Source organism: Neorhizobium sp. P1_A6 (genome assembly GCF_056406795.1).
The window spans coordinates 1-56763 of record NZ_JBFTZM010000020.1 but is presented as its reverse complement, the minus strand read 5'-3'; the positions used below and the strand labels follow the sequence as shown (position 1 = coordinate 56763).

General features: G+C 62.0%; 49 protein-coding genes, 1 tRNA gene, 1 pseudogene and 2 riboswitches (1 of these 53 only partly in view). Of the genes and pseudogenes, 33 read left to right on the top strand and 18 right to left on the bottom strand.

Features of this window, described 5'->3' with window-relative positions:
• The 5 genes from pyc to AC1D3C_RS26790 form a co-directional block, all read left to right on the top strand.
• A protein-coding gene (gene pyc / locus AC1D3C_RS26810; protein ID WP_477485012.1) for a pyruvate carboxylase crosses the window boundary here: on the top strand, positions 1 to 2429 show its 3' portion. Its footprint begins 1033 nt before the window's first position; 2429 of the gene's 3462 nt are visible here — the last part of the coding sequence; its start codon lies beyond the left edge, outside the window; its stop codon occupies positions 2427 to 2429.
• 252 nt (positions 2430 to 2681) lie between these two features.
• Positions 2682 to 3872, top strand: coding sequence for an MFS transporter (locus tag AC1D3C_RS26805; RefSeq protein ID WP_477485011.1), 1191 nt, complete (start codon positions 2682 to 2684; stop codon positions 3870 to 3872).
• Positions 3873 to 3998: 126 nt separating this feature from the next.
• On the top strand, positions 3999 to 5249 hold the full coding sequence (ispG, locus tag AC1D3C_RS26800; protein ID WP_477485010.1) for a flavodoxin-dependent (E)-4-hydroxy-3-methylbut-2-enyl-diphosphate synthase: 1251 nt from the start codon (positions 3999 to 4001) through the stop codon (positions 5247 to 5249).
• A 3-nt stretch (positions 5250 to 5252) separates the two neighbouring features.
• A complete protein-coding gene (gene hisC, locus AC1D3C_RS26795; protein WP_477485009.1) occupies positions 5253 to 6317 on the top strand; it encodes a histidinol-phosphate transaminase in 1065 nt (354 codons plus the stop codon).
• 164 nt (positions 6318 to 6481) lie between these two features.
• Positions 6482 to 7141, top strand: a complete 660-nt coding sequence (locus AC1D3C_RS26790) for a YiaD family glycine zipper/OmpA-like lipoprotein (RefSeq protein WP_477485008.1) — start codon at positions 6482 to 6484, stop codon at positions 7139 to 7141.
• 29 nt (positions 7142 to 7170) lie between these two features.
• Here the strand turns inward: AC1D3C_RS26790 and AC1D3C_RS26785 are convergent, their stop codons facing one another.
• Positions 7171 to 7812: a LysE family translocator gene (locus AC1D3C_RS26785; protein WP_477485007.1), complete on the bottom strand. Its 642-nt coding sequence runs from the start codon at positions 7810 to 7812 to the stop codon at positions 7171 to 7173.
• Between the two features lie 19 nt (positions 7813 to 7831).
• The gene (locus AC1D3C_RS26780; RefSeq protein ID WP_477485006.1) at positions 7832 to 8746 is read right to left on the bottom strand and encodes a polyprenyl synthetase family protein; all 915 of its coding nucleotides are present in this window, start codon (positions 8744 to 8746) and stop codon (positions 7832 to 7834) included.
• 130 nt (positions 8747 to 8876) lie between these two features.
• Between AC1D3C_RS26780 and mtgA the strand changes: the two genes are divergently transcribed.
• The 4 genes from mtgA (at position 8877) to AC1D3C_RS26760 (ending at position 11222) form a co-directional block, all read left to right on the top strand.
• Entirely contained in the window at positions 8877 to 9623 is a 747-nt protein-coding gene (mtgA, locus tag AC1D3C_RS26775) for a monofunctional biosynthetic peptidoglycan transglycosylase (protein ID WP_477485005.1), read from the top strand.
• A gap of 72 nt (positions 9624 to 9695) precedes the next feature.
• Positions 9696 to 10343, top strand: a complete 648-nt coding sequence (locus AC1D3C_RS26770; protein WP_477485004.1) for a glutathione S-transferase family protein — start codon at positions 9696 to 9698, stop codon at positions 10341 to 10343.
• Positions 10344 to 10490: 147 nt separating this feature from the next.
• The gene (rpmF, locus tag AC1D3C_RS26765; protein ID WP_038546808.1) at positions 10491 to 10676 is read left to right on the top strand and encodes a 50S ribosomal protein L32; all 186 of its coding nucleotides are present in this window, start codon (positions 10491 to 10493) and stop codon (positions 10674 to 10676) included.
• 138 nt (positions 10677 to 10814) lie between these two features.
• The gene (locus tag AC1D3C_RS26760; RefSeq protein WP_477485003.1) at positions 10815 to 11222 is read left to right on the top strand and encodes a hypothetical protein; all 408 of its coding nucleotides are present in this window, start codon (positions 10815 to 10817) and stop codon (positions 11220 to 11222) included.
• Between the two features lie 12 nt (positions 11223 to 11234).
• Here the strand turns inward: AC1D3C_RS26760 and phaR are convergent, their stop codons facing one another.
• Positions 11235 to 11810, bottom strand: a complete 576-nt coding sequence (gene phaR / locus AC1D3C_RS26755; RefSeq protein ID WP_038546804.1) for a polyhydroxyalkanoate synthesis repressor PhaR — start codon at positions 11808 to 11810, stop codon at positions 11235 to 11237.
• Positions 11811 to 12070: 260 nt separating this feature from the next.
• Between phaR and AC1D3C_RS26750 the strand changes: the two genes are divergently transcribed.
• Positions 12071 to 13252 carry an acetyl-CoA C-acetyltransferase gene (locus AC1D3C_RS26750; protein WP_477485002.1) on the top strand — a complete coding sequence of 394 codons (1182 nt, stop codon included), beginning with the start codon at positions 12071 to 12073 and terminating at the stop codon, positions 13250 to 13252.
• Between the two features lie 140 nt (positions 13253 to 13392).
• Positions 13393 to 14121: an acetoacetyl-CoA reductase gene (gene phbB, locus AC1D3C_RS26745; RefSeq protein ID WP_477485001.1), complete on the top strand. Its 729-nt coding sequence runs from the start codon at positions 13393 to 13395 to the stop codon at positions 14119 to 14121.
• A 252-nt stretch (positions 14122 to 14373) separates the two neighbouring features.
• On the opposite strand, the gene AC1D3C_RS26740 is transcribed toward phbB, so the two are convergent.
• Both AC1D3C_RS26740 and AC1D3C_RS26735 read right to left on the bottom strand, forming a co-directional pair.
• Positions 14374 to 14631 carry a YMGG-like glycine zipper-containing protein gene (locus AC1D3C_RS26740; protein WP_038546799.1) on the bottom strand — a complete coding sequence of 86 codons (258 nt, stop codon included), beginning with the start codon at positions 14629 to 14631 and terminating at the stop codon, positions 14374 to 14376.
• A gap of 41 nt (positions 14632 to 14672) precedes the next feature.
• The gene (locus AC1D3C_RS26735) at positions 14673 to 14828 is read right to left on the bottom strand and encodes a DUF3309 family protein (protein ID WP_007775119.1); all 156 of its coding nucleotides are present in this window, start codon (positions 14826 to 14828) and stop codon (positions 14673 to 14675) included.
• 724 nt (positions 14829 to 15552) lie between these two features.
• On the opposite strand from AC1D3C_RS26735, the gene AC1D3C_RS26730 reads away from it, so the two are divergent.
• The 5 genes from AC1D3C_RS26730 to AC1D3C_RS26710 all read left to right on the top strand — a co-directional run bounded on the left by AC1D3C_RS26730 (position 15553) and on the right by AC1D3C_RS26710 (position 21868).
• Positions 15553 to 18774, top strand: a complete 3222-nt coding sequence (locus AC1D3C_RS26730; RefSeq protein ID WP_477485021.1) for a helicase-related protein — start codon at positions 15553 to 15555, stop codon at positions 18772 to 18774.
• 5 nt (positions 18775 to 18779) lie between these two features.
• A complete protein-coding gene (locus tag AC1D3C_RS26725; protein ID WP_038546793.1) occupies positions 18780 to 19193 on the top strand; it encodes an RNA-binding S4 domain-containing protein in 414 nt (137 codons plus the stop codon).
• A 204-nt stretch (positions 19194 to 19397) separates the two neighbouring features.
• Positions 19398 to 19736: a ferredoxin FdxA gene (gene fdxA / locus AC1D3C_RS26720; RefSeq protein ID WP_038549803.1), complete on the top strand. Its 339-nt coding sequence runs from the start codon at positions 19398 to 19400 to the stop codon at positions 19734 to 19736.
• 386 nt (positions 19737 to 20122) lie between these two features.
• Entirely contained in the window at positions 20123 to 20695 is a 573-nt protein-coding gene (locus AC1D3C_RS26715; protein ID WP_038546790.1) for a CarD family transcriptional regulator, read from the top strand.
• A 306-nt stretch (positions 20696 to 21001) separates the two neighbouring features.
• On the top strand, positions 21002 to 21868 hold the full coding sequence (locus tag AC1D3C_RS26710; RefSeq protein WP_007771992.1) for an RNA polymerase factor sigma-32: 867 nt from the start codon (positions 21002 to 21004) through the stop codon (positions 21866 to 21868).
• Between the two features lie 15 nt (positions 21869 to 21883).
• On the opposite strand, the gene AC1D3C_RS26705 is transcribed toward AC1D3C_RS26710, so the two are convergent.
• On the bottom strand, positions 21884 to 23398 hold the full coding sequence (locus tag AC1D3C_RS26705; protein ID WP_080719295.1) for a M48 family metalloprotease: 1515 nt from the start codon (positions 23396 to 23398) through the stop codon (positions 21884 to 21886).
• A gap of 324 nt (positions 23399 to 23722) precedes the next feature.
• Here AC1D3C_RS26705 and AC1D3C_RS26700 point away from each other — a divergent pair, with 324 nt between their 5' ends.
• Together AC1D3C_RS26700 and AC1D3C_RS26695 are read left to right on the top strand one after the other, a co-directional pair.
• Positions 23723 to 24235: a winged helix-turn-helix transcriptional regulator gene (locus AC1D3C_RS26700; RefSeq protein ID WP_477485000.1), complete on the top strand. Its 513-nt coding sequence runs from the start codon at positions 23723 to 23725 to the stop codon at positions 24233 to 24235.
• Positions 24232 to 25647 carry an MATE family efflux transporter gene (locus AC1D3C_RS26695; protein ID WP_477484999.1) on the top strand — a complete coding sequence of 472 codons (1416 nt, stop codon included), beginning with the start codon at positions 24232 to 24234 and terminating at the stop codon, positions 25645 to 25647. The genes AC1D3C_RS26700 and AC1D3C_RS26695 overlap by 4 nt, the downstream gene beginning before the upstream one ends.
• Here AC1D3C_RS26695 and AC1D3C_RS26690 read toward each other — a convergent pair whose 3' ends face one another.
• The 6 genes from AC1D3C_RS26690 to AC1D3C_RS26665 all read right to left on the bottom strand — a co-directional run bounded on the left by AC1D3C_RS26690 (position 25648) and on the right by AC1D3C_RS26665 (position 32317).
• Complete coding sequence (locus AC1D3C_RS26690) at positions 25648 to 26355, bottom strand: thiamine ABC transporter ATP-binding protein (RefSeq protein ID WP_477484998.1); 708 nt, start codon at positions 26353 to 26355, stop codon at positions 25648 to 25650.
• Positions 26348 to 27967 carry a thiamine/thiamine pyrophosphate ABC transporter permease ThiP gene (gene thiP, locus AC1D3C_RS26685; RefSeq protein ID WP_477484997.1) on the bottom strand — a complete coding sequence of 540 codons (1620 nt, stop codon included), beginning with the start codon at positions 27965 to 27967 and terminating at the stop codon, positions 26348 to 26350. The genes AC1D3C_RS26690 and thiP overlap by 8 nt, the downstream gene beginning before the upstream one ends.
• 4 nt (positions 27968 to 27971) lie before the next feature.
• Entirely contained in the window at positions 27972 to 28982 is a 1011-nt protein-coding gene (gene thiB / locus AC1D3C_RS26680) for a thiamine ABC transporter substrate binding subunit (RefSeq protein WP_477484996.1), read from the bottom strand.
• A 40-nt stretch (positions 28983 to 29022) separates the two neighbouring features.
• Positions 29023 to 29130, bottom strand: a riboswitch (TPP riboswitch).
• 97 nt (positions 29131 to 29227) lie between these two features.
• Positions 29228 to 29677, bottom strand: a complete 450-nt coding sequence (locus AC1D3C_RS26675) for a response regulator (protein WP_038546776.1) — start codon at positions 29675 to 29677, stop codon at positions 29228 to 29230.
• Positions 29678 to 29836: 159 nt separating this feature from the next.
• Positions 29837 to 31657, bottom strand: a complete 1821-nt coding sequence (locus tag AC1D3C_RS26670; RefSeq protein WP_477484995.1) for an ABC-F family ATP-binding cassette domain-containing protein — start codon at positions 31655 to 31657, stop codon at positions 29837 to 29839.
• 3 nt (positions 31658 to 31660) lie between these two features.
• A complete protein-coding gene (locus tag AC1D3C_RS26665; RefSeq protein ID WP_244447536.1) occupies positions 31661 to 32317 on the bottom strand; it encodes a thiamine diphosphokinase in 657 nt (218 codons plus the stop codon).
• A 94-nt stretch (positions 32318 to 32411) separates the two neighbouring features.
• Here AC1D3C_RS26665 and AC1D3C_RS26660 point away from each other — a divergent pair, with 94 nt between their 5' ends.
• From AC1D3C_RS26660 to AC1D3C_RS26640, 5 genes are all read left to right on the top strand, one after another.
• A complete protein-coding gene (locus tag AC1D3C_RS26660; RefSeq protein WP_477484994.1) occupies positions 32412 to 33251 on the top strand; it encodes an AAA family ATPase in 840 nt (279 codons plus the stop codon).
• A gap of 53 nt (positions 33252 to 33304) precedes the next feature.
• A riboswitch (SAM riboswitch) is annotated at positions 33305 to 33382 on the top strand.
• A 58-nt stretch (positions 33383 to 33440) separates the two neighbouring features.
• On the top strand, positions 33441 to 34361 hold the full coding sequence (gene metA / locus AC1D3C_RS26655; RefSeq protein WP_477484993.1) for a homoserine O-acetyltransferase MetA: 921 nt from the start codon (positions 33441 to 33443) through the stop codon (positions 34359 to 34361).
• A gap of 12 nt (positions 34362 to 34373) precedes the next feature.
• Positions 34374 to 35555 (top strand): vWA domain-containing protein, encoded by a 1182-nt coding sequence (locus tag AC1D3C_RS26650; RefSeq protein ID WP_477484992.1) that lies wholly within the window; start codon positions 34374 to 34376, stop codon positions 35553 to 35555.
• An 83-nt stretch (positions 35556 to 35638) separates the two neighbouring features.
• On the top strand, positions 35639 to 36661 hold the full coding sequence (locus tag AC1D3C_RS26645; protein WP_477484991.1) for an aldose epimerase family protein: 1023 nt from the start codon (positions 35639 to 35641) through the stop codon (positions 36659 to 36661).
• 288 nt (positions 36662 to 36949) lie between these two features.
• Entirely contained in the window at positions 36950 to 39076 is a 2127-nt protein-coding gene (locus AC1D3C_RS26640) for a methyl-accepting chemotaxis protein (protein ID WP_477484990.1), read from the top strand.
• Positions 39077 to 39132: 56 nt separating this feature from the next.
• Here AC1D3C_RS26640 and AC1D3C_RS26635 read toward each other — a convergent pair whose 3' ends face one another.
• From AC1D3C_RS26635 to AC1D3C_RS26615, 5 genes are all read right to left on the bottom strand, one after another.
• Positions 39133 to 40938: a PAS domain S-box protein gene (locus tag AC1D3C_RS26635; RefSeq protein ID WP_477484989.1), complete on the bottom strand. Its 1806-nt coding sequence runs from the start codon at positions 40936 to 40938 to the stop codon at positions 39133 to 39135.
• A gap of 227 nt (positions 40939 to 41165) precedes the next feature.
• Positions 41166 to 41240, bottom strand: a tRNA-Gly gene (locus AC1D3C_RS26630).
• Between the two features lie 193 nt (positions 41241 to 41433).
• Entirely contained in the window at positions 41434 to 42087 is a 654-nt protein-coding gene (locus AC1D3C_RS26625; protein ID WP_247033927.1) for an Isoquinoline 1-oxidoreductase subunit, read from the bottom strand.
• A 13-nt stretch (positions 42088 to 42100) separates the two neighbouring features.
• Entirely contained in the window at positions 42101 to 44254 is a 2154-nt protein-coding gene (locus AC1D3C_RS26620; RefSeq protein WP_477484988.1) for a xanthine dehydrogenase family protein molybdopterin-binding subunit, read from the bottom strand.
• Between the two features lie 3 nt (positions 44255 to 44257).
• Positions 44258 to 44716: a (2Fe-2S)-binding protein gene (locus tag AC1D3C_RS26615; RefSeq protein WP_038590992.1), complete on the bottom strand. Its 459-nt coding sequence runs from the start codon at positions 44714 to 44716 to the stop codon at positions 44258 to 44260.
• A gap of 319 nt (positions 44717 to 45035) precedes the next feature.
• Here AC1D3C_RS26615 and AC1D3C_RS26610 point away from each other — a divergent pair, with 319 nt between their 5' ends.
• From AC1D3C_RS26610 to AC1D3C_RS26595, 4 genes are all read left to right on the top strand, one after another.
• On the top strand, positions 45036 to 45545 hold the full coding sequence (locus tag AC1D3C_RS26610) for a prolyl-tRNA synthetase associated domain-containing protein (protein ID WP_477484987.1): 510 nt from the start codon (positions 45036 to 45038) through the stop codon (positions 45543 to 45545).
• A 58-nt stretch (positions 45546 to 45603) separates the two neighbouring features.
• Entirely contained in the window at positions 45604 to 46578 is a 975-nt protein-coding gene (gene trxA, locus AC1D3C_RS26605; protein ID WP_477484986.1) for a thioredoxin, read from the top strand.
• 150 nt (positions 46579 to 46728) lie between these two features.
• Positions 46729 to 47406 carry an LON peptidase substrate-binding domain-containing protein gene (locus AC1D3C_RS26600; protein ID WP_477484985.1) on the top strand — a complete coding sequence of 226 codons (678 nt, stop codon included), beginning with the start codon at positions 46729 to 46731 and terminating at the stop codon, positions 47404 to 47406.
• Between the two features lie 11 nt (positions 47407 to 47417).
• Entirely contained in the window at positions 47418 to 47606 is a 189-nt protein-coding gene (locus AC1D3C_RS26595) for a Trm112 family protein (protein WP_038546737.1), read from the top strand.
• Between the two features lie 209 nt (positions 47607 to 47815).
• Here AC1D3C_RS26595 and AC1D3C_RS26590 read toward each other — a convergent pair.
• Positions 47816 to 49033, bottom strand: a pseudogene (locus AC1D3C_RS26590) (ubiquinone biosynthesis hydroxylase); the annotation flags it as partial.
• 84 nt (positions 49034 to 49117) lie between these two features.
• Here AC1D3C_RS26590 and tesB point away from each other — a divergent pair.
• The 6 genes from tesB to AC1D3C_RS26560 all read left to right on the top strand — a co-directional run bounded on the left by tesB (position 49118) and on the right by AC1D3C_RS26560 (position 56609).
• Positions 49118 to 50002, top strand: a complete 885-nt coding sequence (tesB, locus tag AC1D3C_RS26585) for an acyl-CoA thioesterase II (protein WP_477484984.1) — start codon at positions 49118 to 49120, stop codon at positions 50000 to 50002.
• A 223-nt stretch (positions 50003 to 50225) separates the two neighbouring features.
• Positions 50226 to 50564, top strand: a complete 339-nt coding sequence (locus AC1D3C_RS26580) for a P-II family nitrogen regulator (protein ID WP_007773854.1) — start codon at positions 50226 to 50228, stop codon at positions 50562 to 50564.
• A gap of 29 nt (positions 50565 to 50593) precedes the next feature.
• Positions 50594 to 52021, top strand: a complete 1428-nt coding sequence (locus AC1D3C_RS26575) for an ammonium transporter (protein WP_477484983.1) — start codon at positions 50594 to 50596, stop codon at positions 52019 to 52021.
• Positions 52022 to 52263: 242 nt separating this feature from the next.
• Positions 52264 to 54963 carry an FtsK/SpoIIIE family DNA translocase gene (locus AC1D3C_RS26570; protein ID WP_477484982.1) on the top strand — a complete coding sequence of 900 codons (2700 nt, stop codon included), beginning with the start codon at positions 52264 to 52266 and terminating at the stop codon, positions 54961 to 54963.
• A gap of 75 nt (positions 54964 to 55038) precedes the next feature.
• Positions 55039 to 55695 carry an outer membrane lipoprotein carrier protein LolA gene (locus AC1D3C_RS26565; protein ID WP_038546723.1) on the top strand — a complete coding sequence of 219 codons (657 nt, stop codon included), beginning with the start codon at positions 55039 to 55041 and terminating at the stop codon, positions 55693 to 55695.
• Positions 55696 to 55805: 110 nt separating this feature from the next.
• A complete protein-coding gene (locus AC1D3C_RS26560; protein ID WP_477484981.1) occupies positions 55806 to 56609 on the top strand; it encodes an exodeoxyribonuclease III in 804 nt (267 codons plus the stop codon).
• The last annotated feature ends 154 nt before the right edge of the window (positions 56610 to 56763 follow it).

The window sequence follows — 56763 nt, the reverse complement described above, 5'->3', positions numbered from 1 at the left end:
TCCACGGCCACGCGCTGCAATGCCGGATCACCACCGAGGATCCGGAACATAATTTCATCCCGGATTACGGCCGCATCACCGCCTACCGTTCGGCGGCCGGTTTCGGCATCCGCCTCGACGGCGGCACGGCCTATTCGGGCGCGGTGATCACCCGCTATTACGATCCGCTGCTGGTCAAGGTGACGGCCGCCGGCTCGACGCCGCAGGAAGCGATCAGCCGGATGGATCGTGCTCTGCGCGAATTCCGCATCCGCGGCGTGGCGACCAATCTCACCTTCCTCGAAGCAATCATCGGCCACCCGAAATTCCGCGACAACACCTATACGACGCGGTTCATCGATACGACGCCGGAACTGTTCGAGCAGGTGAAGCGGCAGGACCGCGCCACCAAGCTCTTGACCTACCTCGCCGACGTCACCGTCAACGGCCATCCGGAAACCAAAGGCCGGCCGGTGCCATCCGAACATAGCGCCAAACCGGTGCTGCCCTATATCAACGGCCCGGTCCCGGACGGGACCAAGCAGCTTCTCGACACGCTCGGGCCGAAAAAGTTCGGCGAATGGATGCGCAACGAAAAGCGCGTGCTGATGACCGACACCACGATGCGCGACGGTCATCAGTCGCTGCTGGCCACCCGCATGCGCACCTATGACATCGCGCGGGTCGCCGGCGTCTATGCGCGGGCGCTGCCGAACCTGTTCTCGCTCGAATGCTGGGGCGGCGCGACCTTCGACGTTTCCATGCGCTTCCTCACCGAAGACCCGTGGGAACGCCTGGCAATGATCCGCGAGGATGCGCCGAACCTGCTGCTGCAGATGCTTTTGCGCGGCGCCAACGGGGTTGGCTACAAGAACTATCCCGACAACGTCGTCAAATTTTTCGTCGCCCAGGCCGCCAGGGGCGGCATCGACCTCTTCCGTGTCTTCGACTGCCTCAACTGGGTTGAGAACATGCGCGTCTCGATGGATGCGATCAACGAAGAGAATAGGCTCTGCGAGGCGGCGATCTGCTATACGGGCGACCTCCTGAACTCCGCGCGCCCCAAATACGACCTCAAATATTACGTCTCGCTGGCCGAAGAGCTGGAGAAGGCGGGCGCCCATATCATCGCGCTGAAGGACATGGCCGGCCTCTTGAAGCCGGCTGCCGCGCGGGTGCTGTTCAAGGCGCTGCGCGAGGCGACCTCGTTGCCGATCCATTTCCACACCCACGACACGTCCGGCATCTCGGCCGCGACCGTGCTTGCTGCGGTGGACGCGGGCGTCGACGCGGTCGATGCGGCAATGGATGCGGTGTCCGGCAATACCTCGCAGCCCTGCCTCGGCTCGATCGTCGAGGCCCTGTCCGGTTCCGAGCGCGACCCGGGCCTTGATCCGGAATGGATCCGCCGCATCTCCTTCTATTGGGAAGCGGTGCGCGGCCAATATGCGGCCTTCGAAAGCGACCTCAAGGGGCCGGCCTCGGAAGTCTATCTGCACGAGATGCCGGGCGGCCAGTTCACCAACCTCAAGGAACAGGCCCGCTCGCTCGGGCTTGAAACCCGCTGGCACAAGGTCGCCCAGACCTATGCGGACGTGAACCAGATGTTCGGCGACATCGTCAAGGTGACGCCGTCCTCCAAGGTGGTCGGCGACATGGCGCTGATGATGGTCTCCCAGGACCTCACCGTCGCCGACGTCGAAAACCCGGCGAAGGATATTGCTTTCCCGGATTCGGTCGTATCGATGCTGAAGGGCGATCTCGGCCAGCCTCCCGGCGGCTGGCCGCAGGCGCTGCAGAAAAAGGCGCTGAAGGGCGAGGCGCCCTACACGGCGGTGCCCGGTTCGCTTCTGCCGCCTGCTGATCTTGCTGCGGAGCGCAAGGTCATCGAGGACAAGCTGGAACGCAAGATCGACGACTTCGAGTTTGCCTCCTACCTGATGTATCCGAAGGTGTTCACCGACTTCGCGCTGGCTTCGGACACTTACGGCCCGGTCTCGGTACTGCCGACGCATGCCTATTTCTACGGGCTGAAGGACGGCGAGGAACTGTTCGCCGACATCGAGCGAGGCAAGACGCTTGTTGTCGTCAACCAGGCGATGAGCGGCACGGATGCGCAGGGCATGGTCACAGTGTTYTTCGAACTCAACGGCCAGCCGCGCCGCATCAAGGTGCCGGACAGGGCGCATGGGGCTTCCGGCAGTGCGGTGCGCCGCAAGGCCGACATCGGCAATGCCGCTCATCTCGGCGCGCCGATGCCCGGTGTCATCTCTCGCGTCTTCGCGACGACCGGCCAAGCCGTGAAAGCCGGCGACGTGCTGCTCTCCATCGAGGCGATGAAGATGGAAACCGCGCTGCATGCGGAAAAAGACGGCACCGTGGCCGAAGTCCTCGTCAAGGCCGGCGACCAGATCGACGCCAAGGATCTGCTGATCGTTTATGGCGGCTGAACTCAGCCGCCTTACCCCAGGGCCCGGACTTTCCGGCCGAGCCCTTCGTCCAAAATGATCGCGAGGCCGACGCAATCGTTCAGGATTGCGCCGATGTCTCGCGCTGGCTCGCGACGACAGGGCACGGCCGCGGACATTTTTTCCGCGTTGCAGGTTTCGCCTCGATACAATTTGTGAGAGGGAGGGTTTCTTCGCGGCGTTGCAAATTCAATCGATTTAAATATGTTCGCGACGATCGAAAGGAACCTATCCATGGACAGTCGCGCACCCTCAAACGCTTCCTCCAGCTCCCGAGCTTTCTTTACCCGCGAAAGGGCGGGCGTGTCGCTGCTCTTCCTGATGAACGGCTTCATGATCGGCGCCTGGGCACCGAAAATCCCGGAATTTGCGAGCCGCCTGGGCTTGAGCGAAAGCTCGCTAGGGCTGATGATCCTGACGTTCGGTCTCGGATCGCTGCTGATGATGCCGCTTGCCGGCAGCCAGATCGCCCGCTTCGGATCGAGCCAGGTCTCCAAATACACCTCGGTGCTTTTGACGCCGACATTGCTCCTTCTTACCTGGGTTGGCAGCATCTGGTCAGGGGCCGTGGCAATCTTCCTGTTCGGCGGCTTGATCGGGGCCATGGACGTGGCGATGAATGCCAATGCCGTATCGGTCGAGAAAAGCATGCGCCGGGCGATCATGTCGTCCTGCCACGCCTTCTGGAGCCTCGGCGGTTTGATCGGCTCGTCGACGGGCGGTTTCCTGATCGAACATATCGGCGTTTCCGCGCATGCCATCCTGGTCACGGTGCTGGCCGCGGTGATGATCATTGCTGCCTGGCCGACCGTTTTGCATGATGCGCCGCATCCGGACGAAGCCAAGCACGGCGGAAGCCGCCTGCCGCTTTCGCCGCTGCCATGGCTGATCGGCATCATGGCGCTGTTCTGCATGATCCCCGAAGGCGCGATCCTCGATTGGGGCGCGCTTTACCTCCGTAACGAGTTGGCGGCTTCGGTCACGCTCTCCGGCTTCGCGTTCGCCGCGTTCTCGCTCACCATGGCTGCGATGCGTTTTGCCGGCGACCTGATCCGCGACCGTTTTGGCGCTGTGAAGACGCTGCGGGTCTGCGCCGTCATCTCGATCTTCGGCCTGCTGCTGATCGGCTTTGCCCAGAATGCGCCGATGGCGATCGCCGGTTTTGCGCTGACGGGCATCGGCATTTCCAATATCGTGCCGATCGCGTTTTCGGCAGCCGGCAACCTGCCGGGAATGGCGGCCGGCGTCGGCCTCTCGGTGGTCACGACCATGGGCTATTCCGGCATCCTGGTCGCTCCATCGGCGATCGGCTTCATCGCCGAACACACGGGGCTGGCGGCGATCTTTGCCGGGCTTTCGGCGCTCATCATCGTGGTGCTGGTCCTCTCGCCCTTGGCCAGACATGCCGACACGGCGCATCATTAGGTCCGTCAGCCTGCCGGGCTGGAACGGGAAAGGCCGGTGCGATAAAGTGAGTGTCGCAGCGGTTGACAAGCCGCAAGCCATACGCCACCTGAAAGACGCTTCATTCCCAAGGCGACGAGACTTCCGATGACCGCACCCATCGATTACGATCCGAAACCGCGCCGCGCCACGGTCGCCGTCGATGTCGGCGGCGTCATCGTCGGCGGAGGTGCGCCTGTCGTCGTGCAGTCGATGACCAATACCGATACCGCCGATATCGACGCAACGGTCGCCCAGGTCGCGGCGCTCCACAAGGCAGGCTCCGAGCTGGTGCGCATCACCGTCGACCGCGACGAGAGTGCCGCCGCGGTGCCAAAAATCCGCGAGCGGCTGCTGCGTCTCGGCATGGACGTGCCGCTGATCGGCGACTTCCATTATATCGGCCATAAGCTGCTCGCCGACCATCCGGCCTGCGCCGAGGCGCTGGCGAAATATCGCATCAATCCCGGCAATGTCGGTTTCAAGGACAAGAAGGACAAGCAGTTCGCCGACATCATCGAGATGGCGATCCGCTACGACAAGCCTGTCCGTATCGGCGTCAACTGGGGTTCGCTCGACCAGGACCTGCTGACCACGCTGATGGACCGCAACGCGGCAGACGGTTCGCCGCTGTCAGCCCGCCAGGTCATGCATGAGGCGATCGTCCAGTCTGCGTTGATTTCCGCCGAGCTTGCCGAGCAGATCGGCCTGCCGCGCAACCGCATCATCCTGTCGGCCAAGGTCAGCCAGGTGCAGGACCTGATCGCCGTCTATTCCATGCTCACAGAGCGCTCCAACCACGCGCTGCATCTCGGCCTCACCGAAGCCGGCATGGGCTCCAAGGGCATCGTCGCCTCGTCGGCGGCCATGGGTTACGTGCTGCAGCACGGGATCGGCGACACGATCCGCGTTTCGCTGACGCCGGAGCCGAACGGCGACCGTACCCGCGAAGTGCAGGTGGCGCAGGAACTGCTGCAGGTCATGGGTTTTCGCCAGTTCGTTCCCGTCGTCGCCGCCTGTCCGGGCTGCGGGCGGACGACCTCGACGGTGTTCCAGGAGCTTGCCCAGAACATCCAGAACGACCTGCGCAAGAACATGCCGGTCTGGCGCGAGAAATATCCGGGCGTCGAAGCGCTCAACGTCGCGGTCATGGGCTGCATCGTCAACGGTCCGGGCGAGAGCAAACATGCCGATATCGGCATTTCGTTGCCGGGGACCGGGGAAACGCCGGCTGCGCCTGTGTTCATCGACGGCAAGAAGGCGCTGACCCTGCGCGGCGTGAACATCGCCGCCGATTTCGAGAAGCTCGTCATCGACTATATCGAGCAGCGTTTTGGCCAGCGCACGGCTGTCGAATAAACCATGAGCCGATACTGGTCGCCGATCGTCAGCCGGCTTTCGCCCTATGTCGCGGGCGAGCAGCCGCGCATCCAGAACCTCGTAAAGCTGAATACCAACGAGAACCCCTACGGGCCCTCTCCGAAGGCCATCGCCGCAGTCCAGGCGGCGGCGGATGATGCCCTGCGGCTTTATCCCGATCCGTCGGCGACGGCATTGCGCGAAGCGATCGCTGCACGTTTCGGCGTGCAGGCGGATCAGGTCTTTATCGGCAACGGTTCGGACGAGGTGCTGGCGCACACGTTCCAGGCGCTCTTGAAGCATGACAAGCCGCTGCTCTATCCGGACATCACTTACAGCTTCTATCCGACCTATAGCCGGCTCTACGATATCGACGTCGTCGAGATCCCGCTCGATGAGGGCTTCCGGGTCCTGCTTGCCGACTACGACCGGCCCTGTGGCGCGATCATCATTCCGAACCCGAATGCACCGACCGGAATCGGCCTGGCTCTCTCGGAGATCGAGGCGCTGGTTGCCGCGCATCTCGACTTGCCGGTCGTGGTGGACGAGGCCTATATCGATTTCGGGGGCGAGACGGCTGCCGGCCTGATTGCCCGCTATCCAAATCTCCTCGTCATCCAGACGCTGTCGAAATCCCGCTCATTGGCGGGGATGCGCGTCGGTTTTGCGCTCGGCCAGCGGCATCTGATCGATGCCCTGGAACGGGTGAAGGACAGCTTCAATTCCTACCCGCTCGACCGCCTGGCGCAGGTTGCCGCGACGGCTGCGATCGAGGATGCCGAATGGTTCGAGACCTGCCGGCAGAAGATCATCGCGACGCGCGACCGCGTCAGCGGCGAATTGCAGGCGATGGGTTTCGATGTACTGCCGTCGCAGGCGAACTTCATCTTCGCCAGGCATCCGGCTCTATCGGGCGCCGCAGTCTATTCGGCCTTGCGGGCGCAGGGCGTGCTGGTGCGCCACTGGAACAAGCCGCGCATAAACGACTATCTGCGCATCTCGATCGGCACGGATGCCGAATGTGACCGGCTGCTGGACGTCTTGAAGACCCTGCCCGCCGCCGGCTGATCGCGGCTCTTCTTTCGCTGCATCGGATCTCTTTGCGGAGTGTCTTGATCGGCCCGGTTCCGGCCGTCCTTGTGGTCAATGACGAAGATATGCCGGCCTCCTCGCTATTGCCGCAATTCATGGTAAATGAGGTTGCACCACTGACGACGGGGACATCGATTTACATGCTCAAGAAAATTGCAATCGTCGCACTTTGCGCGACCTATCTTTCCGCCTGCACCACGACCGACCCCTATACTGGGGAACAGAAGATTTCCAACACCACTGGCGGCGCCGCCATAGGTGCCGGCCTTGGCGCACTTGCCGGCGGCTTGACCGGCGGACGCCATGCGGGCCGCAATGCGCTGATCGGTGCCGGTATCGGCGCGCTCGCCGGTGGCGGCATCGGCGCCTACATGGACAATCAGGAAGCGGAACTGCGCGCCCAGCTGCAGGGCACCGGTGTTTCCGTGACTCGCGTCGGCGACCGCATCATCCTCAACATGCCGTCGAACATCACATTTGCCACGGATCAGGACCAGGTCATCCCGCCGTTCTACCGGACGCTGGATTCCGTCGCGATCGTGCTGAACAAGTTCAACCGCACTCTGATCGACGTCAACGGCCATACGGACTCGACCGGCAGCCTGCAGCATAACCAGGCGCTTTCGGAACGCCGTGCCGCTTCCGTCGCGAACTATCTCGGCAGCCGTGGTGTGGACCAGCGTCGCATGTCGACGATGGGCTTCGGGCCGTCGCAGCCGGTTGCCACCAACGCGACCTCGGACGGCCGCGCCCAGAACCGCCGCGTCGAAGTGGCAATCGCGCCGATCACCCAGGGCTGATCATAAAAGTCTGATGAAAGGCGAGCCGCTCAGATGCGGCTCGTCAGCAGCTTCAGGCCGGCGACGCTATAGAAAACCGCCATCGTGCCTTCGACCCAGCGTCGTGCGGCCTTGTAGCCGCGCAGCGCATGGGATGTCGAAAACACCATCGCATAGGTCGTGAAGATCAGCAGGCTCGAGCTCATGCAGACGCCGATGATCAAAAGGATCGCCGAGGTCGGCGCATTTTCCGGCAGGCCGAGCGAAATGATCGCCAGCCATGCAAAGATAGCCTTCGGATTGGTGACGTGGACCGCGTAGCCGCGCAGCCAGAGCTGGCGGGCGGTGTAGTTGGTTTTCGCATTGCCGAGAGCGACCTTGGAATCCGGCAGGCGCGCGGATTTGTAGGCCTTCCAGGCCAGATAGATCAGGTAGATGCCGCCAAGGACCTTCATGATCTCCAGCGCGATCGCATAGTTGCGCAGCAAGGCCGCGAGACCGAGAGCTGCCGCCGTCGCCCAGGTGAGCGAACCGCTGGCGATGCCGAGCGCGGTGATCAGGCCGGCGCGGCGGCCTTGGGAGATCGAGGTGCCGATGATCGCGAAATTGGCCGGGCCGGGGCTCGCGACGTTGATGACATAGGCGACGTAGGCCGGCCACATGTAGGGCAGATAGCTGAGGGCGTCCGGCATTCTCGTTTCCTATCCCTGTTTAGTTTTCCCGGCTGGCGATGAAGCGCGCCGTCTCCTGCAGAACGGACGCCTTTTCGCCGTAGGGCGCAAGCAGTTCCACGGCTTCGGCCGTCAAAGCATCCAGCCGGTCCTCCGCCCAGCCGATGCCATGCAGGGCGACGAGGGTGCCCTTGCCGCGGCCGGCGTCCTTTCCGGTCGCCTTGCCCATGGTTTCGGCATCCGAAGTCAGGTCGAGCAGATCGTCGGCGAGTTGGAAGGCAAGGCCGATCTTCTGGCCGAACAGCCGCAGCCGCTGGCGATGTTCCGGCTCAGAGCCGGCGACGATCGCGCCCGCCTCGCAGGCAAACCGCAGCAGCGCACCTGTTTTCATCGCCTGCAATGTGGTGATCCCGGCCTCGTCGGGCGGCGATTTTTCCGCGGCGAGATCGAGCGCCTGGCCACCCGCCATGCCGCCGGGACCTGCGGCGCGGGCAAGCGACAGCACGAGTTCCGTTTTCAGCCGGTCGGCCAGCGGGGTTTCCGGCGCGGCGATGATGTCGAAGGCATAGGTCAGCAGGCTGTCGCCGGCAAGGATGGCGGTCGCTTCGTCAAAAGCCTTGTGGACGGTCGGCTGGCCACGGCGCAGGTCGTCGTCGTCCATGGCAGGCAGGTCGTCGTGGATCAACGAATAACAATGCAGGCATTCGAGCGCAACGCCGACCCGAAGTGCCGCATCGGCGGGGCCGCCAAGCAGGGCCGCGCTCTCGCGGACGAGAAAGGGCCTCAGCCGCTTCCCGCCGTTCAGCGATCCATGCCGCATGGCGGCCATCAGATGCGCCGGGCGGGTCGTCTCGTCGGAAAGAGGGGTATCGGACAGGAGAGACGAAAGCAGCGCTCCCGTCTCGGCGGCGCTCTGCCGCAGGCGTGTTTCGAATGCCGTTTTCGCGTCCGTCATGGCCGCTGTTTGGCATGCCGATGGTTGGCTGGCAACGGCGATTCACCCAGACATGCGAAGTTTTCGGCGCCGGACTCGCCTTGGCCACGTTGAGCGGTTATGAAACTCAAAACGAGGGACGAGTGGGATATTGGACTTCACACCCGAACAGCAGGTGCAGGAGGAGGAGCCCGTGAGGGCCGGCTGGAGACGGCGCCCGGTTTCGGGCAATCTGATCCGCCGGATCGTGCTGATCGCGATCGCGCTGGTGCTCACGCCCTATCTACTGATCTTCGTTTACATGCTTCCGTTCACCCGCCCCGTTTCGACGCTAATGCTGTCGGAACTGGCGCTGTTTCGTGGATACGACCGGCGCTGGGTGAGCCTCGACCAGATCTCGCCCAATCTCGTCCGTTCGGTGATGATGTCGGAAGACGGCCAGTTCTGTTTTCATGGTGGCGTCGACTGGAACCAGATGCGCGGCGTGGTCGAGGATGCCCTCGACGGTGAGGCGACGCGGGGCGCCAGCACCATTCCGATGCAGACCGCCAAGAACCTGTTCCTCTGGAACGGCCGCTCGTTCATCCGAAAGGGGCTGGAGCTGCCGCTGGCGCTCGGCGCAGACCTCGTCTGGTCGAAACGTCGGATGATGGAGATTTATCTCAATATCGCCGAATGGGGGCCGGGTATCTATGGCGCGGAGGCAGCGGCGCAATATCATTTCAAGGTGCCGGCCTCGAAACTGAGCGCCCGGCAGGCGGCACTTCTGGCCGTAGCACTTCCCAATCCGATCACGCGGGTCGCCAGCAAACCGAGCCGCGGCGTTCAGCAACTGGCCGTGCTCGTCGAGCGCCGGGCGCGGGGATCCGGCGATTACATCAAATGCATTTATGATTGAGGTCTATCGATTTCATTGGTCGTCTTCCGGCAAGGCCATTATGAGGCTCATAAACCAACCGGAGAGTGACCCGTGGAAAAGCTTATCCTTTATATCGGCAACAAGAATTATTCCTCCTGGTCCTTCCGCCCCTGGATCGCGCTGACGGCAGCCGGTATTCCCTTCGAGGAAGTGCTGATCCCCTTCGATTTCCCGGCCGGCAATCCGAAATTCAAGCCGATCTCACCGACCGGCAAGGTGCCGGTGCTGCATCAAGGCGATATTTGCGTTTGGGAATCGCTTTCGATCATCGAATACGCCGCCGAGCTTTTCCCGGACAAGGGCATCTGGCCGAAGGCTGCCGCCGACCGCGCGGTGGCGCGTTCCGTCTCGACGGAGATGATTTCCGGCTTCGGCGCGCTGCGCAACGCCTGTCCGATGAACATGCGCCGTCCGAAGGCGAGGCTCGCTGTCGCCGACGGCGTGATGGACGATGTCGCTCGCATCGAGACGATCTGGCGCGAGCTCCGGGCAAAATCCGGCGGCCCCTTCCTGTTCGGCGAATTCTCCGGAGCGGATGCGATGTTCGCGCCTGTCGTCAGCCGTTTTGACGTCTACGATCTCACGACGGATCCGGAAACGCTCGCCTATATCGCGGCAATGAAATCGCATCCGGCTTGGCTCAAGTGGCAGGACGCAGCCCTTGCCGAAACCTGGATCGTGCCGGAAGACGAAGTTTGAGCGGGAATTCCGAAAAAATAGGCTTGGGGACTGGTCAAAGCCCTGGGGGGCATGTATAAGCCGCCCAAATTTCCGAGATCGAGACATGTCCAATCGGCCTCAGTTCCGGCCGGGGATTATGTTTTGCACGCAAGTGGAGTAATCAAAATGGCTGTACCGAAGAGAAAAACGAGCCCGTCGAAGCGCGGTATGCGCCGCTCCGCAGACGCACTCAAGGCTCCGACCTATATCGAAGACAAGAACTCCGGCGAACTGCGCCGTCCGCACCATGTCGATCTGAAGACCGGCATGTATCGCGGTCGCCAGGTTCTGACGCCGAAGGAAAGCGCATAAGCGTTCCTAGGTTCTATTGCATCGAAGGCCGGCTCTGCCGGCCTTTTTTGTTGCGCGAAGACTTGTTTTGTTGCGCGAAGACTTGCGAAAGCAGGGCAAGCACGTACAGTCCGGCCACGTCGACTGGAGTCCGAGACCATGCTTGCCGCATTGCCGCTGATGATCATCCCGTTCATTCTCTACAATCTCGCCATGCTTGGCATTCTGGGTGGCGGCGGGGTCGCGTCGCTCGGCAACGTCATCAGCTCGCTTCAGATGCTCTCAGGTGCCGTCTGGACCATGACGCTCGGCGACGTGATCATCGTCATCTCGCTGGTCTTCCTGTTCGTGGAAATCCTCAAAGCAAGCCGCAACGGCCGCGGTTCTTTGATCAACCACATGCTGTCGATGCTGGTCTTCATCGCCTATCTGGTGGAATTCCTGCTGGTGCGGGATGCCGCGACGCAGATCTTCTTCATCCTGATGACGATCACTTTCGTCGACGTCATCGGCGGCTTTGCGGTAGCAATCCGCTCGGCCGGCCGCGACGTGTCGATCGGGCTCTAGGCGCCCTTCAGGTCAGAGATTATCGAGGCGGCTCTGCAGGTTGCGGAGCTGTTCCTTCAACTCGTCGATATCCTTGGCGTCGGTCTTCTTGGCGGCAGGCGCCTGGGGCTGCCCCGCAAACGGCGAGAACATCTGCATGGCCTGGCGGAACATGTCCGTGTTGCGGCGCACCTGTTCTTCCATCATCTGGATCGGCATCTGCAGGTTCTTGCTGAGCGGCGTATCGCCGAAAGCACGCGTCATCTGTTCGCGCATCTGAACCTGCTGGTCCGTAAAAGCCTTCATCGAGTGTTCGAGGAAGGTCGGAACCACCATCTGCATCTGGTCGCCGTAATAGGAAATCAGCTGCCGCAGGAAGGAAATCGGCAGCAGCGTGTTGCCGGTCTTGGACTCCTGCTCGAAGATGATCTGCGTCAGAACCGAATGGGTAATATCGTCGCCGCTCTTGGCGTCCTGAACGGTGAATTCCTCGCCCTTCTTCACCATCTTCGCCAGGTCTTCCAGCGTCACGTAAGTGCTGGTGCCTGTGTTGTAGAGGCGCCTGTTGGCATATTTCTTGATTATGATTTCGCCTTCGGTCTTCGCCATGATTGCCTCCTGCTCCCGTCAATATGGTTTGGTCATTATCGATTGGCATGCTTCTCCCAACAGGAATGTAAGCCTAAATGACGAGGACTTACAAACGATTTGTGCGGCGCGGTGATTGCTTTGTTGCGCAGCAAACCCGTGAAATCTAACGGGCATTTTCGAAACGCCCGACGGGTTGGCAGCGGCGTTCGGCTGCCGTTTGACTCTCGGCTCAAGCTTTGCCAGTCTCGCAGACAAATAATGGATAAGAGGAAACGTCCATGACCAATCCATCTATCGTGATCGCAGCCGCAGGCCGTACCGCGGTTGGCTCCTTCAACGGCGGCTTTGCCAATGTGCCGGCCCATGAACTGGGTGCGGCGGCGATCAAGGGTGCGCTCGCGCGCGCCGGCATCGAGGCGGCGGAAGTGGACGAGGTCATCCTCGGCCAGGTCCTGCCGGCGGGCGAGGGCCAGAACCCGGCCCGACAGGCGGCGATGAAGGCCGGCGTGCCGAAGGAAGCCACCGCCTGGGGCGTCAACCAACTCTGCGGCTCGGGCCTGCGCGCCGTCGCACTCGGCATGCAGCAGATCGCGCTTGGCGACGCCAAGATCATTGTTGCCGGCGGCCAGGAATCGATGTCCATGGCGCCGCATTGCGCGCATCTTCGCGGCGGCGTGAAGATGGGCGACTTCAAGATGATCGACACGATGGTCAAGGACGGCCTGACCGACGCGTTCTACGGCTACCACATGGGCATTACCGCGGAAAACATCGCCCGCCAGTGGCAGCTCTCCCGCGAAGAGCAGGACCAGTTCGCCGTCTCCTCCCAGAACAAGGCGGAAGCCGCGCAGAATGCCGGCCGCTTCAAGGACGAGATCATCCCCTACATCATCCAGACACGGAAGGGTGACGTGACCGTCGAGAACGACGAATACATCCGTGCCGGCGCGACGCTCGATTCGATGGCCAAGCTGCGTCCCGCCTTCGATAAGGAAGGCACCGTCACCGCCGGCAATGCCTCCGGTCTCAACGACGGCGCGGCGGCTGCCGTGCTGATGACGGAAGCCGAAGCCGCCCGCCGCGGCATCACGCCGATGGTTCGCATCGTTTCGTGGGCGACCGCCGGCGTCGATCCGCAGATCATGGGCACGGGCCCGATCCCGGCTTCCCGCAAGGCGCTCGAAAAGGCGGGCTGGAAGGTCGGCGATCTCGATCTCATCGAGGCCAACGAAGCCTTTGCGGCTCAATCCTGCGCCGTCGTCAAGGATCTCGGTTTCGATTCGTCGATCGTCAATGTCAATGGCGGCGCAATCGCGATCGGCCATCCGATCGGTGCGTCGGGTGCCCGCATCCTCAACACGCTCCTCTTCGAGATGAAGCGCCGCGGCGCCAAGAAGGGTCTTGCTACTCTGTGCATCGGCGGCGGCATGGGTGTCGCCATGTGCCTTGAGGCCATGTGATATTTTAGAAGATTGTGGATAATCCCGCCGGCGTTGCAAAACTTCGTGGCGGGACTATCTCCCCGATGAAAGCATGTCAAAATAGGTAAGTATCCGGTCACACAGAAGGATCGGATCACAACGCAAAAGGGGACGGCCGCATGAGCAGGGTTGCATTGGTTTCGGGAGGAACGCGTGGGATCGGGGCAGCCATCTCCGTCGCGTTGAAGGCGGCAGGTTATCGTGTCGCTGCAAATTTTGCTGGCAATGAGGAAAAGGCGAAAGCCTTCCACGACGAGACCGGCATTCCGGTGTTCAAATGGGATGTCTCCAGCTATCAGGCCTGCGTCGATGGCATCGCAAAAGTGGAGACCGAACTCGGTCCGATCGAGGTGCTCGTCAACAATGCCGGCATTACGCGTGACGGCATGTTCCACAAGATGACGCCTGAACAGTGGAACGAGGTGATCGGGACGAACCTGACCGGTCTCTTCAACATGACCCATCCCATCTGGAACGGGATGCGCGACCGTGGGTTCGGCCGGGTCGTCAACATTTCGTCCATCAACGGCCAGAAGGGCCAGATGGGCCAGGTGAACTATTCGGCGGCCAAGGCCGGCGATCTCGGCTTTACCAAGGCACTGGCGCAGGAAGGTGCTGCAAAGAACATCACCGTCAATGCCATCTGCCCTGGCTATATCGCCACCGAAATGGTGCGGGCGGTGCCGGAAAAGGTGCTGAACGAGCGGATCATTCCGCTGATCCCGGTCGGGCGCCTCGGCGAACCGGAAGAGATTGCCCGCTGCGTCGTCTTCCTTGCCTCCGACGATGCCGGTTTCATCACCGGCTCGACGCTGACGGCGAATGGCGGCCAGTTCTTCGCCAGCTGACCTGCGGCATTAACTTTTGAGCGGGTTTCGGTGCCTATTGCTGCGCCGAAACAGCTTATCCATATGGTTAACGAGTTGTTTTTCCACGAGATGTTGCGGTGAACAAAGCGGGAAACAGGCGATGTCGCCGATTCGTCAGCGATTCGTTCCGCCTTTGGCCAAAGGTTAACGCCGACAGTCTCCTGGAGGCAAAACAAAACCGGCGCCGATTGCTCGGGCGCCGGTCCTGAGGGACTGGATTGTTGTCCGCGACTAGCGGCAACGGGCCTCGTAGCGGCGGCCGTAACGGTCGCGATAGATGCAGTATCCGCGGCGCTCCGAGGAGTGACCGATTGCAGCGCCGACAAGGCCGCCGGCGACTGCGCCGACTGCTGCGCCACCCCAGCTGTTCGACACTGCGCCACCGATGACGGCGCCGGTGCCGGCACCGATCGCCGTGCCGCGTTCAGTCGCGGTGCAGGAGGCGAGCGTGCCGATCATGCAGCCCGCAATCAGAATCTTCTTCATCATGTTAGTTTTCCCTTCCCTTGGTACACACGGCTACGCCGCTCTTAAATCCTGCCCATCAGCAGCAGGATAATGATGATAAGGACTACAAGGCCCAATCCGCCCGACGGACCATAGCCCCAGCCCCGGCTATATCCCCAATTCGGCAAGGCGCCAATGAGCAGCAGAATGAGGATAACGAGCAATACGGTTCCGAGCATGATCTTCTACTCCGCTAGACAATCCGAGATGGATTTGGCGAGGAAACGTAGCGCCGCGATTTTTGTTCCATGGCTTGCAAACGTGTGCTCTCACATGTGGTTAAAGTGCGTTAGCCAATGTTAATGGCACCTGAACGATTCGCTTTTGAGGTTTCTACCACGACGATTTTCTTGCGGGTCTCTCGCGGTGACACCTACCATATCTTGTGAGAACAAATGGCGAAGACATGGATGTCTGTGATTCGTCGGTGATTCGTTCCACCTTTGGCCTGACTCTTAATTCCGTGCTCGAAGGAGCGTGGAACAGCCTGAATCGATTGATAAAATGTTAACCATATCAATGGATTGACTCTTGCGATTCTTCGTGAAAGCGCAGCTTCGGGATGAATCCTTCGGTTGCATGCACCCAATCCTGATGCAGATTCAGGATGTCGTGGGGAAGGAGAGAGTCGCATCAACATATAGCGGTGAACAAAAGCTGAATCTTCTTGAGTCTGCGATTCGTCTCCGATTCGTTCGCGTCTGTTCCTTTGCATTTAAAATTCGAATCGCCGAGCCTCGATTTGCCGCCTTCAGCGACCGTTCTTCGGCCGTAAAAGCCATTCTTGAGGCTTGCGTTTGCCCGCCGAGATCGCCATGTGTTGCGTGGCTTTGAGTTTTGGGTGAAGACGCCAAACTCCGAGCCTTATGTGATGCGCGGAACCAGGCTTTGAATTTCCAGCCCATGATCCTCAGCGGGCGCGGCGTCACCGCCGTCCTCGGACCCACCAATACCGGCAAGACCCATTATGCCATTGAGCGAATGGTGGCGCATGGTACCGGCGTGATCGGCTTGCCGCTCCGGCTGCTGGCGCGCGAGGTCTACACGCGTCTTGTCGAGAAGGTTGGCGTCTCCCAGGTGGCGCTGGTCACCGGCGAGGAAAAGATCACTCCGCCGAATGCACGCTTCTCCGTCTGCACCGTCGAGGCCATGCCGCGCGAGACGAAAGCCTCTTTCGTGGCGATCGACGAAGTGCAGCTCGCCGGCGATCTCGAGCGCGGCCATATCTTCACCGACCGAATCCTGCACCTGCGCGGGCGCGATGAAACGCTGCTCCTAGGGGCTGCGACCATGCGGCCGATCCTCGAGAGGCTTCTGCCTGGAATAACCATCGTCGAGCGGCCGCGCCTCTCGCAGCTCTTTTATGCGGGCCAGAAAAAGATCACCCGCCTGCCGCAGCGTTCTGCGATCGTGGCGTTTTCGGCCGACGAGGTTTATGCGATCGCCGAGCTCATTCGCCGTCAGCGCGGCGGCGCGGCGGTGGTGCTCGGGGCACTCAGCCCCCGCACCCGCAATGCGCAGGTCGGCCTCTACCAGTCCGGCGACGTCGAATATCTCGTCGCGACGGATGCGATCGGCATGGGTCTCAACCTCGATGTCGATCACGTGGCGTTCGCCCAGGATCGCAAATTCGACGGTTACCAGTTCCGCAGCCTCAATCCGGCAGAGCTCGCGCAGATCGCCGGACGCGCCGGGCGGCATGTGCGGGATGGGACATTCGGCGTGACCGGCCAGGTCGCGCCTTTCGAAGACGAGTTGGTCGAGCGAATCGAAAGCCACCACTTCGATCCGGTCAAAGTGCTGCAGTGGCGGTCGAAAAACCTCGATTTTTCGTCGCTCAAGGCCCTGCGGGAAAGCCTGGATGCTGCGCCGACCCTTCTGGGCTTGACGCGGGCGCTTCCTGCGACCGACAGCCAAGCCTTTGATTATCTTTCGCGTTATCCCGAAATCAAGGACATAGCGACCACCCCGCAGCGGGTCGAAAAACTCTGGGAGGCCTGTGCCCTGCCAGACTACCGACGAATTGCGCCGGCGCAGCACGCCGACCTTATTTCGACTCTTTTTTCCGATCTTGTGCGCTTCGGGACGGTGAACGAAGAATTCATGGCGGAACAGGTCCGCCGCGCCGACCGCACCGATGGTGAAATCGACACATTGTCGGCCCGCATAGCGCAGATCCGGACCTGGACCTACGTCTCTAATCGCCCTGGTTGGCTTGCCGATCCGACACACTGGCAAGAAAAGACACGGGAAATAGAGGATAGGTTATCGGACGCGCTACATGAAAGGTTGACGAAACGCTTTGTTGATCGCAGGACATCTGTGCTCATGAAGCGCCTGAGAGAGAATGCGATGCTGGAAGCTGAAATCAGTGTGAATGGCGATGTCTTTGTAGAGGGACATCACGTCGGGCAATTGGCCGGTTTCCGGTTCACGCCCGTTTCGGGAACCGAGGGCCCCGACGCCAAGGCGGTGCAAGGTGCCGCCCAGAAAGCGCTGGCGCTCGAATTCGAGGCGCGGGCGGCAAGGCTTTATGCGTCGGGCAATAACGACCTGGCGGTCGGATCCGATGGTTTCGTGCGCTGGCTCGGCGAGCCTATCGCCCGTCTTGCGGCGAGCGACCATGTCATGCGTCCGCGCGTCATCCTGCTTGCCGACGAGCAGCTGACCGGTCATGCCCGCGAACATGTGCTCGCCCGTCTCGAGCGCTTCGTCAATCATCACATCGCGACGGTTTTGAAGCCGCTCGACGATCTGTCGCGTGCCGAAGACCTTCAGGGCCTCGCCAAGGGGCTCGCCTTCCAGCTCGTCGAAAACCTCGGCGTGCTGTTCAGGCGCGACGTGGCCGACGACGTGAAGTCGCTCGATCAGGATGCGCGCGCTTCGATGCGTCGCTACGGCATCCGTTTCGGCGCCTATCACGTGTTCATGCCCCTGCTTCTGAAGCCGGCACCGGCCGAGCTCATCACGCTGCTCTGGGCGCTGGGGAACGACGGTCTCGACAAGCCCGGCTATGGCGATCTCATTCCGGCTCTGGCCGCGGGGCGCACGTCGGTCGTCGCCGATCCGACATTCGAGCGGATGTTCTACAAACTCGCGGGTTTCCGTTTCCTTGGCAAGCGCGCCGTGCGTATCGACATTCTGGAGCGCCTTGCCGATCTCATCCGTCCGCTCCTGCAGTGGAAACCTGGCTCGACGCCGCGTCCGGAAGGCGCGTATGACGGGCGCCGCTTCACGGCCACGACCGCCATGCTCTCCATTCTCGGCGCTACGCCGGACGATATGGAAGAAATCCTAAAAGGTCTCGGGTATCGGGCCGACGCCGTGAAGGCGGAAGAGGCGCAGGCATTCCTCGCAGGCCACGATGCAAGTTCCGTGAACGCCGCGGCTGCTCCGGCTTCGGCAGGAGATGCACCGGAAGTCTCCGAAACAGATGACGCCGATGCGAGTGACGCTCCGGTCGAGACTGCAACGGAAGCCGCTGCGGCCGAAAATGCGACGGAAACAGCTCCCATCGAGGCCGTGGCCGAGGCTGCGCCGGCTGAGACGGCTACCGCAGAACCGGTTGCTTCGGAAGAAGCTCCCGCGGAGCAGGCTCCGGCTGGCGACGTGACCGACGAGACAAAGTCTGCCGAGGCTGGAGAGCCGAAGCCGGTCCTGTTGTGGCGCCCGGGCGGCGGCCGTGAAAACAACCAGCGTGGCGGACGTCCGCAACACGGCGATCGTCGTGGTCACGGCGGCCAACGCAATAACGCCCCTGGCGAGGCGGGTCAGCCGGCCCAGGGTCGTCGTGATGACCGTCGCGACAACGGCGGCGAGCGGCGTGAGGCACGTCCGAACGGCGAACGCAGCGGGGGTGACCGCAGGGACGGCAGCAAGCCGAACCGCGACAACAATCGCCGGCCGGACAACAATAACAACAGCAGCAATAACAATAACCGCGGGGGCGATCGCCCGAACCGTGGGGAACGCCACGAAGGTGGTCCTCGCCCGGACCGCAACGACCGCGGCAAAGGGCCGCAGCCGGCTCGCTTCGAGGCAAAGCCGCCACGCAAGGAAAAGCCGCTCGATCCGGACTCGCCCTTTGCAAAGCTCGCAGCTCTCAAGGAGCAGATGAAGAAGTAAGGCCCATGACGGAAAAACAGCCACAATCCGGTTCGCGCCAGCGCATCGACAAGTGGCTGTTTTTTGCCCGCATGGCGAAGTCCCGGTCGATCGCCCAGGATCTTATCCGCTCCAACCACGTGCGGGTGAACGGCGATCTGGTCTCCCAGCCGAGCTCCCAGGTGAAGCCGGGTGACCGCATCGATCTCAAGCTTGAACGTCGCGATCTCGTGCTGGTGGTGAAGACCGGCGGGGAGAGGCGAGGGCCTTTCGAGGAGGCTCGGCTGCTCTATGAAGATCTCAGTCCTCCTCCCGAAGAGACCAAAAGGCTGACGCTGTTCGAACAGGCGCAGCGCGCGCAGGGAAGCGGGCGACCGACCAAGAAGGAGCGCCGGGAGACCGATCGGCTGTTTCCGGGGATCGACGCGGACCTAGATTAGAAAAAACGACCCGCTACGTTTGGGTTTTCAGCACGGATATCCTTGCTAAGCAAAGCCAAAGGCTTTACCTGACTGTCGAAAAGCCGGATCGCCTACCTCCTGTCATTTTCGCAGTTGGGTTTTCGCCTCTCCCGGCTTTCCGGTGTGCCGGCGCTCCTCATCCGTCGACGTGCCGCTGATCCGCGATGGTTCCTGGAGTGCCGCATGACGTATGTCGTGACCGACAATTGTATCCGCTGCAAATATACCGACTGCGTCGAGGTCTGCCCGGTCGACTGTTTTTATGAAGGTGAAAACTTCCTCGTCATCCATCCCGACGAGTGCATCGACTGCGGCGTCTGCGAACCGGAATGTCCTGCCGAGGCGATCAAGCCGGATACGGAACCGGGTCTCGACAAATGGCTCAAGATCAATACCGAATTCGCTCAGATGTGGCCCAACATCACGGTCAAGCGCGACGCGCTGCCCGAGGCCAAAGAGATGGATGGGGTCGCCAACAAATACGAGCAGTATTTCTCAGCCGAACCCGGCAAGGGCGATTGAGATTTGCCGTGACGGCATGGCTCGGAGCCGTTTCGAATCGCTTTGCCTTTTTGTTGGGCACAGCGTGGATAAAGCGCTCTGTGCACGTGCAAAAGCAAATTATTGATTTCCGCACTTTTTTGTGGTAGACAACAAGAACTGTTCCACAAGGCGGCACGTGTGTGCCCAAAAAACATCACGAAAGCAACAGACCACCCAAAGCGCGGTTTCCGTGACATTGCAACGCTTGAATGTTGTCGGTCGCAGTTCGCGAAGGGGTGTTTTTTCGCTCGCGTTGGTCGGACCAGTATGGAGTGACCCGACGGTTTCCCCCGTCTCATCCGGGCCTGACAGACCCGGTTCCCCCGACCCGACAACGGGTGAGTAACAGGGAGTTTGTGAAACGAATGACGACTCAGCAGAAAAAGACTTCTCCCGCACGCCAGGGCTTCAAGACTGGTGAATCGATTGTATACCCCGCTCATGGCGTAGGCACTATCTCTGCGATTGAAGAGCAGGAAGTTGCCGGCATGAAGCTCGAGCTTTTCGTAATCGATTTCGAAAAGGACAAGATGCGCCTCAAGGTGCCGGTCGCGAAGGCCGTCAGCATCGGCATGCGCAAGCTGTCCGAAACGGATTTTGTCGAACGCGCTCTCAAGGTTGTTCAAGGCAAGGCCCGCGTGAAGCGCACCATGTGGTCGCGCCGCGCCCAGGAATATGATGCCAAGATCAATTCCGGCGATCTGATCTCGATCGCGGAAGTGGTCCGCGACCTCTATCGCGCCGAGAACCAGCCGGAGCAATCCTATTCCGAGCGCCAGCTTTACGAAGCTGCCCTCGACCGCATGGCTCGTGAAATCGCTGCCGTGAACAAGATGTCCGAAACTGAAGCCGTCCGCCTTATCGAGGTCAATCTCGCCAAGGGCCCCAAGCGCGGCAAGAACGTCGAGGAAGATGAGGCGCAGGAAGAAGCGGCCTGATCATCCCACCGATAATTCTCTCAAAAACCCGGCCTTCGAGCCGGGTTTTTTATTGGAACTTTTCGCCTGCCTCCGCGTTAACCCGCCGGAACGGCGAACTGATGTGCGTCGGTTTGCGTTCGGACAGCTAAGTGCGGGGCGGAAGATCGGTCTATCGAGCCGATGTGAATCCCCGACAGAACTCAAGACGAGGGGAGCAAAGGCGGCAGGAATCTCACCCATCATCGTTCGGGCTTGTCGCGTGCACGGTGTTTTCGGTTTGTGCCTCGCTGTCTTTGTCGGATCAGACCGTTCACGGAGAACACCATGACAGCCATGTCCGCAGACCGCACGATGATCAAGATAGCAATGTCCGCTCCATATCTCGCCCGGGAGGAGGAGCGCGATCTGGCGGTCCGCTGGAAGGACGATCAGGACCAGGATGCCCGAAACCAGATTGCCCTTGCGCATATGCGTCTGGTTATCGCCATGGCTTCGAAGTTTCGTGGCTTCGGTTTGCCGATGAGCGACCTCGTACAGGAAGGCTATGTAGGGCTGCTCGAAGCGGCGGCAAGGTTTGAACCGGCTCGCGATGTGCGTTTTTCCACTTATGCCAGCTGGTGGATCCGCGCTTCGATGCAGGATTATATTCTTCGGAACTGGTCGATCGTGCGGGGCGGCACCAGTTCGGCGCAGAAAGCGCTGTTCTTCAATCTCCGCCGGCTGCGCGCCAAGCTCGCCCGCGGCGATTCCAATCTCACTGCCCGTGCCATTCACGAAGAGATCGCAGTGGCGCTCGGCGTCAGCGTCGCCGATGTCCAGACCATGGATGCCCGGCTTTCCGGCAATGATTCTTCGCTGCAGGCGCCGTCGATCGCCGGCGATGCGGATAGTGGCGAACGGCTCGACATGCTTGCCAGCGCCGAGCCGCTGCCGGACGAACAGGTCTCCGGGATGATCGACGGCGAGCGCCGTCTGAAATGGCTGCAGGGCGCGCTCACCAAGCTCAACGACAGAGAGAAGAAGATTATCCGCGCCCGGCGTCTGACCGACGATGGCGCGACGCTCGAAGCGTTAGGGGCGGAGCTCGGTATCTCCAAGGAGCGCGTGCGGCAGATCGAAAGCCGGGCGATCGAAAAACTCAAGTCGGCACTGGTTTCAGCCAATCCGCAGATGGCTGCGGCCGCCTGCTAAGGCGACCTCTCACCCTCATTCCGCGATGATCTTGAACTTCTGGCCGGGCGAGATCGTCGCGCCGACCGGCAATGCATTGATCAGCTTGAAAAGATCGAGCTTGCGATCCGTACCCATCATGCGGGCCGAAAGCGAAGCGACGGTATCGTCCTTGGTCGCTGTGACGATCCGTATCCTCAGCGGCTTCAATGCTGCTATTTCCTGAGGTGTCATTTTGCGGAAGGTCGAGCGCAACGTTTCGGCGGCCGTCGCGAGTGCCGGGCTTCCTTTCGGTACTGCCGTCAGGAAACGGAAAATCTGAGTGTCGACGCGGATGACGGTCACGTCGAAATCCCAGCGTTCGGCGGAAGCCCGCGCGGTCGCCGCGGGCATGCCATTCACCTGGATCTCGCGCACCGTTTCCGGCTGCAGGCCGGCGACCCAGCCGCTCGTCAGATAATTCGACAGGTTATCGTTATCGCCGGCGGCGACGCCGTCGAAACGGATCGCCGTCTCGCCAGGGCCGGTCGCGAGCACTGCTTCCACCTTATTGTCGATACGGAAGTCCGGCGGGACGTCGAAACGGATGCCAAGGTTACCGTGCATAAAAGTCTGGCCGCGGACATAACCTTCCTGCGGGCTGTCGCCGTAGAGCAGGCCATCGATGCCGGCGATGTAATAATCCCGGCCCTTGTCGCCGACTGTGCCTTCCTGGCCGAAATTACGGGCATGGCGGCGGGCAAGATCAACGCGCTGGGCGGAGTTCGGATGGCTCGACAGGAAATCGAGGCTCTGGTCGTTGTCCGGGTCGACAGCAGAATAGCGGGCATAGGCCGCCATCGAATCGAGGAAGCGTGCCGCGGCATAGGGGTCGTAGCCGGCTTCGCCGAGCATCCGCACGCCGATCACGTCGGCCTGCAGTTCCTGCTGGCGCGAGAAGGCTGCGAGCCTGAGCTTGCCGCGGGCAAGCGCCTGTTTCCCGGCAAGATCGCTGGAGAGGACTTCGGCGACGACGCGGCTCGCAATCACTTCCGCCTCTTCGCGGCGCTGGCGTTCGATGCCGTGGTTTGCAGTGACGTGGCCCATCTCGTGGGAAAGCACGGCTGCGACTTCCGATGCATCATTGGCAAGCGCCAGAAGCCCGCGCGTCACGTAAAGATAACCGCCCGGCAGCGCGAAAGCGTTAATCGCCGGCGAATTCAGGATGGTGATGCGGAAGGACTGGTTGGGGTTTTCCGAAACTGCCGTCAGCGCGCCGGCAATGCGGGCGACCAGCCGCTCGGTCTTGGCGTCGCGATATTCGCCGCCGTAGCTTGCGACGATACGCGGATGCTCGCGCGCCCCCATCTGAGCCCGCGGATCGTTCTTCTGTACCTCGTCGACGATCTGCGGTGAGTCGGAGGGAGAGACATTCGGGGTATAGGCCTGATCGAAGAGCGACTGGCAACCGGAAAGGACCGCACCGCTGAACAGCAGGGCACCCACGGTCCGCCAACCGGGCAGCGCACGAACAATCGTCCAGACAGCCGGGATCGCCGTGTCGCGCCTCATCGTCCTCGTCTTCCGCACCATCATTCCCAAGGTCCGCCATCCAGCTTGGCTGAGGTCCTCTCGATCCAAGCTGGCTCCTTCTCTATGTCGCTTAGCGATTTTCGCGTTGAATGCACAGATGCTCTTATTGAAATATGCCTTGATGGTGCGTTTGCAATGAAAATCCCCGCTGCCTTTCCGCGATGCCATCGTGGCACGTCCAAATTGTGGCGAGTTCTATAACGGTCCGGCAGCGCTCGTCGCCAAACGTGATCACGAAAATAGTAACTTGCAAATTGCAAGTTACATATGCCACAAGGCTGCGTCTCGCCGGGGAAGAAACCCATGAAACGAACAGGTCCTATCGATACCGGATGCCCGGTGTTGCGCAGTCTCAAACATGTCGGCGAGGTCTGGAGCTTCCTGATCCTGCGCGATGCACTGGCAGGTGCAACACGTTTCGACGAATTCCAGCGCAACCTCGATATTGCCCCGAACATCCTGACCAGCCGGCTGAAGTCGCTCGTCGAATCCGGGCTGATGGAACGGCGGCGCTATTCCGAACGGCCGCCGCGGGACGAATACCACCTCACGCAGCGCGGCCGCGACTTCAAGCCTGTGGTGCAGGCGCTGCTTGTCTTCGGAAACCAGCATTTCGCGCCGGAGGGCGAAAGCGTGGTGATCGTCAACAGGGAGACCGGCGAGCAGGCCGAACCGGTGATGATCGACCGCCGCAGCGGCCGGCCGCTGAGCGATCCGGTCTTCACCAGCGCGGCCGGTCCGGCTGCGAGCGAACGCATCCGCCGCCGTTATCCATCCGTGAACCAGTTATTGCCACATAGAGAGGCTGATCGATGAGTGCCGTGACCACCGAAGCCGTCGAGGCGGCGCCTACCTTTGACGACGCCACCGCGGCGCCGATCAATCCGCGGACCCGGCAGCTGCTGCAGGATCCGATCCTGCCGATGCTGATCCGGCTCGCATGGCCGAATATCCTGATCATGCTCGCCCAGGCCTCGACCGGCCTCATCGAAACCTGGTGGGTTTCGCATATGGGCACCGCGGCGCTGGCGGGCATGGCCCTCGTCTTTCCGGCCGTGATGCTGATGCAGATGATGTCTGCCGGCGGTTTCGGCGGGGCGATCTCGTCTGCCATCGCCCGTGCGCTCGGCAGCGGCCGGCGCGGGGATGCCGACCTGCTTGCCTGGCATGCCGTCGTCGTCAATGTCCTGCTCGGACTGCTGTTTTCGGCGATCATGCTCGCCTATGGCCGGCCGATCTATCGGGCGCTCGGCGGCGAGGGGCCGGAACTCGAGGCGGCCCTCATCTATTCCAACGTGGTATTCGGCGGCATGATCTTCGTCTGGCTGATGAACGGCCTGGCGAGCGTGGTGCGCGGCACGGGCAATATGCTGTTCCCGGCGCTGGTTACCTGTGTCGGTGCCGCACTCCTCGTGCCCGTATCGCCGCTTCTCATTTTCGGCTTCGGTCCGTTCCAGGGGCTCGGCATCGCCGGCGGCGGTCTGGCCCTGGTGCTCTACAGTTTCGGCAGCACCGCGGTGCTTGCTTGGTACATCCTCTCCGGCCGCAATCTCGTGCGCTTCGGCGTCGGCCCGCTTCGCTGGACGATGTTCCGGGATATTGTCCGCCTCGGCGCTGCCGCGGCGATCAATTCCATTCTCACCAATGTGACCATCGGCATCGCCACCGCTCTGGTCGCGACCAAGGCGGGTGTCTCTGCCGTGGCCGGTTTCGGTACCGGCGCGAGGCTCGAATATCTGCTGATCCCGGTAATCTTCGGCATCGGTGCGCCGATGGTGGCGCTGGTCGGCACCAACATGGGCGCCGGCCAGAAAGACCGGGCGATGCGCATCGCGTTCACCGGCGCTGCGATTGCCTTCGCTATCACCGAAGTGATCGGCCTGATCGCGGCGATCTTCCCGGTCGCGTGGATTTCGCTGTTCAGCGAGGAGCATGGAGCGATCGATGCGGGCGTTGCCTATTTGCAGATCGTCGGGCCGGTTTATGGTTTCTTCGGCGGCGGGCTGGCGCTCTATTTCGCCTCTCAAGGCGCGGGCCAGCTACTCTGGCCACTTGCCTGCGGTTTTCTGAGACTCGCCATTGCAGGTCTCGGGGGCTGGCTGGCGCTGGAATTTACCGGATCGCTCAACGGTTTGTTCTTCGCGCTGGCAGTTGGTCTGGTCGCCTATGGCGGGATCCTGTTCCTCGCCATCCGCTCCGGTGTCTGGTTCCGCGGAAAGGCTGCCTGATCAGCCGGAAAGAAATTCGGCGAGTGCGGGAATATCGCGCCGGGCGAGGAATTCCTCGACCGGCGCCTGCAGCAGGATCTGGCCGTGGTCGATGAAGATCGCATGGTCGGCCAACCGGCCAACCTCATCCGGATCGTGGGTCACGACCAGCACCGTATTGCCCGTCTCGCGATGCAGGTCGATGAGCAGGCTGGCCATCGAAAGCCTGAGCCCGGGATCGAGGGCCGCGAACGGCTCATCCATCAGCAGAACCGGCTTTTTGCGCACCAGAGCCCGAGCGAACGCGGCACGCTGCCTTTCGCCGCCGGAAAGCGTCCCCGGCGTCCGTTTTTCAAAGCCGCTCAAGCCCACGCGTTCCAGCGCCTGCGATATCGCGGCCCGGTCACTGCCGGAAAGCTTCAGCGACGGGTTGATGCCGAGGCCGATATTGGTGGCGAGGTTCAGATGGGCGAAGAGGTTATTATCCTGAAAGACCAGCGATACGGGACGCTCGGAGGGATGTTTCTCCGTTACGTCCTCGCCGGCGATCAGGATACGGCCGCGATCGGGCGTCTCGAAGCCGGCAACGAGGTTGAGGAAGGTCGATTTGCCGGAGCCGGATGGGCCGGTAATCGCCGTCACGGCGCCGGCTGGCAAAGCACAGTCGAAGTGGAGTTCCTTGGTGCCGAGCTTCAACTCAACCTTGTCCAGCGTGATGCCATCAGTCATGGCTCGTTTCCTTGCGGCCAGCCGTGCCGATCACCGTCAGCGCCAGGCAGATGATGCCGAGGATGAGCGCCAACCCGTCCGCGTCATTGGTTCGATAGCTGGATAGCCGGCTATAGACAAGCCAGGGGAGGGTGGTGAGCTCGCTGGAGCCGAACAGCGCCACCGCGCCGAGATCGCCCAGCGACAGCGCCATGGCGAAGGACAGCGCCGTCAGCAGCGGCCTTGCCAGAACCGGCAGGTCGATCCTCCATGCCCGTGAAAAGCCGGAGACGCCGAGGCTTGCCGACAGCCTGCCTGTCCGCTTGCGGTGGGTTTCGACGGCCGGGGCCAAAACGCGCATCACGAAGGGAAGCGCCATCAGCATGTTGATGATCGTCACCAGCGCCGGGGCGAAGCGCGCCACATCGCCGAACGGGCGCAGCATCAGGAACCAGCCGGTACCGAGCACGACCGGCGGAACGAGCAGCACCAGCGAGGACATCCCACCCAAGGACAGGGAAAACGCCCTGGCCGTTCCGGCGGGCCTCTTCATGTCGGCTATTGCCCCGCGTCCGGCAATGATAGCCAGGGAGGTCAGGACGGCAAGCAGGCCTGCGGAAAGCGCGATCGTGAAACTGGTCCAGGCGGCGCGCAGGAAGGCGGGGCTGGTGGCGAGGCTCCAGAGATTGGCCTGGGCGCCGGCACCGACGATCGAGGCAAGCGGCAGGATCAGGAATATCGTTGCAAGCAGGATAGACAGCACATCCCAAAGCCGTGCGGGCAAGGTCCGGCCATCGAACCGGCGTGTCGCCCGGCCGGCCGCGATGCCAGCGTCGTCAGGGGCTGGAAACAGCGAAATCGCAATCAGGATCAGCGCCGTAATGCCGATCTGCAGCAGCGACAGCGCTATGGCGCGGGGCGGATCGAAATCGAAACGCAGCGACTGGTAGATCGCCACTTCGAGCGTGGTCGCAGCCGGCCCGCCGCCGAGCACCAGGACGAGCGTGAAGCTCGTGGCGCAGAGCATGAAGATCAGGCCGGCAATGCCGGGGATGACGCGCCACGCCGCCGGCCACTCGATGAAACGGAAAACGGAGAAGGGTTTCATCCCGAGGCTGGAGGAGAGCAGCCAATATTCCGCCGGCAGGCGCTCCAGCGCCGCTAGCAGCAGTCTCGCGGCGAGCGGAAGGTTGAAGAACACATGTGCCAGCAATATGCCGGAAAGCCCGTAAATGCTGACCGGCTGCTCGAGGCCAAGCTTCAATAGCAGGCTGTTCATCACCCCCTGCCGCCCCCAGATGCCGATCAGGCCGAGCGCGCCGATCAGCACCGGCAGGCCCATCGGCAATGCCATCAGCCGGATGACCCATACACGGCCCGGAAAGCGCGGGCGGCGGGCAAGCGCGAGTGCGACGGGAAGGGCGAAGACGACCGACAGCAGTGTCGAAAGAACCGCCTGCAGCAGGGTGAAACGCAGGATCCGCCAGGTATAGGCGGTGAACAGCCGGCTTTGGGTGTTGCCGGCGTCCCAGGAGAGAAGGGCGGCGACCGCGATGCCGACGAAGAGGGCGATGCCGGCGATGCTCAGCAGCCCCCAGCCTATCCCGCGTCTTCGCTCGGCCCTCGTCAGCATGGGATCAGTTCAGGCTCATGGCGGTCAGCCATTCGTCGATCCAGGCCTGCCGGTTTTTGGCCACCTCGTCCGACCCCATCAGGAAAGTTTTCGTTGGCTGCACCAGTTTGTTGAACGCATCCGGTAGCGGCTGGGAGGTCTTGACGGCCGGCATCATCCAGTTGGTGGTCGGGATGACGTCCTGGAAGGCCGGCGAGACCATGAACTTCAGGAACTGTTTCGCCAGGTCCTTTTCATTCGCCCCCTTCAGCATGCCGGCGACCTCGATCTGGATATAGTGGCCTTCGGAGAAGGAGGCGGCCTGATAGCGGTCCGTCTTCTCCTCGACCATGTGATAGGCGGGCGAGGTCGTGTAGGAAAATACCATCGGCACTTCGCCCTTGGTGAACAGGCCATAGGCCTCCGACCAGCCGGGCGTGACGGTGAGCACGCGTTTCCTGAGCTTCGCCCAGGCCTCCGGCGCCTTGTCGCCATAGACTGATTTCACCCACAGCAGCAGGCCGAGGCCGGGTGTCGAGGTGCGCGGGTCCTCGATGGCGATCTTCTGCGCCGGATCGCTGTCCACCAGTTCCTTGAGGCTTTTCGGCGGGTTCTTCATCGCCTGCGTATCGTAGACAACGGCGAAATGGCCGTAATCGTAGGGGATGAACGTGTCGTCGCTGTAATTGCCGGGGACCTTGGCCGCCGAAGCGTCGAGCCCGTGCGGCTCGAACAGGCCGGTCGCCTTCGCCTCGGAGATCAGGTTGGTATCGAGGCCGAGCGCGATATCGGCCTCGGTGCCTTTGCCTTCCAGCTTCAGCCGCGTGAGAAGTGCCACGCCATCGGCGACGCCAACGAAATTGAGCTTGCAGGCGCAGGTCTTCTCGAAAGTTTCCTTGACCTTGGGCCCCGGACCCCAATCGGAGATGAAGCTCTCGTAGGTGTAGACGGTCAGCGTCTTTTCCTGCGCTACGGCCGGCACGGAAAGGGAAAGGGCGGCAGCGGCCGCGAATATCGAAAGAATGGTGCTGCGCATCAGCGTCTCCTCGTTTTGGTGACAAAGGGGAATAGGCGCTGATGAAGAGCCGTCTAATCCCTCCGCCGGTGTTAACCGGATCAGGTTCCGCGGGTTGGCCAAAGGCCTCTCAGCCGCACGAAAACGCGCGGCACCCCGTTAGAGCAGGATCAGATTTAGCGGCGAGGCGAATGGCTGGCAAGAGGCGGTCTGCGGCCGGCTCAAGGCGCATTCGGCAGGAGCAACATGGCTCAGTGGTTCATTGCTCAGTGGTTTTGCGGAAACACTTTCAGTTCACGCGGAACGATCGCCATGCCGCCGAGCCGATTGGCAACGGCGTAGTCGATCGTCTTCTCAACTACGTCAGGCATAACCGGTTTGGTGAGGACGCCGAGCGAGCCTTTGACACCGTCCTCCACATCCTCCGGATTACCGGTCATGAAGACGACGGTGATGCCATATTGCTCGGCAAGCTCCCGGCCGATCTCCGGGCCAGTCCGGCCGTCCGAAAGATTGACATCGACCAGGGCGATATCGGCATAGGCGGCGAGCGCCAGGGCGTGTTTGCGGGCATTGGCAAAACCAGCGACTTTCAGGCCCATGGCTTCGATCGTCTCGGCAACATCGAGCGCGATCAGAAACTCGTCTTCGACAATCATAACTCTTTGATTCATCGCCTCAGTGGCCAGCCGACGACGCGTAACATTTGTCAGCATTGGATGTCCCCATTCGGTTGATCGGTTCCTGGCAGGCCGATCCGTCCCCGGGACATTTCGACCACTATTCACACCCAGAACGTCTCGGGACATCATATGTTCCGGTCCGCGACAAATATTTTTTTAGCTAACTATCTGTTAAGCTTAATAAATCGCAAATCAGCCTTCAATTTCCTCACGCAGCATTTCGAGTTCCAGCCATTCTTCTTCCATTTTGCTGATGCTTTGGCGCAACTTTTCCATCTCCGCAGCCAACTTGTTGAAGGCGGCGGGATCCTTGGTGAAGAGGTTGGGATCGGCCATTTTCTTCTCGCGGGCGGCGATCTCGGCCTCGGCCTTCGCCATTTCCTTAGGCAGGTTCTCGAGCGCGAATTTCTGCTTGAAGGAAAGTTTGCCTTTGCCCTTGGACGTGCCGGAAACCGAAGCCGCGGTATCGGTTTTTGCCCTGTCAGCTTTTTCCGTGCGGCGCCTTTCCTCCAACGCACCCTTCCGCTGCGCCAGCATATCCGTGTAGCCGCCGGCATATTCGATCCAGCGGCCGTCCGGTGCGTCCGGATTTGCGGGGGCGATGGTCGAGGTTACGGTGCGGTCGAGGAAGTCGCGGTCGTGGCTCACGAGGATGACGGTGCCGGTATAGCCGGCGACGATTTCCTGCAGCAGGTCCAGCGTCTCGATGTCGAGGTCGTTGGTCGGTTCGTCCAAGATCAACAGGTTCGATGGCCGGGCCATGATGCGGGCCAGCATCAGCCGGGCGCGCTCGCCACCGGAGAGGTTCTTGATCGGTGTCCTGATCTGCTCCGGCTGGAACAGGAAGTCCTTCATATAGCCTGCGACATGCCGCTGCTCGCCGTTGACCAACAGCGTCTCGCCGCGTCCATCCGTCAGATAATGGGACAGCGTGTCCTCGGGGTCCAGGTCCTCGCGCTTCTGGTCGAGCGTGGCGATTTCCAGGTTGGTGCCGAGCTTGACGGTGCCGGTGTCGGGCGCCAGCTGGCCGGTCAGCATCTTCAGCAGCGTCGTCTTGCCGGCGCCGTTCGGGCCGACGAGACCGATGCAGTCGCCGCGATGCACGCGGATCGAGAACGGCGCGACGATCGGCCGGTCGTAGCTTTTGGTGATGTTTTCGGCCTCGATGACCAGCTTGCCGGATTCGCGGCCCTCGCTGACGCTCGCCTGCACCGTGCCCTGCGGTCCTTTATGGCCACGGTAATTGCCGCGCATCGTCTGCAACTCGCCGAGGCGGCGCATGTTGCGCTTGCGGCGGGCGGTGACGCCGTAGCGCAGCCAGTGTTCCTCGCGCTCGATCGCCTTGCCGAGCTTGTGCTGCTCCAGCTCTTCCGCCTCCAATACCTCGTCGCGCCAGGCTTCGAATTCGCCGAAACCGCGGTTGAGACGTTGTGATGTACCGCGGTCGAGCCAGACCGTGGCGTTCGAGACCTTTTCGAGGAAACGACGGTCATGCGAGATCACCACGAGCGCGCTTCTCGTCTTGCGCAACTCCTCTTCCAGCCATTCGATAGTCGGCAGGTCAAGGTGGTTGGTGGGCTCGTCGAGCATCAGGATGTCCGGCTCGGGCGCCATGACCCGGGCAAGCGCTGCGCGTCGGGATTCTCCGCCGGAGAGCGTGTTCGGGTGTTCCTGGCCGGTGAGGCCCAGATGTTCGAGCAGGTAGGTGACGCGATAGGGATCGTCGCCCGGGCCGAGGCCCGCTTCGGCATAGGCCTGCACCGTCGAATAATCGGCGAAATCCGGCGCCTGTTCGAGATAACGGATGGTCGAGGAGGGATGGCGGAACACCTCGCCCGACTGGGGCTCGACCATGCCGGCGGCGATCTTCATCAGCGTCGACTTGCCGGAACCGTTGCGGCCGACGAGGCAGATGCGGTCGCCCGGCTCCACCTGCATGCCGGCGCCGGCGAGAAGCGGCGCGCCGCCGAAGCTCAGGAAAATATCGTCAAGTTTCAGAATTGGGGGCGCCAACAGTCAGGCTCCTGTAAAGTCGTGGGGGCGGGCAAGGATCATCGCCCTGCCTTTCCTCAAATGGAATTCCACCCGGCCTTCTGCAACGTTCGAGACGGTGCGCGAGGAGCCGAAGGGGAGTGAGAAGTTGTCGAGCGGATAACGTGCGCCGATGATATCGAGCCCTTCAAGGTCGGAAAAACCGATGACCGAAAACAGCGAACCCTTCGGCAGATCCAGTGTCCTTGTGCCCGGCAGCAGCGGCACGGCCTCCTCGTCACCCGACGTCAGCAGGATGTCGAGGTCGCGTTCGGCCAGGCTCATGGCGTGAAAGAGATGCTGAAGCGCGTGGTCGCTGCGCTCGCCGCCGAGCGCGCCGGCCAAGATCAGCCTTGTCGCGCCGCGTTCGATGGCTTCGGCCGTCGCGATCTCGCCGTCCGTCTCGTTCTTGGCCGGCGGAAAGGCCTGCCGCGCGACCTGCGGGAACTGCGCGATCAGCGCGGCATCCGAGGAATCGAAATCGCCGACCCAGAGTTCAGGCTTCACGCCGAGTGCTGACGCATGGCGCATGCCGCTATCGGCCGCAATGAAGCGGCTGCCGGCGATCGTCTCCCGCAGGCGATCGGTGACGCGCAAGTTGCCGCCGAGCAGAATGGTGAAGGTCGAATGGGTCATGCGCATTGCCCATAGCGCAAAGCCGGTGGAAAGGGAAAGCTGTTGCACCGCCTCGGGCGAGCTTTTAGTTTGCGGCGCGTTCACCGATCAGGATCACGAGATGCAGTTTCAGGGTACAGCGGACTATATTGCCGACAAGGATCTGATGGTGGCGGTCAACGCCGCGATCCGGCTCGAACGTCCGCTGCTGGTGAAAGGCGAGCCCGGCACCGGCAAGACAGAGCTTGCGCGGCAGGTGGCCGCGGCCCTCGGGCTCGATCTGATCGAGTGGAACATCAAGTCCACCACCAAGGCCCAGCAGGGGCTCTACGAATACGACGCTGTCTCGCGGCTGCGCGACAGCCAGCTCGGCGACGAACGCGTCCACGACGTGGCCAACTACATCCGCCGCGGCAAGCTATGGCAGGCCTTTGCCGCCGACAGGAAGCTCGTCCTATTGATCGACGAGATCGACAAGGCCGACATCGAGTTCCCGAACGACCTGCTGCAGGAACTCGACCGCATGGAATTCCATGTCTACGAGACCGGTGAAATGGTGCGCGCCAAGGTCCGGCCGATCGTCATCATCACCTCCAACAACGAAAAGGAACTGCCGGACGCCTTCCTGCGCCGCTGTTTCTTCCACTATATCCGCTTCCCGGACGTGGATACGCTCGCCCGCATCGTCGAGGTCCATTATCCCGGCATTAAGCAGACGCTGGTGCGCAATGCGCTCACCCAATTCTACGAAATCCGCGAGATGCCGGGGCTGAAGAAGAAGCCCTCGACCTCCGAAGCGCTCGACTGGATCAGGTTGCTGGTCTCCGACGATGTCGATCCGTCGGACCTGCGCGGCGACGTCAAGAACGCGCTGCCGAAGCTGCATGGCGCTCTCCTCAAGAACGAGCGGGACGTGCATCTCTTCGAGCGGCTGGCCTTCATGGCGCGGCGGGAGCGCTGAGCGGAAGATTATGCTCCCATTGACGCCGGTCGTAGCAAGGCGTATTTGAACTCCCGAGAATTCGTGGTGATTTGGCCGGCCGGCTTGCAGCCACGTTAAAAAAGTCGCTAAAGGGCCGCGAGAAGATGTCTTCCCACGGACCGGTCGCGATTTATCTTGCCGCCGGTTTTATTTTTGCTGGGTTGAGACATGCCGATCAAGATTCCCGATACGCTGCCCGCATATAGCACCCTCGTTTCCGAGGGCGTCCGGGTGATGACCGAAACCATGGCGGTGCGGCAGGACATTCGTCCGCTGCAGATCGGGCTGCTCAACCTCATGCCGAACAAGATCAAGACCGAGCTGCAGATGGCGCGCCTCGTCGGCGCCTCGCCGCTGCAAGTCGAATTCTCGCTGATCCGCGTCGGCGGCCACAAGGCCAAGAACACGTCGGAAGATCACCTCCTGTCCTTCTACGAGACCTGGGAAGAGGTGAAGCACCGCAAGTTCGACGGTTTCATCATCACCGGCGCGCCGATCGAGACGCTTCCTTTCGAGGACGTCACCTATTGGGACGAGATGAGGCAAATCCTCGACTGGACCGCGACCAACGTGCATTCGACCATGAATGTCTGCTGGGGCGCGATGGCGGCGATCTATCATTTCCATGGCGTGCCGAAATACGAGCTCAAGGAAAAGGCGTTCGGCGTCTATCGCCACCGCAATCTCGTGCCGTCCTCGATCTATCTCAACGGATTTTCAGACGATTTCCAAGTGCCGGTGTCGCGCTGGACGGAAGTCCGCCGCGCCGACATCGAGAAGACCCCCAACCTCGAAATCCTGATGGAATCCGAGGAAATGGGTATCTGCCTGGTGCACGAGAAGGCCGGCAAGCGGCTCTATATGTTCAACCATGTGGAATACGACTCCACCTCGCTGGCGGACGAATATTTCCGGGACGTCAATGCCGGCGTACCGATCAAGATGCCGCATAACTACTTCCCGCATAACGACGACACGCTGACGCCCTTGAACCGTTGGCGCAGCCATGCACATCTTCTGTTCGGCAACTGGATCAACGAGATCTACCAGACCACCCCCTATGATCCGGAGAAGATCGGTACCGAATAGGTTTTCGACGCGATGTTCATTCCCTTCTTCCTTCACCTCAAAGAAGCGAAGATCCCGGTGACACTCCGGGAGTTCCTTGACCTTTTGGAAGGCATGGAGGAAGGGATCGCGGATTTCGATGTGGAGGCCTTCTATTTCCTCGCCCGCACGGCGCTGGTGAAGGACGAGCGGCATATCGACAAGTTCGACCGGGTCTTTTCGTCCTATTTTCGCGGGCTGGAAATGGTCTCCGGGGAGCCTGGCCTGGATGTCGCCAGCATTCCCGAAGAATGGCTGCGCAAACTCACCGAAAAGCATCTGACCGACGAAGAGAAGAAGCTCGTCGAGTCGCTCGGCGGGTTCGAGAAGCTGATGGACACCCTGCGCCAGCGGCTTGAGGAGCAGAAGGGTCGGCATCAGGGCGGCTCGAAATGGATCGGCWCCGGCGGCACGTCACCTTTCGGCGCTTATGGCTATAATCCGGAAGGCGTGCGGATCGGCCAGGACCAGTCCCGCCACCGCCGGGCGGTAAAAGTGTGGGACAAGCGGGAGTTTGCCGATTTCGACGACAAGGTGGAACTCGGCACCCGCAACATCAAGCTAGCTCTGAAACGGCTGCGCCGCTGGGTGCGGGAAGGGGCGGTCGAGGAATTCGACCTGCCGGGCACGATCCGCTCTACTGCCGAGCATGGCTATCTTGACGTCCAGACCCGGCCGGAACGGCGCAACGCGGTGAAGCTGCTGATGTTCTTCGATGTCGGAGGCTCGATGGACGACCATATCCGGGTGGTCGAAGAACTGTTCTCGGCGGCCCGCACCGAGTTCAAGCATATGGAGCATTTCTACTTCCACAACTGCCTCTATGAAGGCGTGTGGAAGGAGAACGGCCGCCGGTCGGAGCGAACGCCGACGCTCGACCTGATCCGCAGCTACGGCGCCGACTACAAGGTGATCTTCGTCGGCGATGCTTCGATGAGCCCTTACGAGATTACCCACACGGGCGGTTCCGTGGAGCACTGGAACCAGGAGCCGGGAGAGGCCTGGATAAGGCGCGTCACCGAGCATTTCCGCCGCTGCGTCTGGCTCAATCCGGTGCCGCAGGATCATTGGAGCCATACGACCTCGATCGGCGTCATGCGGCAGCTGATGACCGAGCGCATGTTCTCGCTGACGCTTGGCGGATTGGAACAGGCGACGCGCGCGCTCACGCGTTAGAGCCTTTTTTCTTCTCCGCGGCGTTGCGGGCCGCCGCCAAATCGCGCAGGTTGCCGCAAACATATCGGTGGAGGAGCAATCTCATGGCGGACCAGAATTTCGAAGTTTTCGGCACCACGGAAAAGGGCGAAACCGTCTATCGTGTCCGGATCTCCGGCGGCGGGCTCACTGCTAACGTCATCACCTGGGGTGCGGTGATCCAGGACCTCAGGCTCGACGGCCATCAGCCGCCGCTTGTGCTCGGTTTCGAGCGGTTTGAGGATTACCTGAACCATTCCCCATATTTCGGCGCGACGCCCGGCCGTTCGTCCAACCGTATCGGCGGTGGCCGTTTCACGCTGGATGGGAAGCAATATCAGCTGGAACTGAACGAACGGGGCGTCACCCACCTCCATGGCGGCTCGGACGGCATCGGCCGCAGCAACTGGACGATCGTCGAGCATACTGCCGACAAGGTGGTGCTGCGGATCACCGATCCCGACGGCCGTGCCGGTTATCCGGGAAACTGCACCATCACCGCGACCTACCAACTCAAAAGTGACGGCGTTCTTTCCGTCGTCTACCAATCCACTACGGATCAGCCGACGCTCGCCAATATCTGCCAGCATACCTATTTCAACCTTGACGGCCACGAGGACGCGCTCGGCCATGACATCATGATCGCAGCCGACCATGTGCTCGTCTTTGACGACAATCAGGTGCCGACCGGCGAATTGATGCCCGTCGCGGGCACGCCTTTCGACCTGCGCGATATGGGGCCGATGAAGCGGTTCGACGGCGAGGCTCAGGTCCTGTTCGATCATAACTTCTGCCTGTCGCCGGAGCGAACCGCCAAGCGTGCGGTGGCTTTGGCGCGCAGCATCCATTCCGGCGTGTCGCTGGAGGTTCGCACCACCGAGCCGGGCGTGCAGCTTTATGCCGCCTTCAAGCTATCGCAGATCCCGGTGCCGGGCCTCGACGGCCGCCGATATGGGGCTTTTGCCGGGTTCTGCCTGGAAACCCAGGTCTGGCCGGATGCCATCAACCACGCCAACTTCCCGAATGCGGTGCTGCGGCCGGGCGAGGTGTTGCTGCAGGAAACGGACTATGTCTTTTCAAAGCAATGACAACAGTGGGCGGCGCTTGAGCCCAGCTCGCGCCCCCATGTCCAAATAATTCCCGGCATTCAGCCGGACTTGCTTCGGTGTCCTTGTAAAATCGACAAGTTCAGTTGTAACTCTACCGCGGCGCACGCCGAAGCAAAGTTACCGCTTCGCGTTTTACATTGTGGAACGCAATGGGATTTTGACATTAGTTAAATTTCAACCGATTTCGACATAGTTTTCTTCAGGATTGGCATTGCCGCCCGCCGGGCGGCTGCCCTCTGCTTTTGCAGAGCACAATTCGAGGGACATATGAACGAGATCAGCATCAGGAAGCCATTGTCGACACGGCTTACCTTCTTCGGTTTTGCAGCGGTGCTTTTCGCGAGCGTGGTAATCGGCGGGCTCGCATGGGAACGCCAGTCGAGCATGACCGAGCAGGCGCTGCAGACGGAGCTTGATAACGATCTCGCGGCCATCCAGGACGACATGGCCGCCCAGGGGCGTGCGGCCTCCGCGCTGGCGCTGACGATCGCCTCCCTGCCGGAAACCTCCCCGCTCATTCTCGCCAACGATCGGCAGGGCCTGCTCTCCCGCTTCGCCAGCCTGAAGAGCGTCAAGGACGCGAGTGGGCTTGAAATGATCACCTTCAGCTCCGCAGCGGCCGATGCGGTTGCCCGCGTGCACGATCCGGACGTTTTTGGCGACAATATCAAGGCGCGCCGCAAGATGGTGGCGACCTCGCTCAGCGACAAGAAACTGGTGGTCGGCATCGAGACCGGCCGCACCGCCGTCAGCCTGTTTGCGACCGCTCCGGTCGTCACGGACGGCAAGGTCGTCGGTGTGGTGGATGTCGGGCTGAAGCTCGTCGATGCCTATTTCTCCCGTCTGACCAAGAAGGCGAACGCTTATGTCACGCTCTACACCAAGGGCGCCGACAAATTTGACAAGCAGGCGTCCACCTATGGCGGCAATCCGATCCTGAGCGGCGCTGAGCTTCAGGAGGCCTATGACAAGGGCTCGGTGCGGCGTTATGCCGATATCGGCGGCAAGCATTATGCCGTCGAGGCGGTGCCGCTCCTCGACTTCTCAGGCACCAAGGTTGGCGTTCTCGAAATCGCCTCCGATATCACGCCGCTGGTCACGGCCAGCGAGACGGCGCTGTGGATGACCGCACTTGGCACCGTCGTCGTTTCGATCCTGTCGCTGATCGGCTTCCTGATCTTTGCCCGCTCGCTCGGGGGCACCGTCCGTCGCCTGACCGTGACAATGACGAAGCTTGCCGGCGGCAATCTCGGTGCCAAGGTGGAAGGCCAGGAGCGCCAGGACGAGATCGGCGCCATGGCGCGTGCCGTCCAGGTCTTCAAGGCATCCGCCGAGGAGAATGTCCGGCTGGAGCAACAGGCATCGGAGGCCCGCGAGGCGCAGGAACATCAGCGCCAGCGCCAGTCGGCGATCGACAGTGCCAAGGGCGAGGATCTGCGCACCTTCGTCCATGCGATCGAGGAAGGCTTCAACCGGCTTGCCGGCGGCGATCTGACGGTCCGCATGGACGGTGCCGTCGCAGTGGAATTCGAGCCGATCCGCGCCAAATTCAACAGCTCGGTCGGCAATCTCGAAGAGGCTATCGGCTCGGTCGTCGGCGCCGTCGGCACGATCCGCGCTGGTCTGCAAGAAATCTCGATCGCCTCCAACGATCTCGCCAAGCGCACGGAACAGCAGGCTGCAAGCCTTGAAGAGACGGTTGCTGCTCTCGGCCAGGTGACCTCGGCCGTCAACGACAGCGCCAGCGGCGCAAGCCGCGCCCAGGGTGTCGCATCGCTTGCGCAGCAGAAGGCCCAGCGCGGCGGCGAGATCGTCGCCAGTGCGGTCGCCGCCATGGCTGCCATCGAAGGCTCGGCCGAGCAGATCAGCCGGATCATCGGCGTGATTGACGACATCGCCTTCCAGACCAACCTTCTCGCCCTCAACGCAGGGGTCGAAGCCGCCCGCGCCGGCGAGGCCGGTCGCGGGTTCGCAGTCGTCGCCCAGGAAGTCCGCGGGCTCGCCCAGCGTTCGGCCGATGCCGCCAAGGAGATCAAGACGCTGATCTCGACATCGTCCGCGCAGGTCAAGCAGGGCGTCGAGCTCGTCACCGCTTCCGGCAAATCGCTTGACGACATCGTCGGCGAAGTCGCGCAGATGAGCACCTTCGTCAACACGATCAGCTCGAGCACCAGCGAACAGGCGATGAGCCTGCGCGAAGTGGCGGCCTCCGCCGACCAGATGGACAAGGTGACCCAGCAGAACGCCGCGATGGTGGAAGAAACCACCGCCGCTGCCCAGAGCCTGACGCAGGAAACCGACAGCCTCGCCGACATGATGGCGCGCTTCAAGACGAATGGCGGTGCATCCTCCCAGACTTATGCTTCCGGCGGTTATCGCTCGCGTGCGGCCTGATCGGGCTTTTCCGAATTGACGCCGCCGCTGGCCCAAAAGCCGGCGGCGTTTTCCGGTCACATCGGTTGACGGATGCGGCGCAGTTCACCTTCCAGCAGCGTCATGTTCACTGGTTTTCGGATGGTCGTCCGGTTTTTGAAGCCGTGGTGATCGTCAAGCTGCTCGTATCCGGTGCAGAACAGGAAGGGCACGCCATGGGTCTGCAGCCATTCCGCGAACGGATAGACGGGGTTTCCCCCGAGATTGACATCGAGGACGGCGACGTCGGGAAGTTGCGAGGCGCCGACCAGGCGCATGGCTTCATCGGTAGTTGCCGCTGGTCCGACGACTTCCCAGCCGCGCGATTCAAGCTCGCTGCAGAGCTCCATGGCGATAAGCGTCTCGTCCTCGACGACAAGTATCCGCCCCGCCGAACCGGCCTCCGACGACTTGGGCGCAACCTCCTCGCCGGGAACCGAGCCGGCCGAAATGTCGGGCCGATAGACGGATCGGGGCAGCGTCGCGACCAGGCACATACCGGTTGGCGGCCAGCTGATGTCAAGTTCGCCCGCCAATTGACGGGTGGCGACTTCCATCACCAAGGTTGAGCCGAAGCCCCTGGATTCCGGCTTCTGCACCGCCGGTCCGCCGGTCTCGGTCCAGCGGAGCTCCAGTTCGAAAGACGGCAGGATGCGCCAGGAGACATCGACCCGGCCTTCTGCGACCGACAATGCCCCGTATTTGACGGCATTTGTGGCAAGCTCGTGAATGAGGAGGCTGACCGGCTGCACGGTATTGGGGGTGAGTGTGACTGAAGGCCCGCCGATCATCAACTGGCTGACGCTTTGATAGGCCCGGGTTTCCTCGGTGAGGACCGCTGCGAGATCTCCGCCCTCCCACCGGTTCTGGGCGAGTAACGAATGGGCGCGGCTCAGCGCGGAAACGCGGCCCCGGACTGCAACGATGAAAGCCTCCTTGGTTTCGGCACGGGTCAGGGAGACCAGGGCCTGCACCACAGCCAGGGCGTTCTTGGCCCGGTGATCGACCTCGCGGGCCAATAGCTGGCGGGAATCCTCGTTGGCCTTGCGTTCGGTAATGTCGCGCAAGATGACCGTTGCCAGCTTTCCATCGCCAATCTGGACCTGCGAAATCGACGCCTCGACGGGGAATTCCTCGCCATTGGCGCGCAGGCCGCTGATCGCCCCCAATGCGCCCATCCGGCGGTTGGTAACGCCGGTCTCCTTGAAGAGGCGGATATGTTCGCCATGTCCATGCCGAAACCGTTCGGGGATGAAACGTTCGATCGGCGAGCCGATCGCATCTTTGCCGGCGACGCCGAACATGCGCTCGGCGGCCGGGTTGAACAGCACGATCCGCTGACCCCCGTCGACGGTGATCAGCGCGTCCATCGCCGATTCCACAATCCCTTCCATGCGTCGCCGGCTTTCCAGCAGGGCATCCTCCGCGGCCTTTCGCTCGGTGATGTCGCGCAGGATGACGGTGGCCAGGCGCTCGCCGCCGATCTCGACCTGCGAGATCGACGCCTCGATCGGAAATTCCTGGCCGTCCGCGCGCAAGCCGCTGATCGCACCGAGTGATCCCATCTGGCGGGTGGTCACGCCGGTTTCGGTGAAACGATGAATGTGCGCCGCATGGGTCGGGCGATGGCGTTCCGGCATGAAACGGGAGATGTGCTGACCAAGTGCCTCGTTGGCCGGCAGGCCGAACATGCGCTCTGCGGCCGGATTGAACAGGATGACCCGTTGCTCGTCATCGATGGTGATGATCCCGTCCATGGCAGAGGCGACGATGCCCTCAAGCCGTTGCATGGTTTCAACGGCGGTTTTCTGGCTCAGTTTCTGGTGGTGTGGGCGAGATTCCATGACGGCACATCTCCAGTTCAACCACCGAATCACTGGTGCGATCGCATGGGCGGTTGCAACCAATATGCCATCTCGCGCATTCGGTGAACATGCGGGAATCATTAAATTCATGGGGAAAGGGTAATGGAGGGGAAGCGCCCGCTTTGCGTCTGCAATCGGGGCGTCGCTGTCGAGCGTCTTGGCCCTGTGGCCGGGCTGATAGAGTATAGTCTCAAAAAAGGGGAATTTGGAGCGGGCGAAGGGATTCGAACCCTCGACCCCAACCTTGGCAAGGTTGTGCTCTACCACTGAGCTACACCCGCTCATCAATCCATCGGTCCGTGGTAGTAAAGCTTGACCGTGGCGTCGTGGCTCGTTGCCGGCGACGGGCGCTATATGGCCCAGTCCTTTTTCAAATGCAACAGGGAAATGACGATTGGCGCCAAGAAAAATTGCGATCCCGTCAAAGCCCTTGCAAACCGCCGGTTCCGGCCGGAACCGGCGGCCGCTTCATTCTCAAGACGCCGGGCAGGCCGCTCCGGACTTCACCCAGGCGCTGATCAGCTCGCCGAACTGGGCCTGGGTGCCCGGCACCGGTTCGCGTCCGGCACCCGGCTTCCAGCCCCAGCCGACCAGTTCGTCATGCGCCATGTGCTCGACGATCTGGTCCATGGTCTTGCCGCCGTTGCGGGCCGGGTCCTTGATCTGCTGGCAGATCTGGGCGAGCGACTTGCCGACCCAGGCCATCTCGATCGGCGCCAGATGCCAGGCGGGATTGCCCGGTATGCTCTTGATCGTATCGGCCTGGCCGACAACCGGGGTGTTTTCCGCGCTGTGGCAGGTGGTGCACTGCATGCCGGGCAGGCCCATCCCGCCGTCGCCACGGAAGACCGGCGGCTGGTGCGGGTGCATGTTGACGCCCTGCAGCGGCCGGTCGGTCGCCGGGTGACAGTTGACGCAGCGCGGGTGCTGGATGACCTTGCCCGCCTCCTGGAAGAGCGCCACGGAGCGTTCCCGCTCGTTGGCGATCGACTGGAAGGAAGCGGCGGGCTTCAGCGTCTTGGCGTCGATCTTGGCGTCCTGGGCGACAGAGGCGGGCGACAGAAGCGTGCCGGCGCCCACGAAAAGACAGAGTGTCGCGACGCCGGTGATAGCGAGTTTCCAATTCATCGGGGTTTGATCCTCAGGCCGAAACGATGTTGACGATAGGCAGCTGCCGGACCGGCGCGCCGGTCAGGCGCCTCCAGGCGTTGGCAACCGCCGGGCCGACGGGCGGCACGCCGGGTTCGCCGACGCCGCTCGGCTTTTCACTCGACTTGATGATCTCGACGGCCACGTCCGGCATCTCGTTGATGCGGATCGACCGGTAGTCGTGGAAGTTCGACTGCACGATCTTGCCGCCCTTGGCGAGCGTCACCGCATCGAAGAGGACTGCGCCGAGGCCGTAGCCGATGCCGCCTTCCATCTGCGCCTTAATGACGTTCGGATTGACGGCGACGCCGCAATCGACCGCACACCAGACCTTGTGGACACGCGGTGCGCCTTCCGGGCCGACCGAAACTTCGACGATCTGGCCGACGAAGGTGTTGAAGCTTTCGACCACCGCAACGCCGCGGGCGCGGCCTTCCGGCAGAGGCGAGCCCCAGTTCGCCATTTCGGCAGCCTTCTTCAGCACGCCCGCATGGCGTGGCTTTTCGCCAAGCAGCGCAAGTCGCCCCTCGACCGGATCCTTGCCGATCTTCTGGAACAGCTCGTCCACGAAGGTCTCGACCGCAAAGCCCGTATGGGTGTGGCCGACCGACCGCCACCAGAGCGGCGGGATGGCGAGCTGGACGTTGTGGGCGCTGACCTTCAGGTTCGGGATCGTGTAGGGCAGGTTGGAGGCGCCTTCGACCGAGGTCTCGTCGAGATCGGCCTTGCCCATGATCGACTGGCCGACGATCACCTGTTCCCAGGCGGTGATCTGGCCCTGCGCATTGATGGCGCCGCGCATTTTGTGGGCATACATCGGGCGGTAATAACCGCCACGGATGTCGTCCTCGCGGGTCCACATGTGCTTCAAGGGACGGCTGCGATCGGTTGCGGCATAGACGGCTGCCGCTTCCTGTATGTAGGGCGAGCCGAACTGCGCCTTGCGGCCGAAGCTGCCGCCGGCGAGCTGGGTGTTCACCCTGACCTTCGTTTCGTCGAGCCCGAGGATCTTGGCGGCGACCGACTGATCCATGCCCGGGAACTGCGCGCCGTTATAGATATCGACCGATCCGTCATCCGCCTTGATGAAGACGGCGTCGAGCGGCTCCATCGGCGCATGGGCCAGGAAGGGGAAGACGATCTCGGCTTCCACCGTCTGCAGGCCGGAGCCCTTGAAAGCGTCGTCGACATTGCCATTGTTGGCCGCCTCCAGACCCTTTTCGCCGAAGAGTTTCCGGTAATCGGCGGAAAGGTCTTCCGAGGAGCGGGTCTCGGCCTTTGAGAGATCCCATTCGATGCTCAGCGCATCGCGGCCCTTGAGCGCCGCGAACGTGTTGTCCGCATAAACGGCGATGCCCGACGGCACCTGCTTCACGTCGATCACACCCTGCACCTGGCGGGCTTCGGCATCGTTGAAGCTCTTCACCGTCGCACCGAAATGTTCCGGGTGGGCAACGACGGCGATCAGCAGGTTGTCAGGCGTGATGTCGAGCGTGAAGATCGCGGTGCCGTTGGTCTTGCCATGGGTGTCGAGTTTCGGCAGTTCGGTGCCGATCAGCACGAAATCCTTGGGGTCCTTGAGTTTCGGCTCTGCGGGCGGTGTCAGGCGGGCCGCCTTTTCGGCGAAAGCGCCGAAACCGCTTTCCTTGCCGGAGGCGGCGTGTTTGATGCGGCCCTTCTGGACGGTGATTTCGGAGGCCGGGACCTTCCAGTCTTCGGCTGCTGCCGCGACCAGCATCGCCCGCGCCGTGGCGCCTGCTTTGCGCATCTGCTCATAGGAATTGGCGATGGAGCTCGAACCGCCGGTTCCCTGCAGGCCGAACATCAGGTTGGCATAGACCTTGTTGTCGGTCGGCGAGTGGACGGCGCGCATCTGGCTCCAGTCGGCATCGAGTTCTTCGGCGACCAGCGTCGCGAGACCGGTGAACGGGCCCTGGCCGAATTCGATGTGCTTGGCGAGTACCGTCACCGTGTCGTCGGTGCCGATCTTGACGAAGGCATTCATCGGGGCCAGCGCCGGGTCGCCGCCGGCATGCACGCCGGTCGGCGCGGCGGAGAGCATCTTTGGCGCGATGGCGACGCCGATGACGAGACCCGAGCCGGCGAGAAAACCGCGGCGAGTGGTGTTGACGTCCTGGATGGTCATGGCTCAGCCCTCCATCGAATTGGCGGCATTGTGGATCGCCGCGCGGATGCGATGGTAGGTGGCGCATCGACAGATATTTCCGGCCATAGCGCCGTCGATATCGGCATCCGTCGGCTTCGGCACCATTTGCAGCAGGGCCACGGCCGACATGATCTGTCCGGACTGACAGTAGCCGCATTGCGGCACGTCGAGGCCGGTCCAGGCGGTCTTGACCGCATCGGCTTCCGTGCCGGAAACGCCTTCGATCGTGACAACCTCCGAGCCCTCGATCGTCGAGATCGGGGTTACGCAGGAGCGTCGCGGCGTGCCATCGAGATGCACCGTGCAGGCGCCGCACTGGGCGACGCCGCAGCCGTATTTGGTGCCGGTGAGCTTTTCGAAATCGCGGATGACCCAGAGAAGCGGAGTGTCGGGGTCGCCGTCGAACGTTCTTTCCTGTCCGTTGAGCGTGAAGGTGACCATCAGGCAGACCTTTCCGTTAAGAAGCCGGGCGCTGCGCCGGCACTGGAGATTGAGCGGCAGTTATTGGCCGGGGCCGGTATCGAGAGGCGCGAAAAGCCGCGCGGAATAAACTTGAGTTAACTGGAGTAGTTATTATTTATCAATTGGCTACAGGCCGCCGACCGAATAGTCGGAGGCCGGTTCTCCATGTCTGTTTAAATGGTCGCCCATCATTCTGGGTCAAGCGCTTCACGAGATCGTGTGCGCTTCCCTTGGCCGAGGGCAACATTGTGGTTATGGTTGCGTCTCAACCGCCCGCCAACAGAGCCAATCCATCCGCATGACCGAGACAGAGCCGAAAACCGCCGAGGATCTTTTCCGTTTCCTCGACAGCCTGAACATTGCGCATTCGACCAAGACGCACCCGCCGGTCTTCACGGTTGCCGAGTCTGAAAGCCTGCGTGACGAGATCCCCGGCGGCCACACCAAGAACCTGTTCGTGAAGGACAAGAAGGACCAGTATTTCGTCCTGACGGTCGAGGAACGCGCGACGGTCGACCTGAAGACCGTGCACAAGGTGATCGGAGCGTCGGGCCGCGTCTCCTTCGGCAGGCCCGAAATGCTTCAGGAATATCTCGGCGTGGTTCCCGGTTCGGTGACGGTGTTCGGTGCCTTCAACGATACGGGACGCAATGTCACCTTCGTGCTCGACGAAGACCTGATGAAGCACGACATCATCAACGGCCATCCGCTGTCGAACGATGCCACCACGTCGATCGGGCGCGACGATCTCATCCGTTTTCTGGAAGCGACCGGCCATCCGCCGCTTGTCTTGAAAGTGACAGACTGACATACGATCTTTGCAGCCTATATGGCAAAGATGCGAAAGCGTTCCCGGGAGAACATTCATGAGCGGCAGCAATAACCCCTATGGCGGTTCTTACGGCGGACAGATGACCGCCTCGGCGAGTTTTGGCGCGGCACCCGCCACGTCGGCGCCTGCAGGGAGTTACGTGTCCGATACGAGCACGGCCGGGTTCACCAAGGATGTTCTGGAAGAATCGCGCCGCCAGCCGGTTCTCGTCGATTTCTGGGCGCCGTGGTGCGGTCCCTGCAAGCAGCTGACGCCGGTACTCGAAAAGGTCGTCAACGAAGGCCAGGGTCGGGTCAAGCTCGTCAAGATGAATATCGACGATCATCCGTCGATCCCCGGTCAGCTCGGTATCCAGTCGATCCCGGCGGTCATCGCCTTTGTCGATGGTCGTCCGGTCGACGGTTTCATGGGCGCGGTGCCGGAAAGCCAGGTGCGCCAGTTCATCGACAAGCTTGCCGGACCTCCCGGCGCAGAAGATGCGGCCGAGATCGAAGGGGCGCTCGCCGAAGCGGAGGCCTTCCTGGTCGCCGGCGATATCCAAGACGCGGCCCAGCTTTACGGCGCCGTCCTGCAGGCCGATCCGGAAAATGCCAAGGCCGCCGCCGGAATGATGCAGTGCCTGATCGCCATGGGCGAGACGGCTCGCGCCAGCCAGATGCTCGCCTCCCTTCCGGAAGAGCTTGCCAAGGATCCGGCGATCCAGGCGGTCGCCAAGAAGCTCGAGCAGATCGATGAAGCCCGCAAGCTTGGCGATCCCGTGGCTCTCGAGCGCCAACTCGATGCCAATCCGGACGACCACGACGCCCGCCTGAAGCTTGCCAAGATCCTCAACGTTCAGGGCGAACGGGACAAGGCCGCCGAGCACCTGCTGACGATCATGCGCAAGGATCGCACGTTCGACGACGACGGTGCCCGCCGCCAGCTCCTGGCGTTCTTTGATGTCTGGGGACCGAAGGATCCGGCGACGATCGCCGCCCGCCGCCGCCTCTCCTCCATTCTGTTTTCGTAGATAGGGCCCGTTTTCGTGAACACGGGCCTGTGTTCGCAAGCAAGGCCGATCCTCAAGGATTGGCCTTGCGTTCTCCGGTGGGTGCCCCACATTACTTCAATCAGCGAATCTTTGGTCTGAGCCGGTGGTCGTCTGGGAGGTGTCGGACCCATGCATGTGGGAAATGCGAGATATCTGAAGCGCGAGGATCTGCCGGAGACGGTTCCTGTCTTTCCTCTTACCGGCGCATTGCTTCTGCCGGGCGGACAGCTGCCGCTCAACATCTTCGAGCCGCGTTATCTTGCCATGTTCGATGCGGCGCTTGCAGGTAACCGGCTGATCGGTATCGTACAGCCGTCGCTGCTCGAATCCGGCGAGGCCGCCGAAGGCCCGCGCGCGCCGCTCTCGACGGTCGGCTGCATCGGCCGCATCACATCGTTTGCCGAAACCGGCGATGGCCGGTACATCACCTCGATCAGCGGCATCTGCCGGTTCCGGCTCATCGAAGAGGTGGGCCACGGCCATCCCTATCGCACCTTCAAGATCGCCCCGATGATGACGGACCTCTCCACCGAGGACGATGAGAGCACGGTCGACCGCGCCGAACTGTTGCGCGTCTTCCGCGCCTATCTCGACGCCAACAAGCTGGAGGCGGATTGGGAAAGCGTCGAGCGCGCCGGCAACCGCACGCTCGTCAACTCCCTGTCGATGATGTCGCCCTTCGGACCTGCGGAGAAACAGGCTCTCCTCGAAGCGCCGGACCTGCGGACCCGCGCCGAAACGCTGATCGCGATCACGGAAATCCTGCTGGCGCGGGATTTTGGCGATTCCGACACCATGCTCCAGTAAGGCCCAAGTCCATGGACGAGAAACTCAGCAAGGTCGATCCCAAACTGCTCGACCTGCTCGTCTGCCCGCTCTCCAAGAGCCGGCTGTCCTTCAACCGAGAGACCAACGAGCTCATCTCCCAGAAGGCGCAGCTCGCCTACCCGATCCGTGACGGTATTCCGATCATGCTGATCTCCGAAGCCCGCAAGATCGAGGACTAACAGGCTGGCTGTTGCCCCTCATCCGCCTGCCGGCACCTTCTCCCCGCTTGCGGGGCGAAGGAGGAACGCGGCGAACTTCCCGCTCTGTTTCCGACGTCGCCACAAGCCGCTTAAGATCGTTCCTTGAGGAGGCCGGCGCGGCATAACCCCTTCGCCCCGCTTGCGGGGAGAACGTCGCGGCAGCGGGATGAGGGGCTGTGGGCGCGTGCTTAGATCGCCTCGCCCGCCAGCAGTTTCGGGCCGTCCCCGCCGCTCTTGCCCGCCGCCTGGTCGATGAAGAAGCTTTTCAGCTTCGGCAGTCGTTCGACAATGCCCAACCCGAAGTCGCGGGCGATGCGGATCGGGGTGATGTCGTTGGAGAACAGCCGGTTCAGCACGTCGGTCGTCACACCCATGCGGAACGTGTCGAAACGCCGCCAGGACTGGTAACGCTCCAGCACGTTGAGTGCGCCGATATCGAGGCCGAGGCGATCGGCTTCAACCACCGTTTCGGCGAGCGCCGCGACGTCCTTGAAGCCGAGATTGAGGCCCTGGCCGGAAATCGGGTGAATACCGTGCGCCGCATCGCCGGCAAGGGCGATGCGCGGCGCCACGAAGGCGCGGGCGAGGGTCAGGCCGAGCGGGAAGGCGCGTTTGTCGCCGACCACCGTCAGTTCGCCGAGCTTGTGGCCGAAGCGGCGCTGCAGTTCCTCCTCGAACACCAGGTCGTCGGAGGCAACCAGTCGATTGGCCTCAGTCGTGCGCTCCGTCCAGACGAGCGAGGAGCGGTTGTTGGTGAGCGGCAGGATGGCAAACGGGCCGGACGGCAGGAAATGTTCTTCCGCCACACCTTCATGCGGCCGCTCGTGAGCAACCGTCGCGACGATACCCGACTGGCCGTAATCCCAGGTGACGGTCTTGATGCCGGCCATGTCGCGCAGTTTCGAGCGCACGCCGTCGCAGGCAACCAGGAGACGGGTCTCGACGACCGAACCGTCGGAGAGCGAGACCGTGCAACGGGTGCTGCCGGACTGGAAGCCGGTGGCGGAAAGTCCGTGGCGGATGGCAATCCCGAGGCGTTCGGCGGCGCCGCGCAGTGCCCGCACCATGGCGACGTTCGGCACCATATGGGCGAACGGCCTGCCTTCCTCGATTTCGCCGTCGAAGGTGAGGAAGACCGGGCGCACCGGATCGGACGTGCGGCTGTCGGTGACAACCATCCGGTTGATCGGCTGAGCGTCCACGGCAATCTCGTTCCAGACGCCGATGACGTCCAGCATGCGGGTTGCGGCGGCGATGATGGCGGAGGCGCGCTCGTCCTTTTCCCAGACGCCGGAAGGAGCCGCCTCAATCACCTCGACCTGCAGATGCGGCGCTGCCTGCTTGACCGCGACAGCGGCGGCGAGACCCACATAACCGCCTCCTACAACCAGCATGTCCAGCATTTGCCTAAACTCCCGTGAGACTTGAGAATATCATGTGGTGGATATAGATCATCCGACAGCCGCTTCCTATCGCCGGAGTTCGTCATAATGTCGCGCCAGACCGAATCCCCCTCCGCCATGGAACAGCTGATCGCGACTCTCGACCTCGAAAAGCTCGAGGAGAACATCTATCGCGGCACCAGTCCCGATGTCGGGTGGCAGCGGGTGTTCGGCGGACAAGTGATCGCCCAGGCCCTGATGGCCACCCAGCGGACCGTCGCGGCCGATCGTTTCGTGCATTCGCTGCATGCCTATTTCATGCGCCCCGGCGATCCTTCCGTTCCGATCCTCTATCAAGTGGAGCGTATCCGCGACGGGTCAAGCTTCACCACCCGCCGGGCGGTGGCAGTGCAGCACGGCAAGGCGATCTTTGCCATGTCCGCCTCCTTCCAGGTGGAGGAGGGCGGTTATGATCACCAGATCGACATGCCTTCGGTGACGCAGCCGGAAGATCTGATGGGGGAGAAGGAGTTCAAGGAACTCTTCCTCAAAAAGGCGCCGGAGAATGTGCGTCGCTACTGGAGCCGGGAGCGGCCGATCGAAGTGCGCCCGACCTCGCTCGTGCACTATCTCACCAGGGACAAGCTCGAACCGCGGCAGGACATCTGGGTTCGCACCGTCGGGCAGGTGCCGTCCGACCGTCACTATCAGGCCGCCGTGCTTGCCTATCTCTCCGACATGACGCTGCTCGACGCATCGCTCTATCCGCACGGCACGTCGATCTTCGATCCGACGCTTCAGGCGGCGAGCCTCGACCATGCGATGTGGTTTCATCGGCCCGTCACATTTGACGACTGGCTCCTCTACACGCAGGACAGTCCCAGCGCCTCCGGCGCCCGCGGAATGACCCGCGGCAGCATTTACACCCGTTCTGGCACACTGATCGCCTCGGTCGCTCAGGAAGGATTGATTCGGAAAAAGGCAAATGATTAATACTTGTGCAATTTTTCAAATTTGCACAAGTTTTGGACGTGATTGCGCCATCCAAATGCCCGTTTTTTGAGACCGGCTGTTTAGTTCTTTACATTTCAATAACTTATACGGTGTCTCGAAACTGGCACGCCCCTTGAATGTATCTGGCCAGTCGCTGTCATGATCTGACGTCGATGAGGAGAGTCGGCCTTGGCCGAGGACAAACAAAGGATGGGAAAGCCAGATGAAAATCGTGATGGCCATTATCAAGCCGTTCAAGCTGGATGAGGTGCGCGAAGCCCTCACGGCTGTCGGTATCCAGGGCCTGACCGTAACCGAAGTCAAAGGTTACGGACGCCAAAAGGGACATACCGAAATCTATCGCGGTACCGAATATGCCGTAAGTTTTCTGCCAAAACTGAAGATCGAAATCGCAGTCCCCTCCGACCTCGTCGAAAAGGCCGTGGATGCGATCGCTTCGGCCGCCAAGACCGGCCAGATCGGCGATGGCAAGATCTTCGTCTATTCGATCGAGCAGGCCGTGCGCATCCGTACCGGCGAAACCAACACAGAAGCGCTTTGAAGCACGGTTGACAGGGGAGTTTTTTAGCTATGCAATTTAACAGGATTTCCACTCTGGGACGCGTGAGTGCCGCCGCCGCGGCGCTTCTTGCGCCCGCCGTCGCTTTTGCGCAGACGGCCGCCGCACCGGCTGCTGCTGCCGCCGCTGCTCCGGCCATGACGATGGACAAGGGTGACAACACCTGGATGCTCATCTCGACCATTCTCGTCCTGCTGATGACCATTCCGGGCCTCGCGCTCTTCTACGGTGGTCTCGTCCGCGCCAAGAACATGCTGTCCGTGCTGATGCAGGTCTTCATGATCACGGCCGTCGTGATGATCATCTGGGTCACCTACGGCTATTCGCTCGCCTTCACCAACGGCGGTTCGCTGAACAGCTTCGTCGGCGGCTTCTCCAAGATGTTCCTTGCCGGCGTCACCACGTCGTCGCTTGCCGAAACCTTCACCAAGGGCGTCGCCATTCCGGAACTGACCTTCGTCTGCTTCCAGATGACGTTTGCCTGCATCACGCCGGCCCTGATCGTCGGCGCCTTTGCCGAGCGCATCAAGTTCTCGGCCGTCATGCTCTTCGTCATCCTGTGGGTCACGTTCATCTATTTCCCGATGGCGCACATGGTCTGGTTCTGGGGCGGCCCGAGCGCCTATGCGGATCCGTCCGGCCTGATCTTCTCCTATGGAGCGATCGATTTCGCCGGCGGCACCGTCGTGCACATCAATGCCGGTATCGCGGGCCTCGTCGGCGCGATCATGCTCGGCAAGCGCACCGGCTACAAGAAGGACATCATGGCTCCGCACTCCATGACCCTTACCATGGTCGGCGCTTCGCTCCTCTGGGTCGGCTGGTTCGGCTTTAACGCCGGCTCCAACCTCGAAGCCAACGCCTACGCATCGCTCGCGATGATCAACACCTTCGTCGCGACGGCTGCCGCCGCCGTCTCGTGGTGCCTGGTCGAAACCTTCTCCCGCGGCAAGGCCTCCATGCTGGGTGCTGCCTCGGGCGCTGTTGCCGGTCTCGTCGCCGTCACCCCGGCTGCCGGTTTTGCCGGCCCGATGGGCTCGATCGTTCTCGGTCTCATCGTTTCGCCGGTCTGCTACTTCTTCGTCGACGTGGTGAAGAACAAGTTCAACTACGACGACTCGCTCGATGTCTTCGGCGTCCATTGCGTCGGCGGCATCCTCGGCGCCATCGGCACCGGTATCCTCGTCAACCCGGCACTCGGCGGTGCAGGCATCGTCGACTATTCGACGGCCGACTTCGCTGCCTCCTATTCCGGCACCGCGACCCAGGTCTGGGCACAGTTCAAGGGCGTCCTGACCACCCTCCTGTGGTCGGGCATCGGTTCGGCGATCCTCTACAAGGTCGTCGACCTGATCGTCGGCCTGCGCGTCACCGTCGAAGCCGAACGCGAAGGTCTCGACCTCGCGACCCACGGCGAAGCGGCGTATCACGCGTCCTGATCTACGGCTCGTGGCGGCGGGTGACCGCTGCCGCAGCACGTTGCATCGTGGTTTTTGTTAAAACTGCATTGGCCCGGGTTTCGACCCGGGCTTTTTATTCATGTTTTCAGCCTTCGCCAGGCCCGTTGTGGTTAAAGGGGCATTAACCACCATCGCGCTATTATCCGCTGGAATTGCGTGAATCAGCTCTCAGGTTGCCGATTCGCGCTTGTAGTTGCGTTCAAGGACGGCGGGCAGACACGATGGGCAGAAGCAGTTCAGCGGCTATGGCAAACCGGTCCACCCGCCTGGTGCTCACCGCGTTCGTGTGGCGCCAGGCGCTGGCGCTCGCCGGTTTCGGGATATTCTTCGCGCTGGCGCTGGCGGTTGCGGCACTGGCAACCTGGAACGTCGCCGACCCGAGCTTCTCCTATGCGACCGACAATGCGCCGACCAATCTCCTGGGCTTCCCGGGGGCTGCCTTCGCTGACCTGATGATGCAGTTCCTTGGACTTGCAAGCCTCGTCGCCCTGCTGCCGGTGCTCGCCTTCGCCCTGGCTTTGATCGCCGGGCGTAAATACGACCGCGTTCCGGCGCGCCTTGCGGCCTGGGGCGGCGGCACGCTGCTGGCCTCTGCGACATTGGGCTGCTTTCCCGCACCGCTCACCTGGCCGATCCCGAACGGCATCGGCGGCGTCATCGGCGATATGATCCTGCGGTTCCCGGCATTGTTCGTCGGCGCCTATCCGACCGGTACCGTGGYGGTCGTCCTCGGCTGCATCTTCACCGTCCCCTGCGCCTGGCTGATGCTGTTTGCGTCGGGCCTGGTCGGCGAAGCCTTCGAGGACGACGCCGAGGATGACGATCAGCCTGTTGCCRCCGCCAAGACCCGCTCCAAGCGCGAGGAGATCGAGGAAGAGGACGACGAGGACCGGTTTGCCGGTTTCCTGGCGTTCGGCGCTCTTGCTCACTACTGGTATATCGCCCAGGCGCGGTTACGCCGTCTGGCCGGCATCAAGCCGCGCCGCCGGATGGAATTTGACCAGCCCTACGATTTCAACGAGGACGAATTCGGGACGCTGAACGAGCCGGTCCGTGCGAGATCGGCATCCGTGGTCCCGGGCCGTCGCATGGAGCCCTCGCTCGATGGTCCCGCCGAGCGGCTCACCTCGCCTCGGCGGGTGGTGGCCGCTCCGCCGATTTCCAGCCATGACGAAGACGACGATTACGACCCGCCGTTCGACCGGGACGACATGCCGCCGCGCCCCGCGGGCATCCTGGCCGACGACGACGAGGACGATGATGCGCCGTTCGTCGCCTCGCGCGCACCGCAGACCGTCAATGGCGTCCGCGTCCAACAGCGCGTCGCGCCCTCGGCCACGCCGCCGAGACCGAGCGCTCGTGTCGCCCGCGAGGCCCAAGGCTCGTTCATCGCGCCTGACGGGTTCCAGCTTCCATCCGTGCACCTCCTTAGCGAACCGAAGGCCGTTGCCCGCGACGCCTCGCTGTCCGCCGACGCGTTGGAACAGAATGCCCGATTGCTCGAAGGCGTTCTCGAAGATTTCGGCGTCAAGGGCGAGATCATCCATGTCCGCCCCGGCCCGGTCGTCACGCTTTACGAACTCGAGCCTGCACCGGGCATCAAGTCGTCGCGCGTCATCGGCCTTGCGGACGATATTGCCCGTTCGATGAGCGCGATCGCTGCCCGCGTCGCTGTCGTTCCCGGCCGTAATGCGATCGGTATCGAACTGCCGAACCGCACCCGCGAGACGGTCTACCTGCGCGAAATGATCGGCAGCAAGGATTTCGAAAACAGCAAGGCGAAGCTCGCCATGGCGCTCGGCAAGACGATCGGCGGCGAGCCCGTCGTCGCCGACCTCGCCAAGATGCCGCATCTGCTCGTCGCCGGCACCACCGGTTCGGGTAAATCGGTCGCCATCAACACCATGATCCTGTCGCTTCTCTACCGCTATACGCCAGAGAAGTGCCGCCTGATCATGATCGACCCGAAAATGCTCGAACTCTCCGTCTATGACGGCATCCCGCATCTCCTCTCGCCTGTCGTGACCGATCCGAAGAAGGCCGTCGTCGCGCTCAAGTGGACCGTCCGCGAGATGGAAGAGCGCTACAAGAAGATGTCGAAGATCGGTGTGCGCAACATCGACGGCTTCAACAGCCGCGTTGAGCAGGCGATGGAGAAGGGCGAGGTGCTGACCCGCACCGTGCAGACCGGTTTCGACCGCCATACCGGTGAAGCCATGTACGAGACGGAAGAATTCGATCTCCAGCCAATCCCCTATATCGTCGTGATCATCGACGAAATGGCCGACCTGATGATGGTCGCCGGCAAGGATATCGAAGGCGCCGTGCAGCGCCTGGCGCAGATGGCGCGTGCCGCCGGCATCCATGTGATCATGGCGACGCAGCGCCCTTCGGTCGACGTCATTACCGGCACGATCAAGGCGAACTTCCCGACCCGCATTTCCTTCCAGGTCACCTCGAAGATCGACAGCCGCACCATTTTGGGCGAGCAGGGCGCCGAACAGCTGCTCGGCATGGGCGACATGCTCTACATGGCCGGTGGCGGCCGCATCCAGCGCGTCCACGGGCCCTTCGTCTCCGATACGGAGGTCGAAGACATCGTCGCCTACTTGAAAACTCAAGGGCACCCCCAATATCTCGATGCGATCACGGCCGATGACGACGAAGACGGCGACGGTTCCGGCCCGGCCGGCATGTCCAACCTCGCGGAGTCGGACGATCCCTATGATCAGGCGGTGGCGATCGTGCTGCGGGACGGCAAGGCGTCGACGTCCTATGTCCAGCGCCGTCTCGGCATCGGCTACAACCGTGCCGCTTCGCTCATTGAGCGGATGGAGCAGGAAGGGCTGATCGGGCCGGCCAACCACGCCGGCAAACGCGAAATCCTGGTGCCGACCGAGGGCGACATCCTCGAACGGTAAGGCTTTCGTGATCGCCACGGGCGCGGCCATCAAGCCGCCGCCTTTGGTGCGGAGGAATAAAGAAAGGAGACCAGAATGAAGAACGAAAAGACCATCCTTTCAAACATCAATTCCAGCGCGCTCGGCCGCCGGCAGTTTTCGCTGGGGCTTGCGGGCCTGGCAGCGGCTGCCTTTGCTCCGAACCTCGGCTTCGCCCAGAGCGCCGGCAGTGCTGCGGCCCAGAAGATCGCCGACCACTTCTCGTCGGTCAAAACCATGATGGGCGAATTCGTGCAGTTCGGCCCGCGCGGCGAGCAGACCGGCGGCAAATTTTTTATCGAGCGACCCGGCAAGCTGCGCTTCAACTTCGAGGATCCGTCGCCGATCCGTGTCATTGCTGACGGCAAGAACGTCGTCATCGGCAATATGAAGCTCAAGACCTGGGATATCTATCCGCTTTCCAAGACGCCGCTCAGCCTGCTTTTGGCGAGCCGTATCGACCTTGGCAACCAGATGGTCCGCGACGTCAAGGAAGAGTCCGATCTGACCACCATCGTACTCGGCAACAAGACCGTCTTCGGCGATTCGACCATTACCATGATGTTCGATTCCAAGACCTACGACCTGCGCCAATGGACGATCACCGACGCCCAGAACAAGGATACGTCGGTGATGATCTACAACGTCCAGAACGGCGTGAACCTGGACGAAAAGGTCTTCACCATCCCCTATGAGGACGTCCGCAAGGGCTGACATCGGCAGGCCTGAACTGAATAAGGGGCTGCGCTTCATTGCGCGGCCCTTTTCGCTTCTCAGGGATCGCAAAATTTCCTAAAGCTCGCGGGCGAAGCCCGAGGGATATCATGACATTTTCGATCACGACCTGGAATATCAACTCCGTGCGGCTGCGCATGCCGATCGTCCAGCAGTTCCTCGTCCGCCACAAGCCGGACATTCTCTGCCTGCAGGAAATCAAGTGCCAGGAGCCGGAATTCCCGCTGCAGCCGCTGAAGGACCTCGGTTACCAGCACATCATCATCCACGGCCAGAAAGGCTATCATGGCGTTGCCATAGCCTCAAAGGTGCCGCTCCTCGAAGACCATCGTCAGAACTACTGCAATGTCGGCGATGCCCGGCACATTTCGGCGATCTTCGAGCGCGGCTCGCGGCGCATCCGCCTGCATAATTTCTACGTGCCGGCCGGCGGCGACGAGCCGGATCGGGCGATCAACCCGAAATTCGGCCACAAGCTCGATTTCATCGAGGAGATGAAGGCGCTGAAGGCGGACGCCATGCCCGGCATCTCGTCGATCCTCGTCGGCGATCTCAACATCGCGCCGCTGGAGCACGACGTCTGGTCACACAAGCAACTCCTGAAGATCGTCAGCCACACGCCTGTCGAGACCGAGGGCATGAAGGAGATCATCGCGAAGGGCGGCTGGCTCGACCTGATGCGCCAGCACACGCCGGAGCCGGAGAAGATCTATACGTGGTGGAGCTACCGTGCCAAGGACTGGGAGGCGGCAAACAAGGGCCGCCGGCTCGACCATATCTGGTCCTCGCCCGACCTCGGGCCGTTCCTCGACCGCATCGACGTGCTGAAGGAAGCCCGCGGCTGGAACCAGCCTTCGGACCACGTCCCGGTGACGGCGGTGTTCAAGTTCTGAGATAGGTAGATTATCCGTCGCGATATGCTGCGGGACTGTGGCCCCCTCATCCGCCTACCGGCACCTTCTCCCCGCTGGGGAGAAGGTGCCGCGCCGCGGCTGTTCTTCCTCTCCCCTCGGGGAGAGGGTGGCCGAGCAAAGCGGAGGCCGGGTG

What these genes read in the sequence shown, in the direction of transcription:
- rpmF (WP_038546808.1), top strand. Translation starts at nt 10,491, where the DNA reads ATGGCTGTACCGAAGAGAAAAACGAGCCCGTCGAAGCGCGGTATGCGC.
- AC1D3C_RS26695 (WP_477484999.1), top strand. Translation starts at nt 24,232, where the DNA reads ATGAGTGCCGTGACCACCGAAGCCGTCGAGGCGGCGCCTACCTTTGAC.
- AC1D3C_RS26600 (WP_477484985.1), top strand. Translation starts at nt 46,729, where the DNA reads ATGCATGTGGGAAATGCGAGATATCTGAAGCGCGAGGATCTGCCGGAG.
- AC1D3C_RS26710 (WP_007771992.1), top strand. Translation starts at nt 21,002, where the DNA reads ATGACAGCCATGTCCGCAGACCGCACGATGATCAAGATAGCAATGTCC.
- AC1D3C_RS26805 (WP_477485011.1), top strand. Translation starts at nt 2,682, where the DNA reads ATGGACAGTCGCGCACCCTCAAACGCTTCCTCCAGCTCCCGAGCTTTC.
- tesB (WP_477484984.1), top strand. Translation starts at nt 49,118, where the DNA reads ATGTCGCGCCAGACCGAATCCCCCTCCGCCATGGAACAGCTGATCGCG.
- AC1D3C_RS26580 (WP_007773854.1), top strand. Translation starts at nt 50,226, where the DNA reads ATGAAAATCGTGATGGCCATTATCAAGCCGTTCAAGCTGGATGAGGTG.
- AC1D3C_RS26675 (WP_038546776.1), bottom strand. Translation starts at nt 29,677, where the DNA reads ATGCTGACAAATGTTACGCGTCGTCGGCTGGCCACTGAGGCGATGAAT.
- AC1D3C_RS26790 (WP_477485008.1), top strand. Translation starts at nt 6,482, where the DNA reads ATGCTCAAGAAAATTGCAATCGTCGCACTTTGCGCGACCTATCTTTCC.
- ispG (WP_477485010.1), top strand. Translation starts at nt 3,999, where the DNA reads ATGACCGCACCCATCGATTACGATCCGAAACCGCGCCGCGCCACGGTC.
- phaR (WP_038546804.1), bottom strand. Translation starts at nt 11,810, where the DNA reads ATGGCGAAGACCGAAGGCGAAATCATAATCAAGAAATATGCCAACAGG.
- AC1D3C_RS26715 (WP_038546790.1), top strand. Translation starts at nt 20,123, where the DNA reads ATGACGACTCAGCAGAAAAAGACTTCTCCCGCACGCCAGGGCTTCAAG.
- AC1D3C_RS26750 (WP_477485002.1), top strand. Translation starts at nt 12,071, where the DNA reads ATGACCAATCCATCTATCGTGATCGCAGCCGCAGGCCGTACCGCGGTT.
- AC1D3C_RS26635 (WP_477484989.1), bottom strand. Translation starts at nt 40,938, where the DNA reads ATGGAATCTCGCCCACACCACCAGAAACTGAGCCAGAAAACCGCCGTT.
- AC1D3C_RS26725 (WP_038546793.1), top strand. Translation starts at nt 18,780, where the DNA reads ATGACGGAAAAACAGCCACAATCCGGTTCGCGCCAGCGCATCGACAAG.
- AC1D3C_RS26645 (WP_477484991.1), top strand. Translation starts at nt 35,639, where the DNA reads ATGGCGGACCAGAATTTCGAAGTTTTCGGCACCACGGAAAAGGGCGAA.
- AC1D3C_RS26640 (WP_477484990.1), top strand. Translation starts at nt 36,950, where the DNA reads ATGAACGAGATCAGCATCAGGAAGCCATTGTCGACACGGCTTACCTTC.
- metA (WP_477484993.1), top strand. Translation starts at nt 33,441, where the DNA reads ATGCCGATCAAGATTCCCGATACGCTGCCCGCATATAGCACCCTCGTT.
- AC1D3C_RS26620 (WP_477484988.1), bottom strand. Translation starts at nt 44,254, where the DNA reads ATGACCATCCAGGACGTCAACACCACTCGCCGCGGTTTTCTCGCCGGC.
- thiB (WP_477484996.1), bottom strand. Translation starts at nt 28,982, where the DNA reads ATGCGCAGCACCATTCTTTCGATATTCGCGGCCGCTGCCGCCCTTTCC.
- AC1D3C_RS26785 (WP_477485007.1), bottom strand. Translation starts at nt 7,812, where the DNA reads ATGCCGGACGCCCTCAGCTATCTGCCCTACATGTGGCCGGCCTACGTC.
- AC1D3C_RS26690 (WP_477484998.1), bottom strand. Translation starts at nt 26,355, where the DNA reads ATGACTGATGGCATCACGCTGGACAAGGTTGAGTTGAAGCTCGGCACC.
- AC1D3C_RS26730 (WP_477485021.1), top strand. Translation starts at nt 15,553, where the DNA reads ATGATCCTCAGCGGGCGCGGCGTCACCGCCGTCCTCGGACCCACCAAT.
- AC1D3C_RS26760 (WP_477485003.1), top strand. Translation starts at nt 10,815, where the DNA reads ATGCTTGCCGCATTGCCGCTGATGATCATCCCGTTCATTCTCTACAAT.
- AC1D3C_RS26615 (WP_038590992.1), bottom strand. Translation starts at nt 44,716, where the DNA reads ATGGTCACCTTCACGCTCAACGGACAGGAAAGAACGTTCGACGGCGAC.
- AC1D3C_RS26705 (WP_080719295.1), bottom strand. Translation starts at nt 23,398, where the DNA reads ATGAGGCGCGACACGGCGATCCCGGCTGTCTGGACGATTGTTCGTGCG.
- phbB (WP_477485001.1), top strand. Translation starts at nt 13,393, where the DNA reads ATGAGCAGGGTTGCATTGGTTTCGGGAGGAACGCGTGGGATCGGGGCA.
- hisC (WP_477485009.1), top strand. Translation starts at nt 5,253, where the DNA reads ATGAGCCGATACTGGTCGCCGATCGTCAGCCGGCTTTCGCCCTATGTC.
- AC1D3C_RS26575 (WP_477484983.1), top strand. Translation starts at nt 50,594, where the DNA reads ATGCAATTTAACAGGATTTCCACTCTGGGACGCGTGAGTGCCGCCGCC.
- AC1D3C_RS26565 (WP_038546723.1), top strand. Translation starts at nt 55,039, where the DNA reads ATGAAGAACGAAAAGACCATCCTTTCAAACATCAATTCCAGCGCGCTC.
- AC1D3C_RS26560 (WP_477484981.1), top strand. Translation starts at nt 55,806, where the DNA reads ATGACATTTTCGATCACGACCTGGAATATCAACTCCGTGCGGCTGCGC.
- AC1D3C_RS26665 (WP_244447536.1), bottom strand. Translation starts at nt 32,317, where the DNA reads ATGCGCATGACCCATTCGACCTTCACCATTCTGCTCGGCGGCAACTTG.
- AC1D3C_RS26610 (WP_477484987.1), top strand. Translation starts at nt 45,036, where the DNA reads ATGACCGAGACAGAGCCGAAAACCGCCGAGGATCTTTTCCGTTTCCTC.
- fdxA (WP_038549803.1), top strand. Translation starts at nt 19,398, where the DNA reads ATGACGTATGTCGTGACCGACAATTGTATCCGCTGCAAATATACCGAC.
- AC1D3C_RS26700 (WP_477485000.1), top strand. Translation starts at nt 23,723, where the DNA reads ATGAAACGAACAGGTCCTATCGATACCGGATGCCCGGTGTTGCGCAGT.
- AC1D3C_RS26660 (WP_477484994.1), top strand. Translation starts at nt 32,412, where the DNA reads ATGCAGTTTCAGGGTACAGCGGACTATATTGCCGACAAGGATCTGATG.
- AC1D3C_RS26740 (WP_038546799.1), bottom strand. Translation starts at nt 14,631, where the DNA reads ATGATGAAGAAGATTCTGATTGCGGGCTGCATGATCGGCACGCTCGCC.
- trxA (WP_477484986.1), top strand. Translation starts at nt 45,604, where the DNA reads ATGAGCGGCAGCAATAACCCCTATGGCGGTTCTTACGGCGGACAGATG.
- AC1D3C_RS26625 (WP_247033927.1), bottom strand. Translation starts at nt 42,087, where the DNA reads ATGAATTGGAAACTCGCTATCACCGGCGTCGCGACACTCTGTCTTTTC.
- thiP (WP_477484997.1), bottom strand. Translation starts at nt 27,967, where the DNA reads ATGCTGACGAGGGCCGAGCGAAGACGCGGGATAGGCTGGGGGCTGCTG.
- AC1D3C_RS26780 (WP_477485006.1), bottom strand. Translation starts at nt 8,746, where the DNA reads ATGACGGACGCGAAAACGGCATTCGAAACACGCCTGCGGCAGAGCGCC.
- AC1D3C_RS26595 (WP_038546737.1), top strand. Translation starts at nt 47,418, where the DNA reads ATGGACGAGAAACTCAGCAAGGTCGATCCCAAACTGCTCGACCTGCTC.
- AC1D3C_RS26735 (WP_007775119.1), bottom strand. Translation starts at nt 14,828, where the DNA reads ATGCTCGGAACCGTATTGCTCGTTATCCTCATTCTGCTGCTCATTGGC.